The sequence below is a fragment of the Cumulibacter manganitolerans genome, from assembly GCF_009602465.1.
Classification (GTDB): Bacteria; Actinomycetota; Actinomycetes; order Mycobacteriales; family Antricoccaceae; genus Cumulibacter; species Cumulibacter manganitolerans.
The window spans coordinates 1-55,457 of the sequence record NZ_WBKP01000005.1; the positions used below are offsets into that span (position 1 = coordinate 1).

The 55,457-nt window shown below is 70.3% G+C and carries 56 protein-coding genes and 3 tRNA genes; 20 read left to right on the forward strand and 39 right to left on the reverse strand.

Features of this window, described 5'->3' with window-relative positions:
• The 3 genes from F8A92_RS02770 to F8A92_RS02780 form a co-directional block, all read right to left on the reverse strand.
• Positions 1 to 204, reverse strand: a 204-nt coding sequence (locus F8A92_RS02770) for a hypothetical protein (protein ID WP_228389144.1), incomplete at its 3' end; no start/stop codon positions are given.
• A 177-nt stretch (positions 205 to 381) separates the two neighbouring features.
• Entirely contained in the window at positions 382 to 1,152 is a 771-nt protein-coding gene (locus tag F8A92_RS02775) for a TIGR03936 family radical SAM-associated protein (RefSeq protein ID WP_228389145.1), read from the reverse strand.
• Positions 1,149 to 3,095, reverse strand: coding sequence for a TIGR03960 family B12-binding radical SAM protein (locus tag F8A92_RS02780; RefSeq protein ID WP_153503135.1), 1,947 nt, complete (start codon positions 3,093 to 3,095; stop codon positions 1,149 to 1,151). Before F8A92_RS02780 ends, F8A92_RS02775 begins: the two co-directional genes overlap by 4 nt.
• A gap of 97 nt (positions 3,096 to 3,192) precedes the next feature.
• Between F8A92_RS02780 and F8A92_RS02785 the strand changes: the two genes are divergently transcribed.
• Positions 3,193 to 3,963 (forward strand): enoyl-CoA hydratase, encoded by a 771-nt coding sequence (locus F8A92_RS02785; RefSeq protein WP_153503137.1) that lies wholly within the window; start codon positions 3,193 to 3,195, stop codon positions 3,961 to 3,963.
• Between the two features lie 114 nt (positions 3,964 to 4,077).
• On the opposite strand, the gene argG is transcribed toward F8A92_RS02785, so the two are convergent.
• From argG to fabG, 3 genes are read right to left on the reverse strand one after another with little or no spacing between them, the layout of a single operon-like run.
• On the reverse strand, positions 4,078 to 5,493 hold the full coding sequence (gene argG / locus F8A92_RS02790) for an argininosuccinate synthase (RefSeq protein ID WP_153503139.1): 1,416 nt from the start codon (positions 5,491 to 5,493) through the stop codon (positions 4,078 to 4,080).
• A gap of 36 nt (positions 5,494 to 5,529) precedes the next feature.
• Positions 5,530 to 6,981: an MFS transporter gene (locus F8A92_RS02795; protein WP_153503141.1), complete on the reverse strand. Its 1,452-nt coding sequence runs from the start codon at positions 6,979 to 6,981 to the stop codon at positions 5,530 to 5,532.
• A gap of 12 nt (positions 6,982 to 6,993) precedes the next feature.
• A complete protein-coding gene (gene fabG / locus F8A92_RS02800; protein WP_153503143.1) occupies positions 6,994 to 7,752 on the reverse strand; it encodes a 3-oxoacyl-ACP reductase FabG in 759 nt (252 codons plus the stop codon).
• 134 nt (positions 7,753 to 7,886) lie between these two features.
• On the opposite strand from fabG, the gene F8A92_RS02805 reads away from it, so the two are divergent.
• Positions 7,887 to 9,071: an acyl-CoA dehydrogenase family protein gene (locus F8A92_RS02805; protein WP_153503145.1), complete on the forward strand. Its 1,185-nt coding sequence runs from the start codon at positions 7,887 to 7,889 to the stop codon at positions 9,069 to 9,071.
• Here the strand turns inward: F8A92_RS02805 and F8A92_RS02810 are convergent.
• The 6 genes from F8A92_RS02810 to F8A92_RS02835 all read right to left on the reverse strand — a co-directional run bounded on the left by F8A92_RS02810 (position 9,064) and on the right by F8A92_RS02835 (position 14,638).
• Positions 9,064 to 10,413: an MFS transporter gene (locus F8A92_RS02810; protein WP_153503146.1), complete on the reverse strand. Its 1,350-nt coding sequence runs from the start codon at positions 10,411 to 10,413 to the stop codon at positions 9,064 to 9,066. The genes F8A92_RS02805 and F8A92_RS02810 overlap by 8 nt on opposite strands.
• Positions 10,414 to 10,487: 74 nt before the next feature.
• Positions 10,488 to 11,321: an ABC transporter permease gene (locus F8A92_RS02815; protein ID WP_228389146.1), complete on the reverse strand. Its 834-nt coding sequence runs from the start codon at positions 11,319 to 11,321 to the stop codon at positions 10,488 to 10,490.
• A complete protein-coding gene (locus F8A92_RS02820) occupies positions 11,318 to 12,157 on the reverse strand; it encodes an ABC transporter permease (protein WP_153503148.1) in 840 nt (279 codons plus the stop codon). Before F8A92_RS02820 ends, F8A92_RS02815 begins: the two co-directional genes overlap by 4 nt.
• Positions 12,157 to 13,089 (reverse strand): ABC transporter ATP-binding protein, encoded by a 933-nt coding sequence (locus tag F8A92_RS02825; RefSeq protein WP_153503150.1) that lies wholly within the window; start codon positions 13,087 to 13,089, stop codon positions 12,157 to 12,159. Before F8A92_RS02825 ends, F8A92_RS02820 begins: the two co-directional genes overlap by 1 nt.
• Positions 13,086 to 13,496 carry a nucleoside-diphosphate kinase gene (gene ndk, locus F8A92_RS02830; protein ID WP_153503152.1) on the reverse strand — a complete coding sequence of 137 codons (411 nt, stop codon included), beginning with the start codon at positions 13,494 to 13,496 and terminating at the stop codon, positions 13,086 to 13,088. The genes F8A92_RS02825 and ndk overlap by 4 nt, the downstream gene beginning before the upstream one ends.
• A gap of 116 nt (positions 13,497 to 13,612) precedes the next feature.
• Positions 13,613 to 14,638, reverse strand: coding sequence for a hypothetical protein (locus F8A92_RS02835; protein WP_153503153.1), 1,026 nt, complete (start codon positions 14,636 to 14,638; stop codon positions 13,613 to 13,615).
• A 153-nt stretch (positions 14,639 to 14,791) separates the two neighbouring features.
• On the opposite strand from F8A92_RS02835, the gene F8A92_RS02840 reads away from it, so the two are divergent.
• On the forward strand, positions 14,792 to 15,433 hold the full coding sequence (locus tag F8A92_RS02840) for a class I SAM-dependent DNA methyltransferase (protein ID WP_153503155.1): 642 nt from the start codon (positions 14,792 to 14,794) through the stop codon (positions 15,431 to 15,433).
• Positions 15,434 to 15,450: 17 nt separating this feature from the next.
• Here F8A92_RS02840 and F8A92_RS02845 read toward each other — a convergent pair whose 3' ends face one another.
• Positions 15,451 to 16,275, reverse strand: a complete 825-nt coding sequence (locus F8A92_RS02845; protein ID WP_153503157.1) for a class I SAM-dependent methyltransferase — start codon at positions 16,273 to 16,275, stop codon at positions 15,451 to 15,453.
• 133 nt (positions 16,276 to 16,408) lie between these two features.
• Between F8A92_RS02845 and F8A92_RS02850 the strand changes: the two genes are divergently transcribed.
• Positions 16,409 to 17,149, forward strand: coding sequence for a winged helix-turn-helix transcriptional regulator (locus F8A92_RS02850; protein WP_228389147.1), 741 nt, complete (start codon positions 16,409 to 16,411; stop codon positions 17,147 to 17,149).
• Here the strand turns inward: F8A92_RS02850 and F8A92_RS02855 are convergent.
• Genes F8A92_RS02855 through valS form a run of 3 tightly spaced genes read right to left on the reverse strand, consistent with a single transcriptional unit; the run spans position 17,146 to position 21,448 of the window.
• Entirely contained in the window at positions 17,146 to 17,529 is a 384-nt protein-coding gene (locus F8A92_RS02855; protein WP_153503159.1) for a DUF4233 domain-containing protein, read from the reverse strand. The genes F8A92_RS02850 and F8A92_RS02855 overlap by 4 nt on opposite strands.
• Positions 17,526 to 18,908: a bifunctional folylpolyglutamate synthase/dihydrofolate synthase gene (locus tag F8A92_RS02860; protein ID WP_153503161.1), complete on the reverse strand. Its 1,383-nt coding sequence runs from the start codon at positions 18,906 to 18,908 to the stop codon at positions 17,526 to 17,528. Before F8A92_RS02860 ends, F8A92_RS02855 begins: the two co-directional genes overlap by 4 nt.
• Positions 18,905 to 21,448, reverse strand: a complete 2,544-nt coding sequence (valS, locus tag F8A92_RS02865) for a valine--tRNA ligase (RefSeq protein WP_153503163.1) — start codon at positions 21,446 to 21,448, stop codon at positions 18,905 to 18,907. Before valS ends, F8A92_RS02860 begins: the two co-directional genes overlap by 4 nt.
• Before the next feature lie 136 nt (positions 21,449 to 21,584).
• On the opposite strand from valS, the gene F8A92_RS02870 reads away from it, so the two are divergent.
• Positions 21,585 to 22,346: a dihydrodipicolinate synthase family protein gene (locus F8A92_RS02870; protein ID WP_153503165.1), complete on the forward strand. Its 762-nt coding sequence runs from the start codon at positions 21,585 to 21,587 to the stop codon at positions 22,344 to 22,346.
• On the opposite strand, the gene clpX is transcribed toward F8A92_RS02870, so the two are convergent.
• The 4 genes from clpX to tig all read right to left on the reverse strand — a co-directional run bounded on the left by clpX (position 22,343) and on the right by tig (position 26,774).
• A complete protein-coding gene (gene clpX / locus F8A92_RS02875) occupies positions 22,343 to 23,632 on the reverse strand; it encodes an ATP-dependent Clp protease ATP-binding subunit ClpX (RefSeq protein WP_153503167.1) in 1,290 nt (429 codons plus the stop codon). The two genes, F8A92_RS02870 and clpX, sit on opposite strands and share 4 nt — an antisense overlap.
• Positions 23,633 to 23,872: 240 nt before the next feature.
• The gene (locus F8A92_RS02880; protein WP_153503169.1) at positions 23,873 to 24,526 is read right to left on the reverse strand and encodes an ATP-dependent Clp protease proteolytic subunit; all 654 of its coding nucleotides are present in this window, start codon (positions 24,524 to 24,526) and stop codon (positions 23,873 to 23,875) included.
• A gap of 12 nt (positions 24,527 to 24,538) precedes the next feature.
• Positions 24,539 to 25,144 (reverse strand): ATP-dependent Clp protease proteolytic subunit, encoded by a 606-nt coding sequence (locus tag F8A92_RS02885; RefSeq protein WP_456064325.1) that lies wholly within the window; start codon positions 25,142 to 25,144, stop codon positions 24,539 to 24,541.
• A gap of 181 nt (positions 25,145 to 25,325) precedes the next feature.
• Positions 25,326 to 26,774 carry a trigger factor gene (gene tig, locus F8A92_RS02890; protein ID WP_153503171.1) on the reverse strand — a complete coding sequence of 483 codons (1,449 nt, stop codon included), beginning with the start codon at positions 26,772 to 26,774 and terminating at the stop codon, positions 25,326 to 25,328.
• Positions 26,775 to 26,949: 175 nt separating this feature from the next.
• On the opposite strand from tig, the gene F8A92_RS02895 reads away from it, so the two are divergent.
• The 4 genes from F8A92_RS02895 (at position 26,950) to F8A92_RS02910 (ending at position 30,852) form a co-directional block, all read left to right on the forward strand.
• Positions 26,950 to 27,687, forward strand: a complete 738-nt coding sequence (locus F8A92_RS02895) for a dienelactone hydrolase family protein (protein WP_153503173.1) — start codon at positions 26,950 to 26,952, stop codon at positions 27,685 to 27,687.
• 212 nt (positions 27,688 to 27,899) lie between these two features.
• Positions 27,900 to 29,300, forward strand: a complete 1,401-nt coding sequence (locus tag F8A92_RS02900; protein ID WP_228389158.1) for a sensor histidine kinase — start codon at positions 27,900 to 27,902, stop codon at positions 29,298 to 29,300.
• Entirely contained in the window at positions 29,297 to 29,989 is a 693-nt protein-coding gene (locus tag F8A92_RS02905; RefSeq protein ID WP_153503176.1) for a response regulator transcription factor, read from the forward strand. Before F8A92_RS02900 ends, F8A92_RS02905 begins: the two co-directional genes overlap by 4 nt.
• 161 nt (positions 29,990 to 30,150) lie before the next feature.
• The gene (locus F8A92_RS02910; RefSeq protein WP_153503178.1) at positions 30,151 to 30,852 is read left to right on the forward strand and encodes a hypothetical protein; all 702 of its coding nucleotides are present in this window, start codon (positions 30,151 to 30,153) and stop codon (positions 30,850 to 30,852) included.
• 26 nt (positions 30,853 to 30,878) lie between these two features.
• Here F8A92_RS02910 and F8A92_RS02915 read toward each other — a convergent pair whose 3' ends face one another.
• The 3 genes from F8A92_RS02915 to F8A92_RS02925 form a co-directional block, all read right to left on the reverse strand.
• Positions 30,879 to 31,895, reverse strand: a complete 1,017-nt coding sequence (locus F8A92_RS02915) for an amidohydrolase family protein (RefSeq protein ID WP_153503180.1) — start codon at positions 31,893 to 31,895, stop codon at positions 30,879 to 30,881.
• A gap of 76 nt (positions 31,896 to 31,971) precedes the next feature.
• Positions 31,972 to 32,045 (reverse strand) — tRNA-Pro (locus F8A92_RS02920).
• Between the two features lie 11 nt (positions 32,046 to 32,056).
• Positions 32,057 to 32,130, reverse strand: a tRNA-Gly gene (locus F8A92_RS02925).
• A 198-nt stretch (positions 32,131 to 32,328) separates the two neighbouring features.
• On the opposite strand from F8A92_RS02925, the gene F8A92_RS02930 reads away from it, so the two are divergent.
• Positions 32,329 to 32,814 (forward strand): PRC-barrel domain-containing protein, encoded by a 486-nt coding sequence (locus F8A92_RS02930; RefSeq protein ID WP_194291334.1) that lies wholly within the window; start codon positions 32,329 to 32,331, stop codon positions 32,812 to 32,814.
• A 54-nt stretch (positions 32,815 to 32,868) separates the two neighbouring features.
• On the opposite strand, the gene F8A92_RS02935 is transcribed toward F8A92_RS02930, so the two are convergent.
• Positions 32,869 to 34,203: an NAD(P)/FAD-dependent oxidoreductase gene (locus F8A92_RS02935; protein WP_153503184.1), complete on the reverse strand. Its 1,335-nt coding sequence runs from the start codon at positions 34,201 to 34,203 to the stop codon at positions 32,869 to 32,871.
• A 123-nt stretch (positions 34,204 to 34,326) separates the two neighbouring features.
• Here F8A92_RS02935 and F8A92_RS02940 point away from each other — a divergent pair, with 123 nt between their 5' ends.
• Positions 34,327 to 35,577 (forward strand): GNAT family N-acetyltransferase, encoded by a 1,251-nt coding sequence (locus F8A92_RS02940; RefSeq protein WP_194291335.1) that lies wholly within the window; start codon positions 34,327 to 34,329, stop codon positions 35,575 to 35,577.
• 19 nt (positions 35,578 to 35,596) lie between these two features.
• Entirely contained in the window at positions 35,597 to 36,046 is a 450-nt protein-coding gene (locus F8A92_RS02945; protein WP_153503188.1) for a ribose-5-phosphate isomerase, read from the forward strand.
• 3 nt (positions 36,047 to 36,049) lie between these two features.
• Here F8A92_RS02945 and F8A92_RS02950 read toward each other — a convergent pair whose 3' ends face one another.
• Together F8A92_RS02950 and F8A92_RS02955 are read right to left on the reverse strand one after the other, a co-directional pair.
• Entirely contained in the window at positions 36,050 to 36,247 is a 198-nt protein-coding gene (locus F8A92_RS02950) for a hypothetical protein (protein ID WP_153503190.1), read from the reverse strand.
• Between the two features lie 17 nt (positions 36,248 to 36,264).
• On the reverse strand, positions 36,265 to 37,119 hold the full coding sequence (locus F8A92_RS02955; RefSeq protein WP_323368421.1) for a mycothiol-dependent nitroreductase Rv2466c family protein: 855 nt from the start codon (positions 37,117 to 37,119) through the stop codon (positions 36,265 to 36,267).
• A gap of 143 nt (positions 37,120 to 37,262) precedes the next feature.
• On the opposite strand from F8A92_RS02955, the gene pepN reads away from it, so the two are divergent.
• A complete protein-coding gene (gene pepN / locus F8A92_RS02960) occupies positions 37,263 to 39,806 on the forward strand; it encodes an aminopeptidase N (protein WP_228389148.1) in 2,544 nt (847 codons plus the stop codon).
• Positions 39,807 to 39,881: 75 nt separating this feature from the next.
• On the opposite strand, the gene F8A92_RS02965 is transcribed toward pepN, so the two are convergent.
• Genes F8A92_RS02965 through F8A92_RS02975 form a run of 3 tightly spaced genes read right to left on the reverse strand, consistent with a single transcriptional unit; the run spans position 39,882 to position 42,023 of the window.
• Positions 39,882 to 40,307, reverse strand: a complete 426-nt coding sequence (locus tag F8A92_RS02965; RefSeq protein WP_153503194.1) for a DUF5130 family protein — start codon at positions 40,305 to 40,307, stop codon at positions 39,882 to 39,884.
• Between the two features lie 16 nt (positions 40,308 to 40,323).
• Positions 40,324 to 40,587, reverse strand: a complete 264-nt coding sequence (ctaJ, locus tag F8A92_RS02970) for an aa3-type cytochrome oxidase subunit CtaJ (RefSeq protein WP_153503197.1) — start codon at positions 40,585 to 40,587, stop codon at positions 40,324 to 40,326.
• An 11-nt stretch (positions 40,588 to 40,598) separates the two neighbouring features.
• Positions 40,599 to 42,023, reverse strand: coding sequence for an amidase (locus tag F8A92_RS02975; protein WP_153503199.1), 1,425 nt, complete (start codon positions 42,021 to 42,023; stop codon positions 40,599 to 40,601).
• Between the two features lie 35 nt (positions 42,024 to 42,058).
• Here F8A92_RS02975 and F8A92_RS02980 point away from each other — a divergent pair, with 35 nt between their 5' ends.
• A complete protein-coding gene (locus F8A92_RS02980; protein WP_153503201.1) occupies positions 42,059 to 43,333 on the forward strand; it encodes a kynureninase in 1,275 nt (424 codons plus the stop codon).
• Between the two features lie 41 nt (positions 43,334 to 43,374).
• On the opposite strand, the gene F8A92_RS02985 is transcribed toward F8A92_RS02980, so the two are convergent.
• A complete protein-coding gene (locus F8A92_RS02985; protein ID WP_153503203.1) occupies positions 43,375 to 44,316 on the reverse strand; it encodes an AAA family ATPase in 942 nt (313 codons plus the stop codon).
• Between the two features lie 127 nt (positions 44,317 to 44,443).
• Between F8A92_RS02985 and F8A92_RS02990 the strand changes: the two genes are divergently transcribed.
• The 3 genes from F8A92_RS02990 to F8A92_RS03000 all read left to right on the forward strand — a co-directional run bounded on the left by F8A92_RS02990 (position 44,444) and on the right by F8A92_RS03000 (position 46,923).
• Positions 44,444 to 45,364 carry a mechanosensitive ion channel family protein gene (locus F8A92_RS02990; RefSeq protein ID WP_153503205.1) on the forward strand — a complete coding sequence of 307 codons (921 nt, stop codon included), beginning with the start codon at positions 44,444 to 44,446 and terminating at the stop codon, positions 45,362 to 45,364.
• Between the two features lie 7 nt (positions 45,365 to 45,371).
• Entirely contained in the window at positions 45,372 to 45,776 is a 405-nt protein-coding gene (locus F8A92_RS02995) for a globin (RefSeq protein WP_153503207.1), read from the forward strand.
• 241 nt (positions 45,777 to 46,017) lie between these two features.
• Positions 46,018 to 46,923: a hypothetical protein gene (locus F8A92_RS03000; RefSeq protein ID WP_153503209.1), complete on the forward strand. Its 906-nt coding sequence runs from the start codon at positions 46,018 to 46,020 to the stop codon at positions 46,921 to 46,923.
• Positions 46,924 to 46,936: 13 nt separating this feature from the next.
• On the opposite strand, the gene F8A92_RS03005 is transcribed toward F8A92_RS03000, so the two are convergent.
• From F8A92_RS03005 to F8A92_RS03025, 5 genes are all read right to left on the reverse strand, one after another.
• Positions 46,937 to 47,587, reverse strand: a complete 651-nt coding sequence (locus F8A92_RS03005; protein WP_153503211.1) for a hypothetical protein — start codon at positions 47,585 to 47,587, stop codon at positions 46,937 to 46,939.
• On the reverse strand, positions 47,584 to 48,015 hold the full coding sequence (locus F8A92_RS03010) for an acyl-CoA thioesterase (RefSeq protein ID WP_228389149.1): 432 nt from the start codon (positions 48,013 to 48,015) through the stop codon (positions 47,584 to 47,586). The genes F8A92_RS03005 and F8A92_RS03010 overlap by 4 nt, the downstream gene beginning before the upstream one ends.
• 3 nt (positions 48,016 to 48,018) lie before the next feature.
• The gene (locus F8A92_RS03015; RefSeq protein WP_153503213.1) at positions 48,019 to 48,447 is read right to left on the reverse strand and encodes an acyl-CoA thioesterase; all 429 of its coding nucleotides are present in this window, start codon (positions 48,445 to 48,447) and stop codon (positions 48,019 to 48,021) included.
• A gap of 4 nt (positions 48,448 to 48,451) precedes the next feature.
• The gene (gene ettA, locus F8A92_RS03020) at positions 48,452 to 50,122 is read right to left on the reverse strand and encodes an energy-dependent translational throttle protein EttA (RefSeq protein ID WP_153503215.1); all 1,671 of its coding nucleotides are present in this window, start codon (positions 50,120 to 50,122) and stop codon (positions 48,452 to 48,454) included.
• Positions 50,123 to 50,263: 141 nt separating this feature from the next.
• Entirely contained in the window at positions 50,264 to 50,644 is a 381-nt protein-coding gene (locus F8A92_RS03025) for a hypothetical protein (RefSeq protein ID WP_153503217.1), read from the reverse strand.
• A 185-nt stretch (positions 50,645 to 50,829) separates the two neighbouring features.
• Here F8A92_RS03025 and F8A92_RS03030 point away from each other — a divergent pair, with 185 nt between their 5' ends.
• The gene (locus tag F8A92_RS03030; protein WP_153503219.1) at positions 50,830 to 52,095 is read left to right on the forward strand and encodes a lipopolysaccharide biosynthesis protein; all 1,266 of its coding nucleotides are present in this window, start codon (positions 50,830 to 50,832) and stop codon (positions 52,093 to 52,095) included.
• Here the strand turns inward: F8A92_RS03030 and F8A92_RS03035 are convergent.
• From F8A92_RS03035 to F8A92_RS03045, 3 genes are read right to left on the reverse strand one after another with little or no spacing between them, the layout of a single operon-like run.
• Positions 52,062 to 53,258, reverse strand: coding sequence for a beta-ketoacyl-[acyl-carrier-protein] synthase family protein (locus F8A92_RS03035; RefSeq protein WP_153503221.1), 1,197 nt, complete (start codon positions 53,256 to 53,258; stop codon positions 52,062 to 52,064). The two genes, F8A92_RS03030 and F8A92_RS03035, sit on opposite strands and share 34 nt — an antisense overlap.
• Positions 53,255 to 53,500, reverse strand: coding sequence for an acyl carrier protein (locus F8A92_RS03040; RefSeq protein ID WP_153503223.1), 246 nt, complete (start codon positions 53,498 to 53,500; stop codon positions 53,255 to 53,257). Before F8A92_RS03040 ends, F8A92_RS03035 begins: the two co-directional genes overlap by 4 nt.
• A 25-nt stretch (positions 53,501 to 53,525) precedes the next feature.
• Positions 53,526 to 53,786: a hypothetical protein gene (locus F8A92_RS03045; RefSeq protein ID WP_153503225.1), complete on the reverse strand. Its 261-nt coding sequence runs from the start codon at positions 53,784 to 53,786 to the stop codon at positions 53,526 to 53,528.
• Positions 53,787 to 53,839: 53 nt separating this feature from the next.
• On the opposite strand from F8A92_RS03045, the gene F8A92_RS03050 reads away from it, so the two are divergent.
• Positions 53,840 to 53,912 (forward strand) — tRNA-Arg (locus F8A92_RS03050).
• Between the two features lie 23 nt (positions 53,913 to 53,935).
• Here F8A92_RS03050 and F8A92_RS03055 read toward each other — a convergent pair.
• On the reverse strand, positions 53,936 to 54,784 hold the full coding sequence (locus F8A92_RS03055) for a DMT family transporter (RefSeq protein WP_228389150.1): 849 nt from the start codon (positions 54,782 to 54,784) through the stop codon (positions 53,936 to 53,938).
• Positions 54,785 to 55,031: 247 nt separating this feature from the next.
• Here F8A92_RS03055 and F8A92_RS03060 point away from each other — a divergent pair, with 247 nt between their 5' ends.
• On the forward strand, positions 55,032 to 55,307 hold the full coding sequence (locus tag F8A92_RS03060) for a GlsB/YeaQ/YmgE family stress response membrane protein (protein ID WP_153503227.1): 276 nt from the start codon (positions 55,032 to 55,034) through the stop codon (positions 55,305 to 55,307).
• Positions 55,308 to 55,457: the final 150 nt, after the last annotated feature.

Sequence of the window (55,457 nt, forward strand, 5' to 3'; positions counted from 1 at the left end):
GGCCGTGCTGCGGCGCCGGGTGCGCTTGGGCGGTGCCGCCGGCTGCTCCTCGGTGGCCGCCTGCGCGGGGGCCTCGGCCTGGTGCGCGGACGCGCCGTCCTGCGGCGTCGCGGTGCCCTGCTGTGGCGGTGCGGTGCTACCTGCCGGTGCATCGGTGGTCTGGGCGTCGGTGGGGACGCCGGCCGGGGCTTCGTTCTCGCTCATACGCTGCGAGGCTCCTTCGCGGCCCGCGCGTGCGTGGCCCGCTGGCTGGAGAGCCAGAAGAGCGGCATGCGTGGGCATGTCATGCGGTCTGGACCTCTGGCCGTCCAGGTCAGACCGCGAAAGTCTGGTTGGGCGCCGCGGCGGCGCTGGTGCGGTCGTCCGGTGGGACGACCGTCGCTAGCTCGCCGGCGACGGGGCGATGGCGGCGCTGTCGACCCCGAGTGGGTCCAGCAGCCGTCCGGTGTCGTCGAGTGCTCCTTGAGCCAGCCTGAGCGCCGAGGGCGGCTGCGGTGGCACAAGTCCTGCGACGTCACGCAGTGCGGCATACACGTCATCTGGTCGTACGACGGGAATCGCCTGTCGAACGATTGCCGTCAGTATGGCACACCCGTCGCCGGCCACGACGTCAGCGGTCGCCCACGCCGCACCGACGTCCACCTGCTTGCGCCCGGTCTGGGTGAGCCGCTCGACGATCACCGACCCGGCGTCGCTGATCGCGCGCACCGCCTCCGCCAGGACCTGCGGGTCGAGCCCGGGGAAGGTGAAGCGCCACTGCGAGGCGCTCACCCGGTCGGCGAGCGACTTGCCGCGCGCGGGCACCACCTCGAGGATGTCCAGGTCCGGCGGCAGCGACTCGTCGAGCCTGCGACGCACGTCGTCGGGCGCGACCTCGGCCGACAGGCCGAGCTCGAGGTACTCGGCCTCGCTGGCCACACCGGTGGGCGCGGCACCGACCCAGGAGATCTTCGGGTGCGGGGTGAAGCCGGCCGAGAACCCGACCGGCAGCTGCGCGCGTCGCACGGCGCGCTCGAACACGCGCGTGTAGTCGCGGTGCGACATGAACCGCAGCCGGCCCACCTTCGTGTAGCGGATCCACAGCCGCTGGACGACCGGCGGCGGGGGCGGTCCCTCGGGTGTGCGCTGCTTGCGCTTGCGCGGTGCGCTCACCCGGCACTCCCCGGCGCCCCGGTGTTCACCGGCGTCAGCGGCAGCAGCTTGCGCCCGGTCGGACCGATCTGGATGTCGGTGCCCATACCGGGGCACACCCCGCAGTCGTAGCACGGGATCCACCGGCAGTCGTCGAGCTCGGTCTCGTCGAGCGCGTCCAGCCAGTCGTCCCACAGCCACTGCTTGTCGAGCCCGGAGTCCAGGTGGTCCCAGGGCAGGATCTCGTCCTCGTCACGCTCGCGGGTCGTGAACCACGCGAGGTCGACGCCGTACTGCGGCAGGGCCGCGGCCGCGGCGTCCACCCATCGCTGGTGCGAGAAGTGCTCGCTCCACCCGTCGAACTTGCCGCCGGACTCCCACACCTTGCGGATCACCGCGCCGACGCGGCGGTCACCGCGCGAGAGCAGGCCCTCCACCTCGCTGGGCTTGCCGTCGTGGTAGCGGAACCCGATGGAGCGCCCGAGGTTGCGGTCGCTGGTGATCGCCGCCTTCAGCTTCGCCAGCCGGTCGTCGATGGTCTGCGCGCTGGCCTGCGACGCCCACTGGAACGGCGTGTGCGCCTTCGGCACGAAGCCGCCGATCGACACGGTGCACCGGATGTCCTTCTTGCCCGACGCCTCGCGGCCGGCGCGGATGACCTCCTTGGCCATCTCGGCGATCTCCAGCACGTCCTCGTCGGTCTCGGTCGGCAGGCCGCACATGAAGTACAGCTTCACCTGGCGCCAGCCGTTGGCGTACGCCGTGGTGACGGTGCGGATCAGGTCTTCCTTGCTGACCATCTTGTTGATGACCTTGCGGATGCGCTCGCTGCCGCCCTCGGGAGCGAAGGTCAGCCCGGACCGGCGGCCGTTGCGCGACAGCTCGTTGGCCAGGTCGATGTTGAAGGCGTCGACGCGGGTCGACGGCAGCGACAGCGACGTCTTCGACTCCTCGTACCGGTCGGCGAGGCCCTTGGTGATGTCGGCGATCTCGGAGTGGTCGGCGCTGGAGAGGCTCAGCAGGCCCACCTCGTGGAAGCCGGTCGCCTTCAGCCCGTTCTCGACCATCTCGCCGATGCCGGTGATCGAGCGCTCGCGCACCGGGCGGGTGATCATGCCGGCCTGGCAGAACCGGCACCCGCGGGTGCAGCCGCGGAAGATCTCCACCGACATGCGCTCGTGCACCGATTCGGCCAGCGGCACCAGCGGCTTCTTCGGGTACGGCCACTCGTCGAGGTTCATCGTCGTGCGCTTGGGGACGACGGCCGGGACGCCGGCGCGGGCGGGGGTGACCGACGCGATCTTCGCGTCGTCCCCGTAGCTCACCTCGTACAGGCTCGGCACGTAGACGCCTGGGATCTGCGCGAGCCGGAACAGCAGCTCGCCGCGGTCGCGCCCGCCCTCGGCCTTCCAGGCCTTGACGACGTCGGTGATGTCGCCGACGACCTGCTCGCCGTCGCCGAGCGCCGCGGCGTCGATGAAGTCGGCGATGGGCTCGGGATTGAAGGCGGCGTGCCCCCCGGCCAGCACGATCGGGTGCTCGGCGGTGCGCTCGCGCGCGTCGAGCGGGATCTGGGCGAGGCTCAGCGCCTCGAGCAGGTTGGTGTAGCCGAGCTCGGTCGCGAACGACACGCCGAGGACGTCGAAGTCGCGCACCGGGTGGTGGCCGTCGACGGTGAACTGCGGCAGGTCGTGCTCGCGCATCAGCGCGGCGAGATCCGGCCACACGGCGTAGCTGCGCTCGGCGAGGGTGTCCGCCCGCTCGTTGAGCACCTCGTACAGGATCATCAGGCCCTGGTTGGGCACCCCCACCTCGTAGGCGTCGGGGTACATCAACGCCCAGTGCACGTCGACGGAATCCCACTCCTTGACGGTGGAGTTGAGCTCGCCGCCGACGTACTGGATGGGCTTCTGCACCTGGCCCAGCAGCGGCTCGAGTTCGGAGAAGACAGAGTGTGAGGTCATAACCTCTCTAGGGTAACCGCGGTTTCGCCGCACCCGATGCGTCCGCGCGCCATGGCCGAAGTAGCCTCGGTCGCAGGAGCGACAGGAGGCCCCATCCATGAGCCAGCAACCGGTACTGCTAGACGTGCGCGATCGCATCGCGACCATCACCTTGAACCGGCCCGAGGCGCGCAACGCGCTGAGCCGCGAGCTGCTGCGGATGCTGCCCGAGGTGATCCAGCAGGCCGAGGACGACGACGCGGTGGACGTGCTCGTGCTGACCGGGACCGACCCGGCCTTCACCGCCGGGCTCGACCTCAAGGAGGTCGGCGAGGGCGTGCTGATCGACACCGAGTCGGAGGTCGCGATCCACCGCCCGTTCGCCGGGCTCACCAAGCCGCTGATCGGGGCGGTCAACGGCGTCGCCGTGACCGGCGGCTTCGAGCTGGCGTTGAACTGCGACTTCCTCATCGCGAGCGAGAACGCCCGGTTCGCCGACACGCACGCGCGCGTCGGCGTCCAGCCGGGCTGGGGGCTGACCGTGCTGCTGCCGCAGGCGGTCGGCGTCCGCCGCGCCCGCGAGCTCAGCCTGACCGGCCGATTCCTCGACGCGGCGACGGCGTACGAGTGGGGCCTGGTCAACCGGGTGGTGCCGCACGCCGACCTGCTTCCGGTCACGTACGGGCTGGCGGCGTCGATCGTCGACAACGACCAGGCCGGTGTCCGCCAGATCCTGCGCACGTATCAGCAGAACACCGCCGAGGAGGCGGCCTGGCAGAACGAGGCCGACAACGCGGCGACCTGGAAGCGCGAGCAGTTCGCGCCGGAGAAGGTCGCCGAGCGCCGCGCGGGGATCCAGGCGCGCGGCCGCGCGCAGACCGCCGGCTGACGCGACCCCGCCGAAACGAAAAGCGGGCTTCGTCGGCGAAGTCGGGGAAGTTTCCCCGCCTTCGCCGGCAAAGCCCGCTTCGGTGACCCACCGGCCTTCCGGCCGGCGCCCCACTTAGTCGGTGCCCGCCTCCATCGCGGCGCGGTCCAGCAGTTCGTCGTCCTCGGTGAGCCGCTCGCCGCGCTCCCGGATCGACTCGGACCCGCCGTGCTCGAGCTCGCCGACCAGGTTCGTCTCGCTGCCGAGCTGGCCCTTGGCCGCGTAGAACTCGAGCTTCGAGCGCGAGTCGGCGATGTCGAGGTTGCGCATCGTGAGCTGGCCGATGCGGTCGGTGGGACCGAAGGCGGCGTTCTCCACGCGCTCCATCGAGAGCTTGTCCGGGTGGTAGCTGAAGTGCTCGCCCTGGGTGTCGAGGATCGCGTAGTCCTCGCCGCGGCGCAGCCGCAGGGTGACCGAGCCGGTCACCGCCGAGCCGACCCACCGCTGCAGCCCCTCGCGCAGCATCAGCGACTGCGGGTCGAGCCAGCGACCCTCGTACAGCAGCCGGCCCAGGCGGCGGCCCTGCTCGTGATAGGTCTCGATCGTGTCCTCGTTGTGGATGGCGTTCACGAGCCGCTCGTACGCGGCGAACAGCAGCGCCATGCCCGGCGCCTCGTAGATCCCGCGGCTCTTGGCCTCGATGATCCGGTTCTCGATCTGGTCGCTCATCCCGAGCCCGTGACGGCCGCCGATCGCGTTGGCCTCCATGACCAGGTCGACGGGCGAGGCGAACTCGGTCCCGTTGATCGCCACCGGCCGCCCCTCGGCGAAGGTTACCGTGACGTCCTCGGTCTCGATCTCGACGCCGGCGTCCCAGTGCGCCACACCCATGATGGGGTGCACGATCTCGATCGACTGGTCGAGGTGCTCGAGCTTCTTGGCCTCGTGCGTCGCGCCCCAGATGTTCGCGTCGGTGGAGTACGCCTTCTCGACCGAGTCGCGGTACGGCAGGTCGCGGGCGGTGAGCCACTGCGACATCTCGGTGCGTCCGCCGAGCTCGCGGACGAAGTCGGCATCCAGCCACGGCTTGTAGACCCGCAGGAGCGGGTTCGCCAGCAGGCCGTACCGGTAGAAGCGTTCGATGTCGTTGCCCTTGAAGGTCGACCCGTCACCCCAGATGTTGACGCCGTCCTCGTGCATCGCGCGCACCAGCAGGGTTCCAGTGACGGCGCGGCCCAGCGGGGTGGTGTTGAAGTAAGTGCGACCACCCGATCGGATGTGGAAGGCGCCGCAGGTGATGGCGACGAACCCCTCCTCGACGAGCTGCTCGCGGCAGTCGACCAGCCGCGCGAGCTCGGCGCCGTACTGCGCGGCACGGCCCGGTACCTCGTCGATCTCCGGCTCGTCGTACTGCCCGAGGTTCGCGGTGTAGGTGCACGGGATGGCACCCTTCTCGCGCATCCAGGCGACGGCGACCGAGGTGTCGAGGCCGCCCGAGAAGGCGATGCCGACACGTTCTCCAACAGGGATGCTCGTCAATACTTTGGACACCCGTCGAGACTAGCCCCCGGCGCCGTGTGAGCAGCACTACAGGCGTTCGTACCCGCGGTACGCGATCCGGGACAGCACGACCGACCCGAGCGCGGCGACACCGATCACCCCGAACGCGATCGGCAGCCCGTCGAGCAGGCCGTCACGGAACGCCTCGGGCAGCAGCGCGTCGTGCGCGGCGTACACCGCGCTCTTGCCCTCGGGAGGCAGCAGCAGCGAGACGCTCGCGAGCGCCAGAGCCGTGCCGGCGATGATGCCGGTGCCCTGCACCATGACTCGCAGGGACCCGACGACGCCGAGCTTCTCGACCGGTGTCGCCTTCGTGACCGCTGAGGAGTTCGCGGTCAGCACCATCCCGCCACCCGCGCCGGCGCCCGCGCCACCGAGCCCGACGATCCAGTACCAGCTCGGACGCCAGATCATCACGGCGCACAGCAGCACGCTGACGAGCACGACGACAGTGCCGGCGAGACTGACCCAGGCGCTCCCCCGCCGGATCTCCAGGGATCCGGCGATCGGCGCGGCGATCAGCGAGCCGACGGCGATCGGCAGCACCAGCAGGCTGGTGCGGGTGGCGGAGAGCCCGTAGGCGGACTGGTAGACCAGCGCGAGCAGGATCAGGATCCCGAAGCGCGCGATGTGGCTCAGGAAGGTGGTGAAGGTGGTCCCGACGAACAGCCGGTCCCGCAGCACGGAGAGCTCGACCATCGGGTCGCCGGCGCGGGACTCGCGCCAGACGAACAGCGGCACCAGCACGGCGAAGCACCCCAGGGAGGCGCCGATCACCAGCGGGTCGAGACCGCGCGAGCTGATCGAGGTCAGCATCGCGACCAGGGTGGTGACCAGGGCGACGAACAGCAGGCCGCCGCTGACGTCGAAGCTGCGCGCATTGTGGTTGGCCTCGCGGCCGAGCGTCACGTACGACGCCACGAGCAGCACCAGGCAGATGGGCAGGTTCATCCAGAACAGCCACGGCCACCCGATCGTGTCGACGACGATCCCGCCGATCACCGGCCCCAGCAGCTGCGCGGCGGAGTTGCACGCGAAGTAGATGCCCATCGCCTGCCCGATGCGGGCCCGCGGCACCGCCAGCGCGATCAGCGCGCTCGTGGTCGCGAACATCATCGCTGCGCCGATCCCGCTGATGGCGCGGCCGGCGATCAGCACCCACCCCTCGGTGGCGACGGCGCTGAGCACGGAGCCCAGCGCGAACACGACGATTCCGCCGATGAACAGCACCCGGCGCGAGGTCAGGTCGGCGAGCTTGCCGAACACCACCATCAGCGCGTTGCTGGCGAGCAGATTCGCCAGCAGGATCCAGCTGGACTGCGCGGCCGTCGCGTGGATGTCGGCCGAGATCGCCGGCAGGGCGATGTTCACAATCGACATGTTGAGGCCGCCGATGAACATGGCCGCCGATGCGATCGCCACCACGTTGCGGGCGGTGGCCCGTGACGTGGTGGCGATCGATTCCACGGCGCTGCTCATGCAGCGGTGACCTCAGCGGCCGCCGTTGACGTGCAGGGTCTGGCCGGTGACGAAGCCGGCCTCGTCGGAGGCGAAGAAGGCGACGACGTTGGCGATGTCGACCGGCTGGCCGACGCGGCCCAGCGGCGTGTTCGACGCGGCGGCCTTCTTGAAGTCCTCCTTGTCGACACCGACGCGCGCCGCGGTCGAGTCGGTCATCGGGGTCTCGATGTAGCCGGGGGCGACGGCGTTGACGTTGATGTTGAACTTGCCGAGCTCGAGCGCGAGGGTCGAGGTGAAGCCGATGATGCCGGCCTTGGCGGCCGAGTAGTTCGCCTGGCCGCGGTTGCCCAGCGCGGAGCGGCTGGAGAGGTTGACGATCTTGCCGTACTTCTTCTCCGTCATGTACTTGGTGGCGACCTTGCACGTGTTGAACGCGCCGCGCAGGTGCACGGCCATGACCATGTCCCAGTCGTCCTCGGTCATCTTGAACAGCAGGTTGTCGCGGATGATGCCGGCGTTGTTGACGAGGATGTCCACGCCGCCGAGCTCGTCGACGGTCTTCTTGACCGCGGCCTCGACCTGGTCCATCTTCGACACGTCACAGCCCACGGCGATCGCCTTGCCGCCGGCGAGGTTGATGGCCTCGACGGTGCCGGCGAGCGAGTCCTCCTTGAGATCGACCGCGGCGACGGCGGCGCCGCCCTTGGCCAGCGTGATCGCGATCTCCTTGCCGATGCCCTGGGCAGCACCGGTTACGAACGCCACCTTGTCGGTGAAGTCAAAAGGCATGTGATTCTCCGTTGTTGAGTAGTCCTGACGAATGACCACTCTGGAGTCTGTCACGGCAAGTGCTTAGCCCCACGAAGGGGTCTGGCGTCGTAGGGTCAGCGCAACGGTCGGCACGACAGCGGAGGTCGCACATCATGAGCCACGGCATCGGACGTTCGCGAGGCACCGACTATCTGCGGTTGTTCGACGACCTGACGGACGACGACCGCGCCGTGTGGGAGCGCACCCGCCGCTTCGTCGACGACGAGGTGCTGCCGGTGATCAACGACTACTGGGAGAAGGCCGAGCTCCCGTGGGAGCTGTTCCGCCGGATGGGCGAGCTGGGCATCCTCGGTGGCACGGTCGCCGGGTACGGCGCTCCCGGCCTCTCCCCCGTCGCCGACGGTCTCGTGGCCATGGAGCTCAATCGCGGAGACGGCAGCGTAGCCACCTTCAACGGGGTGCAGTCGGGGCTCGTCATGCGGACCATCGCGATGCTGGGCTCGGAGGAGCAGAAGAGCCACTGGCTGCCGCGGCTGGCCACCGTGGAGAAGATCGGTGCGTTCGGGCTCACCGAGCCCGAGCACGGCTCGGACTCGGTGTCGTTGTCCACCTCGGCGCGCCGCGACGGTGACGAGTGGGTGCTCAACGGCGCGAAGAAGTGGATCGGCAACGGGTCGATCTCCGACGTGACGATCATCTGGGCGCGTGACGAGGCCGACGACGAGGTGAAGGGATTCCTCGTCGACACCACCCTCGACGGGTACACCGCCGAGGCGATGACCGGCAAGGGCGTGATGCGGGCGATCTGGCAGGCCGAGATCACGCTCCGCGACGTCCGCGTGCGAGAGGCCGATCGGCTGCCCTCGGCCGGGTCGTTCAAGGACACCGCGGCGGTGCTGGCCAAGACGCGCGGCGGCGTCGCGTGGAGCGCCCTCGGGCACGCGCTCGCGGCGTTCGAGGTCGTGCACGCGTACATCGAGGAACGCGAGCAGTTCGGCCACAAGCTGGCCGAGTTCCAGGTGATCCAGCACAAGCTCGCGAACCTGCTCGCCGACCTGACCGCCATGCAGCTCTACTGCCGTCGGCTGGGCCAGCTCGCGGAGGACGACGAGCTGGAGGAGACGATGGCGTCGCTGGCCAAGATGCACAACACCACGAAGGCCCGGCAGATCATCTCGACCGCGCGGGACATGATGGGCGGCAACGGCGTCCTGCTGGAGTACCACGTCATCCGGCACATGCTCGACATCGAGGCGATCCACACCTACGAGGGCACCGAGACGATCCAGGCGCTGCTCGTCGCGCGGGACCTGACCGGGGAGTCGGCGTTCACCTGATCGAGCCGGGCGCGAGGTCGGTGATCTGCTGCCGCTCGCGGACCGGCAGCATCACGAGGAAGCCGGCGAGCAGGACCAGCACGACGCCGAGGATCCCCCAGTACTGGGTGTTGGCCCGGTCGGTGACGGCGGCGCCGAACGCGACGGACAGACCGAACATCGTGGGTGCGAAGAAGGAGATCGCCCGGCCCGTCGTCGCGTAGAGCCCGAAGATCTCGCCGGCCTTGCCCTCCGGGATGATCCGCGCGAGGAAGGTGCGCGATGCCGACTGCGCCGGTCCGACGAAGATCGTCATCAGCATTCCGCAGACCCAGAACGCCGCCTTCCCCGAGTCGTGCAGGAAGAAGATGAGCGTGCCGAGCACGACGAGCGAGCCCAACGAGATGAGGATGACCCGCTTGGGCCCGATGCGGTCGTCGAGCACGCCGAACGCGATCGTGGCGAGGCCGGCGACGATGTTGGCCACGGCACCGAAGATGATCACCTCTCCGTCGCCGAAGCCGTACGTGCGCGCGGCGATCACCGCGCCGAAGGTGAACACCCCGGCGAGCCCGTCGCGAAACAGCGCGGAGGCCAGCAGGAAGTAGATGGTGTGCGGGCTCGAGCGCCAGATCCGCGCGATCGAGCGGCCCAGCAGCCGGTAGGACTCCACGATGCCGACCCGGTCGGCGATGGTCGTCTTGCGCTTGTCCTTGAGGCTGACGAACGTCGGGATGGTGAACAGCAGGGTCCACAGCCCGCACACCACCATCGAGACCCGGATGTCGAGACCCTCGTCGCCGGTCACCCCGAACAGTCCGACGTCCGGCGAGATGAACAGGAAGTAGATCAGCAGCAGCACGATGATCCCCCCGAGGTAGCCCATGCCCCAGCCGAAGCCGCTGATCTTGCCGACGTTCTGCTCTGTGGCGATGTCGTCCATCGCGGAGTTGTAGTTCACCTCGGCGACCTGCGCGACGACCGACCCGAGCGCGAGCAGCCCCAGCCCGACCCAGAGGTAGCCCGGGTGCGGCTTGACGAAGAACAGGGCTGCCGAGATCAGCGACAGCAGCCACGTGAGGTTGCGCAGCGTGCTGATGTTGCGGCCCTTGCGGTCGGCGTTCTGCCCGAGCACCGGCGCGAGCAGCGCGATGAGCACCCCCGCGACGGCGGTGGCGACCGCCAGCGATGTAGACGTCGTGTTCTCGCTGCCGAAGCTGTCGCTGGTGATGTAGACGCTGAACACGAACGTGGTGATGACCGTGTGGTACGGCTGCGTGCCCCAGTCCCACAGGGCCCACGACAGGATCTTCTTCTTCGACGCCGGCGGGTGCGCCGCGAGGGCCGTCTCGTCAGTGGTCACGTGGCGAACGTAACCGCTCGGCGCTCCGCGCGGAAGACGGGCGCGCCCGCGGCACGAACGGCGCCCCCGGGTCGCTACCGCATCAGCAGCCGGTCGAGCCGGCGCACCGTCACCCAGATCCCGATCAGCGACATGACGACGAAGTACGCCACGTGGCCGGCCATCGAGAGGTCGACGAAGCCCACGGCCAGGCCGCGCAGCAGCTCGACGCCGTGGTGCAGCGGCAAGGCCCGCACCAGCCACTGCACCGGCTCCGGGTACACGTCGAGGCTGAAGAAGGTGCCGGAGAACAGGAACATCGGCATGATCGCCAGGTTCACCAGATCGAGGTCCTGCCACGACTTCATGAAGGTCGTGATGCCCATGCCGACGGCGGCGAAGCCGAAAGCGATCAGCACGCACGCAGGCATCAGCAGCGCCGCCCACCAGCTGGTGAGCAGGCCCATGACGAGCATGACGATCGTGAAGCTCGCGGCGTACAGCCCGCCGCGGCTCAGCGCCCACCCCATCTCGCCCAGCGCCACGTCCAGCGGGCCGAGCGGCGTGGCGAGCATCGAGTCGTAGAGCTTCAGGTGCTTGAGCTTGAAGAACACGTTGTTCGTGGAGTCGTAGATCGCGCCGTTCATGGCGGACGTCGCCAGGAGGGCCGGCGCGATGAACGCGGCGTACGCGATCGGCCGGCCGCCGGGACCGGTGACGTCACCGACCAGGCCGCCGATGCCGATCCCGAACGAGAGCAGGTAGAACAGCGGCTCGAAGAACCCCGACAGCACGATGATCCACGAGGACTTCGTCACGCGCAGCGAGCGCTCCATGAGCACCAGCGGACGCCCCGCGTACAGGCCGGCCGGCAGCACCCGGGCCAGCAGCGTGCGGTGCCGGGGCCCGGCGGCGGTGGCCGTCGTCACGTGACCAGCCGCTTGCGGAACATCCGCGCGGCGAGGAGATAGCCGACGACGAGCCAGACCGCGAGATAGCCGAGGTGCAGCGCCCACATCGCCGGGGACAGCCGGCCGATGCCGGTGGGCAGGTCGAGCGGTCCGAGCGACACGGCGCGGACCAGCTCGTTGGTGTGCCACAGCGGCGTCACCCAGGCGATCACCTGCCCGATGCGCGGGAGGGCGGAGATGTCGTAGAACGTGCCGGCGAACAGCATCATCGGGGTGACGACGAACCGGAAGATGTAGTTGAAGACGCCGTCCTTCTGGGCGGCCGCCGCGACGAGGAAGATCGGCGCGGCGAACGCGACCGAACCGAGCGTGGCCAGCGGGATGGACAGCACCGACTGCCAGGTCCGGGCCGCCCCGAAGGCGGCGACGACGAGGTAGAAGACGACGGCGGCCGTCGCGACCCGGATCGCGACCCACGTCATCGAGCCGCGCAGGATCTGCCGTGGGGTCAGCGGCGTCGCGTGCATCGCGAAGTACGCCTTCTCCCACTGGAAGCCCGCCATCACCGGGAAGGTCGACTCGGTGGCGGCGATCTGCATGCCGGTGGCGGCCAGCAGGGCCGGGGCGATGTAGCTGAGGTACGACGTGCCGAGCTGCGCGGCGCCGCCCCGGGAGTCGACGAGGCTGCCGAGCCCGAGGCCCAGCGAGAGCAGGTAGAGCAACGGGGTCACCGTCGACACGACGACGGTGCCCTTCCAGTACCGCCGGTAGCCGTAGAGCTCGTGCACGAGGAAGGCGCGCAGGCCACCGGCCGTGCGGTCGACCGGTTCGTCGAAGCGCAGCTTGCCCGCCATCAGTCGACCAGCGTCCGGCCGGTGAGGCGCAGGAAGACGTCCTCGAGGCTCGATCGCCGCACGAGGCTGGATCGCGGATGCAGCCCACGATTGGCGATCTCCTCCAGGGCCGCCTCGCCGTCGTCCACGTACAGCAGGACGCGGTCGGGCAGCACCTCGACCCGGCCGGCCAGGTCGCCGATCCGCTCGGCGACGTGCGCGTTCTCGTCGGAGCCGAACCGCACCTCGGCCACCTCCCGGGTGGCGTACTGGCGGATGAGGGCGGCCGGCGAGCCTTCCGCGACGATCTCGCCGTGGTCCATGACGACGAGGCGGTCGCACAGCTGCTCGGCCTCGTCCAGGTAGTGGGTGGTGAGCACCAGCGTGACGCCCTGCTGCTTGAGCCGGTAGAGCCGGTCCCACAGCACGTGCCGGGCCTGCGGGTCGAGTCCGGTCGTCGGCTCGTCGAGCAGCAGGATCTCCGGGTCGTTGATCAGCGACCGCGCGATGGTCAGGCGGCGCTTCATGCCGCCGGACAGGGAGTCGACCTTCGCGTCGCGCTTCTCGGCGAGCTGCGCGAAGTCGAGGAGCTCGTCGATGCGCGGTGCCAGCTCGCGCTTCTTCAGGCCGAAGTACCGACCGTAGATGTAGAGGTTCTCCCAGACGCTCAGCTCGGTGTCGAGGGTGTCCTGCTGCGGGCACACCCCGATCCGGGCGCGAATCTGCGGGCCGTGCTCGACGGGGTCCATGCCGAGGATCCGCAGGACGCCGTGCGTGGCCGGCGACACGGACGCGACCATGCGCATGGTGGAGGACTTGCCGGCGCCGTTGGGGCCGAGGAAGCCGAAGGACTCTCCTTGCGCCACGTCGAACGAGATGCCTTTGACGGCGGCGAAGTCACCGAACGACTTGGCCAGGTTCTCAGCGTGGATGAGCGGCGGGGGCGCGCTCACAGGTCGGGGAAGAAGATCTTCGCCTCACGCACACCGTTCTCGGGCGAGTCGCTGCCGTGCACGATGTTGCGGTTCATCACGGTGGCGAAGTCGGCCCGGATGCTGCCCGTGGTGGCCTGGATTGGGTCCGTGGCACCGGCGAGCTGCCGGAACGCCGCGATCGCGTTCTGGCCCTCGGCGACGATCGCGACCAGCGGGCCGGAGGTGATGAACTGCATCAGGTCGTCGTAGAACGGCTTGCCCTCGTGCTCCGCATAGTGCTGCGCCGCGGTGTCGTGGTCGAGGGTGCGCAGCTCCATCGCCACGAGGTCGAGGCCCTTGCGCTCGATGCGGCGGATCACCTCGCCGACGATCTTCTTGCTGACACCGTCGGGCTTGATGAGGATGAGCGTGCGCTCGACTGACATTTTCGATGCTCCCTGGAATGCAGATTCGGCCGCCGATCATCCTACGGGGCGGCCGGTCGGCGCCCGCAACGCATTTGCGGACGCCGACCGAGGCTGCTCGTTCCGTGCGCCGCCCGCTAGGCCTGCTTCGCGTAGGGAACGCGCTCCCAGCTGAGCACCTGCTCGGCGTTCGGCCTGTTGACGGTGACCTTCAGCCAGTCCTTGTTGTTCGACGAGCCGTCGACGGTGACCCGCTGCAGGTTCGTCGTCGAGCCCTGGACGCCGTAGAACGACAACCACGGCGACCCCGGGGCGAGCGGATTGTCGGAGTTGTAGACGTGCGAGTCACCGTTGAAGAGGTACACCTCGCCGTCGAAGCTGTTCGCCTGGTCGATGAGCTCCTGCACCAGGGGCTTGAACGCGGAGTCGTCGCCCCACGTCGCGTCGTACGTCGGGTCGAACATGTCCGCCTGCAGCATCAGCACGACGGCCCGGTCGTTGCGCTGGCGCGCCGAGTCGAACGTCGACCGGACCATCGCGAGGTTCGCGGCCATCCGCGACTGCTCCTCGGCCACCTGCTCCGGCGTCGGGCTGGTGTACCCGAGCTCCGTCCAGGGAAGCAGCCCGTCGTTCGAGCCGACCACGTGCAGGGTCGCGAAGGAGACGTTCTGCTGGCGCACGCTGACGTTCTCGGGGATACCGCGGTCGGCCTGCGAGGTGACCGCCATCGGCTTCTGGCCCAGCGTCACCCCCGGCGCGCTGAAGAACACCGACCGGTCGTAGGCCAGCCGTTCGAGGGGGTTGTACGTGCCGTTGCTCGTGCGGTGGCAGTCGGTCCACTCGTTGTCACCGGGGGTGTAGATGAGCGGGTTGGCGAACTGGTCGAAGTCCTGCTTGATGGTCGTGTAGTACGCGTCGTCGCAGCGGGTCGACCCGTTCTTGATGTCGCCGACGTGGAAGGTCATCGCGGGATCCGCGGCGTTGATCTCCTGGATCCACTCCGGGAACAATGCCAGCTGGGCGGCGCCGTACGGGACGTCGCCGATCACCGCGAACTGGTAGTGGCCGGGCTTGTCCTGTCCGGGGGCCGCGTGGGCAGCGGCGGGGGTGGCGGCGACGGCGAGCGCCGCGGCGCCGATGGCGAGAAGTCGGGAGGCACGCACGGGAGGTCCTTTCGGGAGTCCTAGGGGTGCCTAGAACCTCTCGTACCCGCGTGTCCAGCTACCCGGCGCGGCGATGAACAGTGCGCGAACGTCCGCCGAGAGCCGGGCGAAAGTCGCGGTCCGCCGGCTTGCGCCGGGCAATAGGCTGAGCGGGTGACGAGCGATCCGCACGTGCCGGCGACCTACGATCAGGTCGCCGGCGCCTACGCGGCCGAGTTCCCGGGCACCGAGCCGGAGGCGCTCATCGATCTCGCGGTGCTGGACCAGATGGTGTCGATGCTGCCGGCCTCCCCACGCGTGCTGGACGCCGGATGCGGCACCGGGCGGATCGCCCACTATCTCGCCCGTCGCGGCTGCGCCGTGCGCGGGATCGACGTGTCGCCGGGAATGCTGGCGATGTCCCGCCGCGATCACCCGGAGATCCCCGTGGCGGTCGGGTCGATCACCCAGCTGCCGATCCTCGGCGCGAGCGTCGAGGCGGTGGTGTTCTGGTACTCGATCATCCACCTGCCCGACCGGCTCCTGCCGCGGGTGTTCGCCGAGGCGGCGCGCGTCCTGGGGCCGGGCGGCCTGGTGGCGCTGGGCTTCCAGTCCGGCGACGAGGTGCGCGAGATCGGCGCGGGATTCCGCCGCCTCGGGCACGACGTGCACCTCGACCGCTACCACCGGGAGCTGTCCGTCGTTCTTGCGGTCGCCGCGGCGCACGGCCTGTTCCCGCTGGTGCAGGTGGTCCGCGAGCCCTTGCCCGGTGAGCGCGACCCGCAGGCGTTCGCCATCCTGAGCCGGCAGGCCTGACGGCGGCCGCGGGCCGGCTAGCAGCGCGTCGCGACGTACACCAGGTACTCCCAGAGCATGCTGCCGTCCGGCCGACGGTGGCGGGCGGCCAGGTCGTCGAGCGCGGCGTCCAGCGCGGCGGTCGCCTCGGGATCGTCGACGTTGCGCCGGTACGCCGCGATCGTCGGCCCGTAGTTGGCCTTGAAGTACTCGCGGAACGCCGAGGGCGCGCGACCGGCGAACGTGTGCACCGGGAGGTCGCGGCGCTCGGCGCGGACGTCGGTCACGGCGTCCCCGAGCAGCGCGGTGACGTGCTCGGCGCGCCCCCACAGGACCGGCGGGGTGCTTCCGGGCGGCGGCGGCGCCGCGTACGGCTTCATCGCCGCGAACATCTGCCCGACGAACCCGTCCGGGGTCCACGACGCCACACCGATGGTGCCGCCCGGGCGGCACACCCGGAGCAGCTCCGCGGCTGCCCGTTCGTGGTGCGGCGCGAACATGACGCCGATCGCCGACAGGACGGCGTCGTAGGAGCCGTCGTCGAACGGCAGGTCCTCGGCGTCCGCGACCGCCCACTCGACCCGGTCGGCACCGGCCGCCCGCCCGGCGTCCAGCAGCCGTGGGGTGAGGTCGGACGCGGTAGCGTGCGCGCCGCGGGCCGCCGCCTCGACCGCGACGTTGCCGGTGCCCGAGGCGACGTCGAGGACCCGGTGGCCGCGCGCCACCCGAGCCGCGTCGACGAGCACCGGCGCGAGCGGCGTGGTGATGTCGGCGGCGACGGCCGGATAGTCCCCGAGCGCCCACATCGCCGCGTGCGCGGCCTTCAGTGCGGCGTCGTCCGTCGCGGTGCTGTTCGTGCTCATGGCTTGCTCCCCTCTCGGGCGGCCGCCCCCTGCAGCCGCTCACGGGTCGAGCGTGCGCCGCGCGCCGCTGCCCGACCAGTGCAAAATCTGTACCTCGTCGCGAGTCTGGACAGCATCGCGGCCGGGGTGCTCAATGGACGAAACGCACGAGGGGGACGCGATGGCCGGATACGGGCAGTTCTGCCCCGTCGCGAAGGCGATGGAGCTGCTGGACGAGCGATGGACGCTCCTTGTCATCCGCGAGATGCTGATGGGCAGCCGGCACTTCAACGAGATCCGCCGTGGTGTGCCGAAGATGTCCCCGGCCCTCCTGACCAAGCGGCTGCGGCGCCTGGAGCGGGCCGGCCTGGTCAGCCGGGGGCAGGTCGGGCGACGCACGACGTACGACCTGACGGCGCCCGGGCGCGAGCTGTACGACGTCGTCAACCGGCTCGGGCTGTGGGGGCTGCGCTGGATCTCCGATCTGGGCGACGACGACCTGGACCCGCACCTGCTGATGTGGGACATGCGGCGCACGCTGCCGGTGCAGCGCTGGCCCAGCAGCCGCACGACGCTGTCGGTGACGTTCTCGGACGTCGATCCGCAGGCTCGGCACTGGTGGATCGTGGTCGCCGACGGCGAGGCGGACGTGTGCGACGTCGACCCCGGCTACGAGGTGCTGGCCGCCATCGAGACCGACCTGCGCACGATGACGCGGATCTGGCGGGGCGACGAGTCGTGGAGCAACGCGCTGCGGACCGGGGCGGTCAGGACGTCGGGGCCGCGCACCACCCGCCGCGACCTGCCGCGGTGGCTCGGGGAGTCGACGCTGGCCCAGCAGGCCCGCGGCGCCGCCGCGCCGGCGCGGGAGCCGGCCGCCGCGCCCGCGACCTAGGCGTCGGGGCGCGCGAGCAGCTGCTTGTGCAGGCGACCGGCGTACCACCACATCGCGGCGAACGCGAGCCCGAGCGGCCACATCGCCCACACCCAGAACCCCATCAGGACGACGGCCGCCTGCAGCACCCAGCCGGCGGCGACCGCCCACGGCTTCTTGATGAAGGCGCACAGCGCGATGAGCGCGGCGACGATCACGATGATCGCGGTGAGGCGGAAGCCGGTGAGCCCGACCCCGAACTGGCGGATCGTCGCCGGCACCATCAGCACGACGATCGCCTCGAGGATCAGCAGCGCCGAGTAGATCCCGCGCATCGACCTGGCCAGCTTGTCCTTGTCGACCGGCGGCAGCCCCCGCCGCTCGGCGTCCGGCTCCGTCACGACTTCTCCCACGGCTTCTTCCGATCCGGGTTGAACAGCTTGCGCGCGTCGCCGGCGGTGTAGACCGAGCCGGTGACGAGCACACCGACCCCGGCGAAGTGCTCGCCCTCCTCGGCGATGGTCACCGCGGTGTTGATCGCCTCGGGCAGATCCGGCTCGACGACCACCCGGTCGGCGCCGAAGTACTCGACCGCGATCCGGGCGGTGCCGTCGATGTCGTCGGACCTGCTGGAGTTGTTGCGGGTGATGACGACCTCGTCGAGCACCGGCTCGAGCAGCTCGAGCATGCCGGCGATGTCCTTGTCGGACGCCGCCGCGAAGACCCCGATGAGCCGGGAGAAGTCGAACGACTCCTGCAGGGTGCGCACGGTCGCCCGCATGCCGGCCGGGTTGTGGGTCGCGTCGACGAGCGTGGTCGGCGAGGTCCGCACGACCTCCAGCCGGCCGGGCGAGGTCATCTCGAAGAACGCCTCACGCACGACGTCCTCGCTCATCACCTGCGTCGACTCGGTACCGAAGAAGGCCTCGACGGCGGCGAGCGCACACGCGGCGTTGGACGCCTGGTGCTCGCCCCACAGGTGCAGCAGCAGCTCGTCGTACCGGGCGTCGAGCCCCTGCACCGACAGCATCTGGCCGCCGACCGCGACCTGCCGGTCGACCACCCCGAACTCGACGCCCTCGCGGGCGGCGACGGCGCCGACCTCGGCGCAGCGGGCGAGCAGCACCTCGGCCGCCTCCTGCTCCTGCGCGGCCAGGATCGCGGTCGCGCCCGGCTTGATGATGCCGGCCTTCTCACCGGCGATTTGCGCGATCGTGTCGCCCAGGTACTTGGCGTGCTCGATGCCGATCGGCGTGATGACGGCGATGCGGCCGTCCGCGACGTTGGTGGCGTCCCAGGTGCCTCCCATGCCGACCTCGACGATCGCCACGTCGACCGGCGCGTCGGCGAAGGCGGCGTACGCCATCGCCGTCATCGTCTCGAAGTAGGAGACCGGGACGTGCTGCGCGTCCTCGGGGACGCCGAAGCCGTCGTCCACCATCTTCAGGTACGGCTCGATCTCGGCGAAGGTCGCGACGTACCGCTCCTCGGTGATCGGCTCGCCGTTGAGGCAGATCCGCTCGCGGGAGGACTCCAGGTGCGGGCTGGTGAACCGCCCGGTCCGCAGGCCGAGCGCCCGGAACAGCTCGTCGACCATCCGGGCGGTGGAGGACTTCCCGTTGGTGCCGGTGATGTGGACGACGGGATAGCGGGACTGCGGGTCGTCCATCAGCTGCATCAACGCCTGCATGCGCACCAGCGACGGCTCGATGCGGGTCTCGGGCCAGCGGGCCTGGAGCAGCCGCTCGACCTCCTCGGCCGTCGCCTCGGGCCCGGTCATCCGGTCACGATCTCGAACACCGGTTCGCTGCCGGCACCCACCTCGATGGTCGCCGCGCGGGCCGCACCCCGCAGGTCGTCCTCGACCAGCGACAGCGTGTCGGCGTTGGGCGCGGTGACCCGCACGGTGGCGATCTCCGCGAACCCCTTCACCCCCGCCTCGGACTTGGCCTTGCGGATCGCCGCGATGGCGGCGATCGCCGCATCCAGGACGGCCGCGTCGGCGCTGTCGTGGCGCAGCTCGGCCGAGGTCGGCCACGACTGGCGGTGGATCGACCCCTCCTGCCACCATGACCAGACCTCCTCGGTCACGAACGGCAGGATCGGCGCGAACAGCCGCAGCAGCACCGACAGCGCGCGGGACAGCGCCGAGCGCGCCGACGCGGCGCCCGGCCCGTCGCCGTAGGCGCGGAACTTCACCAGCTCGACGTAGTTGTCACAGAACGACCAGAAGAACGCCTCGGTCCGCTCCAGCGCGACCGCGTAGTTGTACTGCTCGAACGCCTTCGTCGCGGCGTCCACCACGTCGGCCAGCGAGGCGAGCATCGCCCGGTCGAGGGGCTCGGTGACGGGGCTGGAGGCGTCGGCCGCGGAGGCACCGGTGCCGAGCGCGAACTTGGAGGCGTTCAGGATCTTCGTCGCCAGCCGCCGACCGACCTTCATCTGCGCCTCGTCGAAGGCGGTGTCGGTGCCCGGGCGCCCCGAGGCCGCCCAGTAGCGCACGGCGTCCGAGCCGTACTGCTCCAGCAGCCCGATCGGCGTGACGACGTTGCCCTTGGACTTCGACATCTTCTTGCGGTCCGGGTCCAGGATCCAGCCGGACAGCGCGGCGGTGCGCCACGGCGTCCGGCCGAACTCGAGCTGCGATCGGACGACGGTCGAGAACAGCCAGGTGCGGATGATGTCGTGGCCCTGGGGGCGCACGTCCATCGGGAACACCCGCGAGAACAGGTCGTCGTCGGTGCCCCACTTGCCGGCGATCTGCGGCGTGAGGGAGGACGTCGCCCAGGTGTCCATGACGTCGGGCTCGCCCATGAAGCCGCCCGGCTCGCCGCGCTGGGACTCCTCGAACCCCGGCGGCACGTCGCTGGAGGGGTCCATCGGGAGCGCCGCGTCGTCGGGGACGATCGGGTTGTCGTAGTCGGGCTCGCCGTGCTCGTCGAGCCGGTACCACAGCGGGATCGGGATGCCGAAGAACCGCTGGCGCGACACCAGCCAGTCGCCGGCCAGCCCCTCGACCCAGTTCTCGTAGCGGTGCCGCATGTGCTCGGGCACCCACCGCAGGTCGCGGCCGCGCTCGATCATCGTCGCGCGGACGTCGGCGTCCCGGCCTCCGTTGCGGATGTACCACTGGCGCGTCGAGACGATCTCCAGCGGCCGGTCGCCGCGCTCGTAGAACTTGACCTGCTGGGTGGTCGGTCGCGGCACGCCCTCGATCGCGCCGGCCTCGGTGAGCATCGCGACGACGGCCTGCTTCGCCGAGTGCGGCGTCATGCCGGCCAGCTCGGCGTACTTCGCGCGGCCGGACTCGGAGGTGATCGCCTCGGGCGCCTCGGCCAGCATCCGGCCGTCGCGGCCGATGACGGCCCGCGCCGGCAGCTGCAGCTCGCGCCACCAGGTGACGTCGGTGGTGTCGCCCCACGTGCAGATCATCGCGATGCCGGAGCCCTTCTCGGGGTCGGCGAGCTCGTGCGCGACGACGGGCACCTCGACGCCGAAGACCGGCGTGGTCACCGTCCGGCCGAACAGGTCGGCGTACCGCTCGTCCTCGGGATGCGCGACGAGCGCCACGCACGCCGGGAGCAGCTCGGGGCGGGTGGTCTCGATGAACACCTTCTCGCCGTCGTCCTTGGCGAAACCGACCCGGAAGTAGTTGCCCTGGCGCTCGCGGTCCTCCAGCTCGGCCTGCGCTACCGCGGTGCGGAAGGTGACGTCCCACAGCGTGGGAGCCTCCTGGTTGTAGGCCTCGCCACGGGCGAGGTTGCACAGGAAGGCCCGCTGCGACGTCGCCCGGGAGTCGCCGTCGATGGTGCGGTACTGCAGGCTCCAGTCCACCGACGCACCGAGCGTGCGGAACACGTGCTCGAACGCCTTCTCGTCCTCGACGGTGAGCACCTCGCACAGCTCCAGGAAGTTGCGGCGCGAGACCGGCACCTCCTGCTTGCCGGGCTTGGCCGGCGGCGTGAACTCCGGGTCGTAGGGCACCGTGGTGTCGCCGCGGACGCCGTAGAAGTTCTGCACCCGCTTCTCCGAGGGCAGCCCGTTGTCGTCCCACCCGATCGGGTAGAAGACCGCCTTGCCGCGCATCCGCCAGAACCGCGCGATGGTGTCGGTGTGGGTGTAGGAGAACACGTGCCCGATGTGCAGGGCGCCGGACGCCGTCGGCGGCGGGGTGTCGATCGAGAAGACGTTCTCGCGCGGCTGGGTGCGGTCGAACGCGTAGGTCTGCTCGGCGTCCCATCGGGCTACCAGCTTGGCCTCGACACCGTCGAGGGTGGGCTTTTCGGGCAGCGCGGACGGAACGGACGAAGCGGCAGTCATGGCGACCATTCTATTCGGGCCGCCCGTCGCCGATGCCGGGCAGGCGGAGCGGTGCGTCACTCCCATCGCCGCCGCCGCTCAGGGGCCGGATCCCGGGGTGCCGAAGCCGTCCTCAGGAACGTGAGAGCATGTCCGCATGACTGACATCTTCACCGGCGTTGGAGCCGCGCTCATCACCCTGTTCACCGACACCGGAGAGGTGGACGTCGATGCGACGACCGCGCACGCGGCGCGCCTGGTCGACGAGGGCATCACCGCGGTGGTGGTCGGCGGCTCGACCGGCGAGGCGGCGGCGCTGACCTCCGGCGAGCGGGCCGACCTCGTCCGGTCGATCAAGTCGGCGGTGTCCGTCCCGGTGATCTCCGGGACCGGCGCCGCGAGCGGGCCGCAGGCAGCCGCCCAGACCCGCGACAGCGTCGCGGCCGGGGCGGACGCCGTCCTCGTGCTGTCGCCGCACCGCGTGGCGAACCCGAAGGCCTACTACGACACGGTCGCCAAGGAGCTGAACGGTGTCCCGATGCTGGCCTACCACTTCCCGCTGATGACCCAGCCGGGTCTGCCGCTGGAGAAGCTCCGCGAGCTGCCGATCGTCGGGGTGAAGGACTCCTCCGGCGACGTGCGCCGGCTGCTGGCCACGATGGACGCCTTCGATGGCGCGATCTACTCCGGGTCGGCGCCGCTGACGCTGTACTGCAGCACGCTCGGCCTGCCGGGGATGATCCTGGGCATCGCGAACGCGGCGCCCGCCGACGCGGCCGCCGCCTGGGGCGGCGACGTGGCGGCCCAGCGGCGGATCGCCGCGCTGGACACGCAGGCGATGGGCGAGTTCCCGGCCGGCATCAAGGCGGTCACCGCGCAGGCCTTCGGCACCAGCACGGTCGCTCGTCTCGGCTTCTAGGCGGACTTGGCGTCCGGGTCGTCCTTGGCCTTCGAGGACTTCTTCTTGCGCCCGACGATCGTCGGGTAGACCTGCGACTCGACGGTGTCCTTGGTGATGATGACCTTCTCGACGTTGTCATCGCCCGGAATGTCGTACATGACCCCCATGAGGACCTCCTCGAGGATCGACCGGAGGCCGCGGGCGCCCGTGCCCCGCTTGATGGCCTGGTCGGCGATCGCCTCGAGCGCCTCGGTCTCGAACTCCAGCTCGACGCCGTCGAGCTCGAACAGCCGGCGGTACTGCCGCACGAGGGCGTTCTTGGGCTCGGTGAGGATGTTGACCAGTGCGTCGCGGTCGAGCGCGGTCACCGACGCGGTGACCGGGACGCGCCCGATGAACTCGGGGATCATGCCGAACTTGACGAGGTCCTCGGTCATCACCTGACCGAACACGTCGGTGGTATCGATGTCGGTCTTGGAGCGGATCTCCGCGCCGAAGCCCATGCCCTTCTTGCCGACGCGGTCCTGGATGATCTTCTCCAGGCCCGCGAACGCGCCGCCGACGATGAACAGCACGTTCGTCGTGTCGATCTGGATGAACTCCTGGTGCGGGTGCTTGCGACCGCCCTGCGGCGGCACGGCCGCGGTGGTGCCCTCCAGGATCTTCAGCAGCGCCTGCTGCACGCCCTCACCGCTGACGTCGCGGGTGATGGACGGGTTCTCGCTCTTGCGGGCCACCTTGTCGATCTCGTCGATGTAGACGATGCCGGTCTCGGCGCGCTTGGTGTCGTAGTCGGCGGCCTGGATCAGCTTCAGCAGGATGTTCTCGACGTCCTCGCCCACGTAGCCGGCCTCGGTCAGCGCGGTGGCGTCGGCGATCGCGAACGGGACGTTGAGCATCCGGGCGAGCGTCTGCGCGAGGTGGGTCTTGCCGCAGCCGGTGGGGCCGATCATCAGGATGTTGGACTTCTGCAGCTCGACGCCGTCGTCCTTGGCCTTGTCGGCGCCGCTGGCCTGCACGCGCTTGTAGTGGTTGTAGACCGCGACCGCGAGCGAGCGCTTGGCCTTGTCCTGGCCGACGACGTACTCGTTGAGGAACGAGAAGATCTCGGCGGGCTTGGGAAGCTCGTCCAGCTTGACGTCACTGGTCTCGGCGAGCTCCTCCTCGATGATCTCGTTGCACAGGTCGATGCACTCATCGCAGATGTAGACCCCAGGGCCAGCGATGAGCTTCTTCACCTGCTTCTGCGACTTGCCGCAGAACGAGCACTTGAGCAGATCTGCGCCTTCACCGACACGTGCCACGCCTTACCTCTTCCCTACTGCTGGGCGACCCCAACGACGCATATCTGACGGTACCTGGTGCGGCCGACAAGCACTCGTCATTGGGCTGGGCGATTCCCCACTAGTTGCCCCGAACCCCCGGTCGTGCGGCACATCAGCCACAGCCCCACCAGCCGTCACGGACGACCGGGCGCCGGCGAACGCGACGGTGCCGGGAGGCAGCCCGCGCTGCGTCCCGGCACCGGTGTGTACGCCGTGCGGCTACTCCCAGGACGCGCCCGAGGACTTGCGGTACGGCATCACCGTGTCGATCAGGCCGTACTCCTTGGCCTCGGCGGCCGAGAAGATCTTGTCGCGCTCGATGTCCTTCTGGACCTGCTCGATGGACTGCCCGGTGTGCCGCGCGAGCAGCGTCTCCAGCAGCGCGCGCATCCGGATGATCTCGTTGGCCTGGATCTCCAGGTCGGAGACGTACCCCTCGCCACCGCCGGACGGCTGGTGGATCAGGATCCGCGAGTTCGGCGTCGCCGCGCGCTTGCCCGGCGTGCCGGCGGCCGCGAGGACGGCGGCGGCCGACGCGGCCTGCCCGAGCACCACGGTCGCGACGTCGCAGTGCACGAACTGCATCGTGTCGTAGATGGCCGTCAGCGCGGTGAACGAGCCACCGGGCGAGTTGATGTACATCGTGATGTCACGGTCGGGGTCGTCGGACTCCAGCGTCAGCAGCTGCGCCATGACGTCGTTGGCCGAGGCGTCGTCGACCTGCACGCCGAGGAAGATGATGCGCTCCTCGAAGAGCTTGTTGTACGGGTTGGACTCCTTCACGCCGTACGACGTGCGCTCCACGAACGACGGGAGCACGTAGCGGCTCTCGGGCAGCTGGATGCGGGACTGACCGCTGAGGTTGTGGTTCATGATCGGTGCTCCTTAGCGGCGTCCGCCCGAGGGAAGGTCCTCGGCGCGGGTGATGATGTGGTCGACGAAGCCGTAGTCCTTGGCCTCCTGCGCGGTGAACCAGCGGTCGCGCTCCGAGTCCTCCTGGACCTGCTCGATGGTCTGCCCGGTCTGCTCGGCGATCAGCTCGGCCATCTCGCGCTTGGTGCGCTTGAACAGATCGGCCTGGATCTTGATGTCGGACGCCGTACCCTGCACACCGGCCGAGGGCTGGTGCATCATGATGCGCGCGTGCGGGAGCGCGTAGCGCTTGCCCTTCGCGCCCGCCGACAGCAGGAACTGGCCCATCGAGGCCGACAGCCCCATGGAGTAGGTGGCGACGTCGCACTCGATGAACTGCATCGTGTCGTAGATCGCCATGCCGGCGGTGACCGAGCCGCCCGGGGAGTTGATGTAGAGGTGGATGTCGCGCTCGGGGTCCTCGGCGGCGAGCAGCAGCATCTGGGCCGCCAGCATGTTCGCGTTCTCGTCCATGACGGCGGAGCCCAGGAAGATGATGCGCTCGCGCAGCAGTCGGTCGTAGACCGAGTCAGAGAGGTTCATGCCGGCGCCGCCGGCCATCATCGGGCTTGAATTCACGTCAGTGCCTACCTTCTCGTGCCTGCGCATCAGGCGGTATGTCATTTCGGCTTGCACGACACTAACGCGCGCCCACCGGCAAACAGTCCCGAGATCCGGCTCGTTCGCTGTCAGCGCACGACCGGGCGGGGAATGCGAAGAGCCCCGGGCGTGGCCCGGGGCTCTTCACGTCGCTGCGGGGCTACGCGCGCGCCTCGTCGGTGCTCGCGGCGTCCTCACCGGCGGTGTCCTCCGCGGCGGTCGCGTCGGCGTCCTCGCCCTCGGCTTCCGCGGCGTCGTCACCCACCGTCATGGTCTGCCCCATCGAGGCGATGGCCTCGGCACGGATCGCCTCGAGGTCCAGCGCGGCACCGGAGGAGTCCTTGACGGTCGCCTTGGACAGCACCTGGTCGAGCGCCTTGTTCCGGCGGACGTCGGCGACGAGCGCCCCGACCTGGCCGGCCTTGGCGATCTCGTCGGCGAACTGCTGCGGCGCCATGCCGTATCGACCGGCCTGCTGGATGATGTACTGCGTCATCTCCGCGTCGTCGACGTCGATCCCCTCGTCGTCGACGATCTGGTCGAGAACGAGCTGGGCGCGCAGGCTCTTGGCGGCGTTCTCCTCGATCTCCTTGTCGAACTCCTCGCGGGTCTTGCCCTCGGACTCGATCCAGGCGTTGAGCTGGTCCTCGTCGTGATCGAAGGAGTGCACGGCGTCGTGCCGGCGGGCCTCGAGCTCGGTCTTCAGCGCACCCTCGGGCAGCTCGAAGTCCACCTTCTCGACGATGGCCTCCATGACCGCGTCGCGGGCCAGCGCGATCCGGCTGAACGACTTGGCACGCTCCAGGCGCTCGCGCAGGTCGGCCTTCAACTCGTCCAGGGTGTCGAACTCGGAGGCCATCGACGCGAAGTCGTCGTCGAGCTCGGGGAGCTCCTTCTCCTTGACCGACTTGACCGTCACGGTGATCTCGGCGTCCCGGCCGGCGTGCTCACCGGCGACCAGCGCGGACGTGAACGACTTCTCCTCGTCGGCGGTCATGCCGACCAGCTGCTCGTCGATGCCGGGCACGAGCTGACCGGTGCCGACCTCGTACGACAGACCGCTGGCCGAGCCGCCCTCGACCTCCTCGCCGTCGACGGTCGCGCGCAGGTCGAGGGAGACGAAGTCGCCGTCCCCGACGGCGCGGTCGACGCCCTTGAGCGTCGAGAAGCGGTCACGCAGGCCGGAGATCTGCTGGTCGATCTCCTCGTCGGTGACCTCGGGATCCTCGACGGTCGCCTCGACCGACGCGAGGTCCGGCACGGTGATCTCCGGCCGGATGTCGGTCTCGGCGGTGAACTTGAACTCGGTGTCGGAGATGTCGTTGACCTCGATCTCCGGCTGGCCGATGACCTTCAGGCCGTTCTCCTGACAAGCCTCGGCGTACGCCTCCGGAAGGGCCTCGTTGACGACGTCCTGCAGGACGGCGCCGCGCCCGACCCGAGCCTCGAGGATCTTCGCCGGAACCTTGCCGGGGCGGAAGCCCGGGACGCGCACCTGCTGGCCGATCCGCTTGTATGCCGCGTCGAACTTGTCCTTCAGCTCATCGAACGGCACCTCGACGGCCAGCTTGACCCGAGTGGCACTCAGGTTCTCGACGATGCTCTTCACAGATTCTCCTCGCGGTTGTGCTTGGGTCGTGGTGCTCGCTAGGTTTCGCCTAGCGCACCGGAATGCTTGACGGGGCCGCCTGCCCGGGTGTGCCCCCGGGTGGCCCAGCGGTCCAGTCTAGGTCGTGGGCACGCCCACGTGGCAAGGCAGGTGCTAAACGAGAGGACGCCGACCCATGTGCTTCGCACCAGACGCCGTACCACCACCGCTGCCCAGCGGACGCTCCCCCATCCCCGGGGAGGACATCACCCTCACCTCGGCCGACGGCGCGCGGGTGCTCGCCTATCGCGCGCGCCCCGCCGAGCCCAACGGCCGGGCGGTCATCGTGCTGCCCGACGTGCGTGGCCTGTTCCCGTTCTACAAGAACCTCGCCGGGGCGTTCGCCGCCGAGGGGTTCGACGCGATCGCCATCGACTACTTCGCGCGGACCACCGACGACGCCAACCGCACCGGCGACTTCGACCCGTGGCCGCACGTGCGGGCGACCGTCCCGGCGACGGTGCGTGAGGACATCGCGGCCGCGAAGGACGCGCTGGGCGCCCAGCCGACCTACGCGGTCGGGTTCTGCTTCGGCGGCGCCCACGCCTTCTGCCTGGCCGCGAGCGACCTGCACTTCGCGGGCGTGGTGGGCTTCTACGGCAAGCCGTACAACGAGTCGGCCTCCGACATGAGCGCCATCGAGATGACCGACCGGATGAACGCGCCGGTCCTAGGACTGTTCGGCGGCGGCGACAGCAGCATCCCGCGGGACATCGTCGACGCGTTCGACGCCGAGCTGTCGGCCTCGAACGTCGAGCACGAGCTGCACACCTATCCCGGTGCGCCTCACTCGTTCTTCGACCGCTCGTCGGCGGAGTGGGACGACGCGTGCCGCGACGCGTGGGAGCGCACGCTGTCCTTCATGGGCCGGTAGGAGCCGGTCTCGAAGCGCCGCAGGATCAGATCGGCCGCGACCGTCACGACGGCGCCGATCAGCAGGACGACGATGATCCACTCCGCCCACTGCCCCACTCGCATGCCCGTCACCTCCGACCGGACGAGCATCCTGCGCCGGGCTGAGCAGGTGTTGAGAAGCCCGGCGCGTGCGCACCACGCCCGTCGACGGGATGAGACGCTGGGCGGGTGATGCGGCGACAGGCGACCTGGGGCGTGCGGCGGCGCGCGGTCGTCTCCGCGCTCGTCATCACCACGCTCGCCCTCGGCGTCGGCGGCGCCCTGCTGATGTGGATCCTGCAGACCCGGCTGCAGAGCGGCATCGGCAGTGACGTCATCACGTTGTCGCGCGACCTCGCGGCGTCGTACACCGACACCACCGAGGTCGGACCGCCGGAGGCCCGGCCGGTGCGCTCGCACGCCCTAGTCATCCAGATCCTCGACGCGCAGGGCACCGTGCTGTCCTCGACCGCGCCGGCGTACGACGACGTCCCCCTCGACGGCCCGCACAACGACAACACCGCGCACCGGGGCACCGCGGACGGCGAGAGCACCGAGCTGCTCGTCGCCAGCCGCACGTTCCAGCGCGCCGGCACCACCTACTCCGTGGTGGTGGCATCCTCCACGGAGGGCGTCGAGGAGACGATCCGGACGGTCGCGATCCTGCTGGTCGCGACGCTCCCCGTCCTCCTCGGGGCGGTCGCCGTCGGCACGTGGGTCCTGGTCGGCCGGTCGCTGCGCTCGGTCGGGGACATCACCACGACGGTGCGCCGGATCCGCCGCGGCCAGCTGGCCGAACGCGTCGCCGTGCCGTCGACGAACGACGAGATCGCACTGCTGGCGACCACCATGAACGACATGCTGGCGCGGATCGAGGAGGCCGACGAGACGCAGCGGCGGTTCGTCTCCGACGCGAGCCACGACCTGCGGACGCCGATCGCGTCCATCTCCGCCGCCGTCGAGGTCGCGGCCTCCGAGGGCACGTTGCAGAGCTGGGAGGACATGGCCCCGGTGATCGGGCACGAGGCGGCGCGCATGCAGCACCTCGTCGACGGGCTGCTGACCCTCGCCCGCGCCGACGACCAGCGCCTCGAGCTGCGCCGTGTCCCGGTGGACCTCGACGACCTGCTGAGCTCGGAGGCCGCGTCGCTGCGCGCGCGCACCGAGCTCGACGTGACGTTGCGGCTGCACCCCGTCCAGGTCGTCTGCGACCCCCGGCGGACCGCGCAGATCGTGGAGAACCTGCTGCAGAACGCCGAGCGGTACGCCGTCCGCCGCATCGAGCTGCGGTGCGCGCCGGACGGCGACGAAGGACGCATCGAGATCTGCAACGACGGGCCCCCGGTCCCGCCGGAGGATCGCGAGCGGATCTTCGACCGGTTCGTGCGGCTGGACTCCAGCCGCACCCAGGCGACCCAGCAGAGCTCGGGCCTGGGCCTGTCGATCGCCCGCGAGCTCACCGAGGCGCAGGGCGGACGGCTGTACACCGACGTCGACGAAGGCGGATTATGCAGGTTCGTCGTCCTGCTGCCGGCTCAGCCCGGTCTCAGCGGTACCGACGACGATGACCTCGACGAAGGGGACGACCGATGAGAATCTTGCTCGTTGAGGACGAGAAGCCGCTCGCCGAGAGCATCAAGCGGGGGCTGGCCTCGCACGGCATCGTCGTGCAGATCGAGCATGACGGGCAGTCCGGGCTCTGGGCCGCGCGCGAAGGCGGCTTCGACGCGATCGTGCTCGACATCATGCTTCCGCGCCTCAACGGCTACAACGTCCTGCGCACCCTCCGCCAGGAGGAGAACTGGACGCCGGTGCTCATGCTGACGGCCAAGGACGGCGTCTACGACCAGACCGACGCGTTCGAGCTCGGCGCCGACGACTACCTGACCAAGCCGTTCAGCCTGGTGCTGCTGGCCGCCCGGCTGCGCGCGCTGTCGCGCCGCGGCCGCACGACGGCCCCGACGGCGCTGGAGTGCGGCACCCTCTCGCTGGATCCGCAGAAGCGGATCGTCAGCCGGGGCGGCGCCGACATCGTGCTCACGGCCCGCGAGTTCAGCCTGCTGGAGTACCTGATCCGCAACCAGGGCCAGGTGCGCAGCAAGCACGAGATCCTGCAGAACGTGTGGGACGCCGCGTACGAGGGCCCGGAGAACGTCGTCGAGGTGTACGTGGGCTACCTGCGCAAGAAGATCGACGTGCCGTTCGGCCTGAAGACGCTGCAGACGGTGCGCGGCATGGGCTACCGGCTGCTGGCCGACCGGGACGCCGCCGTCCTGCGCTGAGGCTTGCGACGTCCGCTCCATAGCGCAACCGGCGGACGCCTCCGGCTGCCCGACGACGATCGCCGGGCCGGGCTGTGCACATCGCCGCCGACCTGTGGACAACCGGCCCGCGCGCGGGCCGCCAGGGAGGATCTGCCTCATCAGCCATGAGGAGGCAGCACATGTACGACCCGCACGAACCGCTTCCCTTCGACCCGCCGCCGGATGACGGCTACGGGATGGCCCTGCCGACCCAGGCCGGCCCGGCGCGGTACCGTCCGATCGCCGGGCAGCACCCGAACCCGGCCAACCACGGGACGCCGTGGACCGATCGCCAGCATCATCTCCTTGTCGAGCGAATCCGGGCCGGTGACGACCTCGACGCCATCGCCGACGCGCTCGGCCGGAGAGCGAGCTCGGTGCTGACCCGGATGCGACGGCTTCTTCCGGCGGACAACCGCGAGCACCCGGGCGACCTCCTGCTCACCGTCACCCGGGACTACCTGGCCGACCCCGAGGCGCCGTGGCGCGCGAATCTGCTGCGCTCCACGCCGCCGCGCCCGGTCATCACGCCGCCGGCGATCGTCCGGACCGGTCTCGGCGGCATCGACGACGACGACCTCGTCGCGCTGGTCCACGCGATGATCACCGTCCACGGGCGGACGCCGCCGGACCTGCTGCACCGGCTCGGCGACGAGCTGGCGGAACGGGGGCTCACCGGGAGGCTCGTTCGCGAACGCGCACGGGAGCTGCGCTACAGCCGGGACTGCGTCCTGTCCGACGCCCAGCTCGACGATGCCGCGGAAGCGTGGGTGCGCAGCGCGCTGCACCCCGACCAGCCGCCGAGCGCGCGCTACGGGGACTACTGGGAACTGATGCGCTGACCGGTGCCGCCAAGGCCGCGGTGCGGCTACCGCCGCGACCCGTCGACCCGATAGACCCGCTCGGCGGTCCCCCGGAACAGTGCGTCCCTCTCGGACGGCGAGTAGTCCGCGGCGATCTTCTTGAACGCGTTCCAGAGGACGACGTAGCCGGTGGACTCGCGATCGACCGGGAAGTTCGACTCGAACATGCAGCGGTCCGGGCCGAACTGCTCGATGAGGTAACGGATCGGCTCACCCCACGCGGCGACCAGCTCGTCGCTGCTCGGCGCGGTGGGCCGCTGATCGAAGCCGATGCCGTAGACCTTCATGCCGATTCCGCCGAGCTTCACGTGCACGTTCTCGCAGCGCGCGACGTCCGCGATGCCGGAGCGCCAGGCCGCGAGCATCCCGTCGCGGTCGTCGGCGTACCGGCCGACACCGAGTGGACCGCCCAGATGATCCAGCACCATCGTGGCGGCGGGGACGTCGCGGGCGAGCTCGGCGAGCTCGGCGAGCTGGTCGAAGTACAGCCAGGCGTCGAACGTCAGGTCGCGAGCCGCGAGCTCCCGGACACCGTCGTGAAAGGCCGGCTCACGCATGAGGCCCGGTGTCGGCTTGGTGTGCGACCGGTGCACGGCCGGGTCGTCCGCGAACGCCGTCGCGTGCCGGATCCCCCGGAACAGCCCGTCGCCGGCGGCCACGTGCGCGTCGAGGACGGCGCCCGCCCGGGCACCCAGCGACATGTCGACGTACGACACGATGCCGCCGATGACGGCGCCGTCGCCGCCCCGCGACTCGGCGGCGGCCTGCGCAGCGCGCTCGGTCTCGCCCAACGCGCGCAGCTCCGGCGGCCCGTCGCGCCGGTAGTCCCACACGCAGTCGATGAAGACCGTCGCGAGCACGTTGTGCCCCGCACCGGTGTCCGCGTGCAGCTGCGGCACCAGGTAAGGCTGCAGTCCCGGCGCGTCCCACAGATGGTGGTGCGGGTCGATGATCGGCAGCTCCGGCTCGAGCGCCGCCTCCCGCTGCGTGGCGAGAAACGCGTCGTCCCAGGTGTAAGCCATGCCGACAACCTATCGGCGGAGGCCGCCGACGTCACGCGGCGCGGCTCCGGACCGCCCGTTGCCGGCGAGCGGCGAGTCGGGGTGACAGGATTCGAACCTGCGACCCTCCGCTCCCAAAGCGGATGCGCTACCAAGCTGCGCTACACCCCGATACGACAGAATGGAGCGGATGACGGGAATCGAACCCGCGTAATCAGTTTGGAAGACTGAGGCTCTACCATTGAGCTACATCCGCGTGGGCCGCGAAGGCCGCGTCGAAGTCTACACTTTCCGCGCCGGCGCCCCGCCACCAGATGCACCGGCCGCCCGCCTCCGTGTCGGAGCCGAAGCCGGAGAGAATTTCCGCGAAATGCTCGCTGCCGGGGCACGATCTCCGGTAGGTGTGGAGGCAGCACCCGTGCACGCCGCCAGCCGCCCCGCAGAGGAGCCCGCCATGACCGACGAGAACGCCATCGAGTCCCTGTTCGAAGCGACCGTCTACGACCCCGACGGCAACAAGATCGGCGGCGTGAGCCAGGTCTATACCGATGACCAGACGATGGAGCCGACCTGGGTGTCGGTCAACACCGGCCTGTTCGGGACCAAGGAGACGCTGATCCCGCTGGACGACGCCCGCATCTCCGGCGAGGAGATCCACGTGCCGTACACCAAGGACTTCATCAAGGACGTGCCGCACGTGGACGCCGACAACCACCTCGACGCCGACGACGAGCGCCGGCTCACCGAGCACTACCACGCGGAGCGCTACGGAGTGCCGGACACCGAGGCTGCCGGGCCGGCCGTGACCGCCGAGCCGGTCGCGGGTCCGGTCGAGCCGTCCGCCCCCGGGGGTCCGGCCGTGACCGCCGACTCGCCCCGCCCCACGGACCTGTCTGGTCCCACGGCACCGACCCAGGCTGCCGGAGAACCACGCGAATAAGGGCGCCAGTCCCCTCGGAGGCGACAGGGCGCTTCCTGCGCGACGTTTTCGCGGCTAGTTGCTGTCGATCAGGGGGTTGTAGCCCGGCCCGTGGTCCTCGATGGCTCGCCGGGCGATCACCTGCTGGGTCGTGACCGCGCGCTCGGCGCGCCCGCGCCCGATGAACGAGACGGTCCAGTGCAGCAACGTGGTGAGCCGGTGCTTGAACCCGATGAGATACCAGAGGTGCACACCCAGCCACAGCACCCAGGCGATGAACCCCGCGGTCCGGAAGTCCCGGACCTGCGCGACGGCGGAAAACCGCGAGATCGTCGCCATGCTGCCCTTGTCGAAGTACTGGAAGGGCTCGGTGAAGCCTGGATCGTCGACGCGCGCGGCGATCAGCCGGGCCGCGTGCCGACCGCCCTGGATGGCGACCGGGCTGACCCCGGGCAGATCGTCCAGCGACATCATGTCGCCGATGACGAACACCTCCGGATGGCCGGGCAGGCTCAGGTCCTGCTGCACCGACACCCGCCCGGACTTGTCGACCGACGCACCGGTCTGCTCCCCCAGCTGCTTGCCGAGCGGTGAGGCCTGCACCCCGGCGGCCCAGACCTTCATGAAGGCCTCGATCCGCTCCCGGGTCCCGTCGGAATGCTCCACGACGATGCTGCGAGCATCGACGTCCACCACCTTCTGGCCGAGCCGAACATCGATGCCGAGGCGTTCGAGGGCCCGCTGCGCCTTGCCCGACAGCCGGTCGCCGAAGGTGCCGAGCACCTGGTCGGCGGCGTCCAGCAGGATCACCCGGGAGGAGCGGGTGTCGAAGTTGTGGAACTCGTCGGGCAGCGCCCGGTAGGCCAGCTCCGCGATCTGTCCGGCCATCTCGACTCCGGTCGGTCCGGCGCCCACCACCACGAAGGTGGTCAGCCTCGCGACGTCCTTGGGGTCGGCGCTGAGCTCCGCGCGCTCGAACGCTCCGAAGATCCGGCCGCGGATCTCGAGCGCGTCGTCGATGGTCTTCATGCCGGGCGCGTACCGGGCGAACTGATCGTTGCCGAAGTACGACTGGCTCGAGCCGGCGGACACGATCAGGTAGTCGTACGACATCCTCATGTGCTTGTCGAGCATCGCGTAGTGCACGGTGCGCGACTCCAGGTCGATGCGGGAGACCTGCCCGAGGTGCACCTGCACGTTCTTCTGCCGCCGCAGGACTTCCCGGGTGGTCGGCGCGATCTCACCCTCGCTGAGGATCCCGGTCGCGACCTGGTAGAGCAGCGGCTGGAACAGGTGCTGGGCGGTCTTGCTGATCAGGGTGACGTCAACGTGCTTGCCCGCGAACGCGCGGGCGGCGAACAGGCCACCGAACCCTGACCCGATGATGACCACGTGCGGCCGATCGGCCATGCGACTCTCCTTCGTGACGAGGGAAGCTGTTGTCGATGACTGCAGCCTAGTCGTCGAGCCGGCGGCCACGGGCCGAACGAAAAAAACTTGCGCTTGCGCATACACGGCCCTCACGATGGGCCGGTGACCCACCCGCGACGTACGCCGCCCCATCTCGCCACCCCCACGCTGGAACGCGTCGCACCCGACGGGCACGCGGAGTTCTACGCCACCGTGACGGCCAACTTCATGGAGGCCGACGCCGCAGGTCGTGAGCAGCTCGACCGCGAGCAGTTCGGCACCGCGCGCAAGCTGGGCTTTCGCGTCGACGGGCGGTGGGTCGCGACCTTCGACAGCGTGCACCGCACCATGGCGGTGCCGGGTGGACAGCTCGACGTCGCCGCCATCACCGCGGTGACGGTCGCCGGGTCGTACCGTCGTCGCGGGCTGCTGACGCAGATGATGCGCACCGCGCTGCTCGAGTGCCCCGAGCCCGCGGCGCTGCTGTGGGCCAGCGAGCCGTCGATCTACGGCCGGTTCGGCTTCGGGGAGGCGACGACCCGCCTTCGCGTGACCGGCCGTGCCCCGGAGATGGCGTTCCTGCCGGAGATCGATCTCGGCACCGGCTCGGTCGACGTCCTGCCGGCGGCCGAATGGCTGGCGCTGGTCGCGCCCCTGCGCGAGCGGCTGCGGGCGCAGCGGCCCGGCTGGCTCGACCGTGACGAGGGATGGTGGCGGTGGTCCTGCAGCGACCCCGCCGAGTGGCGCGACGGCGCCCTGCCGCTGCAGCACGCCGCCCACTTCGATGCGGCGGGCACGGTCACCGGCTATGCCCTGTACTCCACGCACGCCGTCCAGCAGCCGCACGGGCCCGACGGCGAGGTGCGGATCCGCGAGCTCGTCGCCGCGGACAGCGCGTCGTACGCCCGCCTCTGGCGCTACCTCGTCGACCTCGACCTGATGCGCAGGATCCGCTACCCGAGGGGCGAGCGCGACCTGCCGCTGCGGGACATGCTCGCGAGCACCAGCTCCATCACCTGCGAGATCGCCGACGCCACGTACCTGCGCATCATCGACCTGCCCACCGTGCTGGGAGCCCGGCAGTACGCCGCCGACTGCGACGTGGCCGTGTCGATCGGCGATCCGCTGATCGAGGCCAACCGTGGGACCTGGCGGATCCGGGTCGCGGAACGCCGAGCCGAGGTGGCGCCGACCACGGCGCCGGCCGATCTGAGCCTCGGCATCCGCGAGCTCTCCGCGGCGTACCTCGGGGGCGTGCGGTTGGGGCAGCTGCAGCGTGCCGGACGCGTCACCGAGCACACGGAGGGCGCCGTCGGCGCGCTCTCGGAAGCGCTCGGCTGGCACCGGATGCCCCACTGTCTCGACGACTTCTAGCCGCGATACCTTTGCAGCCATGCGCGTATACATCGGCTGCGATCACGCCGGCTTCGAGCTGAAGAACTACCTCGTCGAGCACCTCGAGGACGCCGGGCACGAGGTCACGGATCTCGGCGCCCACGTCTACGACAAGGACGACGACTACCCGCCGTTCTGCATCGCGACGGCCGAGTCGGTGCGCGATGACGACGGCAGCCTCGGCATCGTGATCGGCGGGTCGGGCAACGGCGAGCAGATCGCCGCCAACAAGGTCACCGGCATCCGGGCCGCGCTCGCGTGGAGCACCGAGACGGCCGCGCTCGCGCGGGAGCACAACAACGCCCAGGTGGTGGGCATCGGGGCGCGGATGCACTCGTTGGAGGAAGCGGCCGCGATCGTCGATGCCTTCCTGGGCACCGCGTGGAGCGAGAACCCCCGCCACCAGCGGCGGATCGATCTCCTCGGCGCGTACGAGGCGAGCCGCTAGCGCTCAACGCGGCCGCCAGTGCCGGTGCACGACGTGCACCGACTTCTCGGCCTCCTCCAGATCCTCCGCGCTCGGGCGGTCGACGTCACGTGCGCGCATCGCCGCTGCGCGGCTGATCTGCGAGGGTCCGCCCCCGACCAGGCCGCGGGCGGACCGCTCGTCGAGCGAGTCGTGGTCGTCGTACGACCGGTCGCCGCCCATGGTCCTGGCCCCGCGCGCTAGTCGAACGCCGGCGACTCGTGCCGGCTGCGCTTGAGCTCGAAGAAGTGCGGGAAGGACGCCAGCTTGACGGCGCCGTCCCACACCGTGCCGGCCTCCTCGCCGCGCGGGATGCGCGACAGCACCGGCCCGAAGAAGGCGACCCCGTTCACGTGGATCGTCGGCGTGCCGACATCGTCGCCGACCTTGTCCATGCCCTCGTGGTGCGAGCGACGGAGCTCGTCGTCGTACTTGCCCGAGCGGGCGGCCTTGGCCAGCGACGTCGGGAGCCCCGCCTCCTCGAGCGACTCGGTGAGGATCTTCGCGAAGTCCTTGCGGCCCTCGTTGTGGATGCGCGTGCCCATCGCCGTGTAGAGCGTCGGAAGCACCTCGTCGCCGTGGTCGCGAGCCGCGGCGATCAGCACCCGCACCGGTCCCCAGGCCTTCTTCATGAGTGCGGCGTACGACGGCGGCAGGTCGCGACCCTCGTTGAGCACCGCGAGGCTCATCACGTGGAAGCTCACGTCGATGTCGCGGACCGCCTCCGCCTCCAGGATCCAGCGGGAGGTGATCCAGCACCACGGGCACAGCGGGTCGAACCAGAAGTCGACGCGGTCGTTGGCGGAGCCGGTGGTGAGCACGTCGGCGGCGTGGATCGATGCCTCGACCTCGCCCGGGCGCGGGGCGCCCAGAGCGTCGCCCTGCGGAGCCGTGGTGCTGTGGTCGTCCTTGGCTGCCTTCAGCTTCTTGGCCACCTTCGCCTTGGCGGAGGACGAGCCGACGTCCTTCTTGGCCGCCTTGGTCTCCTTGGACTTCTTCTTGGCCTTCTTGCTCTTGAGCTCGTCGGCCTTCTCGGCGTCCTTCTTCTTGCCCATGGTCGGCTCCGTCGTCTCTCGCGAATGAATCCGAGCATGATCCTATGGCAGGATCGACCGCGGTCGCCCGACCCGCGGGCGGTCTGTCCGTTCGCCGCTGCGCGATCCGCACGCAGCGGCATCGACTCGAAGGACGTTGGCCAGTGGCACATCCGAACCTCACCCGCGACCAGGCACGTGAACGCTCGTCGCTGATCCAGACGCAGGCGTACGACGTCGCGATCGACCTGACCGACGGCGCGGGCAAACCGGGCGATCGGACGTTCCGGGTGCGCGCGACCGTCACCTTCGACGCGACGCCGGGTTCATCGACGTTCATCGATGTGGTCGCGGACGCGATCCATGAGGCGACCCTGAACGGGCAGCCGGTCGACACCTCCGCGTACCGGGCCGAGGACGGCCTCGCGCTGAGCGGGCTCGCCGAGCACAACGAGCTGGTCCTCGACGTGGACTGCCTCTACACCAACACCGGCGAGGGCCTGCACCGCTTCGTGGACCCGAGCGACAACGAGACGTACCTCTACTCGCAGTTCGAGACGGCGAACGCGAAGCTGATGTTCCCGTGCTTCGACCAGCCCGACCTCAAGGCGACCTTCACCTTCCACGTCACCGCGCCGCAGGGCTGGCAGGTGATCTCCAACGGCTCGCCCGAGCGGACCACCGATCACGCCAACGGATCGAAGACCGTCGATTTCAGCCGAACGAAGCCGATGTCGACGTACATCACCGCGCTGATCGCCGGCCCGTTCCATCACGTGCACGACGCGCACGACGAGATCGAGCTGGGCATCTACTGCCGGTCGTCCCTCGGCAAGTTCCTCGACGCCGACGAGATCTTCGAGGTCACCAAGCAGGGATTCGACTTCTTCCAGAGCCTGTTCGACTTCCGCTACCCGTTCGGCAAGTACGACCAGCTGTTCGTGCCGGAGTTCAACTTCGGTGCGATGGAGAACGCCGGCGCGATCACGTTCCGCGACGACTACGTCTTCCAGTCGAAGGTCACCGAGTACCGGCTCGAGCGCCGCGCCGAGACGATCCTGCACGAGATGGCGCACATGTGGTTCGGCGACCTCGTCACCATGAAGTGGTGGGACGACCTGTGGCTGAACGAGTCGTTCGCGACCTACGCGTCGGTGCACTGCCAGGCCGAGGCGACGAAGTACACTAGCGCGTGGACGACGTTCGCCAACGTGGAGAAGACCTGGGCCTACGACCAGGACACCAAGTCGACCACCCACCCGATCTCCGCCGACATGGTCGACATCCAGGCGGTCGAGGTCAACTTCGACGGGATCACGTACGCGAAGGGCGCCTCGGTGCTCAAGCAGCTCGTCGCGTACGTCGGCCAGGAGGCCTTCTTCGCCGCGCTGCGCGAGTACTTCAAGAAGCACCAGTACGGCAACACCGAGCTGCAGGACCTGTTCGACGAGCTGGAGGCGGCGAGCGGCCGCGATCTGTCGTGGTGGGCGCAGCAGTGGCTGGAGACCTCGCAGGTGAACACCCTGCGTCCCCTGGTCGAGACCGACGCCGACGGGGTGGTGACGGCGTTCGCCATCGAGCAGACGGCGGTCCCCGAGCATCCGACGCTGCGCACCCACCGCCTGGCGATCGGCTGCTACGAGCTGGACGGCGACCGGCTGGTGCGCACCGACCGCATCGAGCTGGACGTGGAGGGCCCGCGCACCGACGTGCCCGCGCTCGTCGGGCGGCCGCGGGCCGCGCTGTACCTCGTCAACGACGATGATCTCGCGTACGCCAAGGTGCGCTTCGACCCCGAGTCACTGGCGTTCCTGCTGGAGAACATCGCCCGGTTCACCGAGTCGCTGCCGCGAGCGCTGTGCTGGGGAGCCGCCTGGGACATGACCCGGGACGGCGAGATGCGCGCCCGCGACTACCTGGCGCTGTTCCTGGCCGGGGTCGGCAGCGAGCAGACGATGTCGGTCATCCAGACGCTCTCGGCGCAGGCGCAGACGGCCGTGACCGCGTACGGCGCCCCCGACTGGTCGGCGAGCGGCGCCGAGCAGCTGGCCGACTTCGCCTGGCAGCAGACGGCGGCGGCCGCACCGGGCAGCGACGCGCAGGTGCACTGGTCGCGGGTGTTCGCCTCGACCGCGGTGACCGACGCCCAGCTGGACCGCCTGGCCGCCATCGTCTCCGGCGCCGAGGTGGTCGAGGGCCTGGCGATGGACCTCGACACGCGGTGGGCGCTGCTCACGCCGCTGGTCGCGGCCGGCCGCGCCGGGGACGCCGAGATCGACGCGGCCCTGGAGGTCGACCCGGGCGACGTCGCCCAGCGACGCGCCGCCACCGCCCGCGCCGTCCGCGCCACGGCGCAGGCGAAGGCGGACGCCTGGGCGGCCACGGTGGAGGACGACACGCTGACCAACTACCTGCACGAGGCGACCGCGCTCGGGTTCTACTCCTGGCGGCAGTACGACCTGACCCGTCCGTACCGCCAGAAGTACTTCGGCGCGCTCGATCAGGTCTGGAAGGACCGCTCGTCGGCGATCGCGCAGCAGGTCACCGAGCTGCTGTTCCCGCGGTTGATCGAGCAGGACACCGTGGACGCCGCCAACGAGTGGCTCGCCGCGGGCGGCCACAACCCGGCCGCCGCCCGGCTGGTCAACGAGCAGCGCGACTCCATCGCCCGCGCGCTGGCCTGCCGGCTGCGGGACGCCCAGCCCTAGACGCGCTTCTGCGGTGGAGTAGCGCACGCTAATCGCGAGATAGCGTGCGCTACTGCACCGCAGAACGAAGAAGGTCTAGCGCTCGATCGGGTGGCCGGCCTGGTCGGAGAGCATCCGAAGCCCGTTGACGATGCCGCCGACCAGGTCGCCGCCCTGGAAGCTCGACACCATCGACGCGACGGCGAGCTGGCAGGCGCGATCGGTGAGCCGCTTCGCGGCGTGCTCACCGACGCCGATCTCGACGGCGTGCTCGTTCGGCGACACCGCGACCAGGCAGGTGTTCGCCGCCTGCGCACCGAAGGAGCGGTGCCGGGCGGCGACGCCGCCCCGTCGATCGGGGCCGAGGTCGCCGATGTAGATGGAGAAGTTGATGTCGGACTCGCGGGACGACATCGTGATCGCCTCGGAGAGCCGGTCCATCTCCTTGAAGGTGAACGGACCGGTGTTGCCCTTGGGGCCGTAGCCGAGCGGCGGGGTGTTGGGTGCTGAGTGCGTTGCCATCAGTGAGTTCTCCTCGTTACCAGGTGCCGCTCGCGCCGCCGACCATGGTGGCCGACGGGGCGTGCTCAGGGCCGGCCTCGATCGCGTGGGCCGGACGATGTACCGCCGCGCCTTCGCGCGGGTGGCCGACGAACCACAGCGGCTGATGCCACTCCTCGCCGAGCTTGTAGGTGCCCGCGGACGCGGTGTCGCGCGAGGTCACGTAGGCCAGCAGGTAGCACAGCGCGAGAACGACGGCCGGACCGCCGACGAACAGCAGGAGGGCGTGAACGAGGCTCATGCCTACAGAATCTAGCCGATCGTGTCGTCGTTCCATATCGGCGGTACGCGCTCGCGCCACGGCGCCGCCTGCTCGAGCTGCGCGGCGACCGAGAGCAGCGTCCACTCGTCGGCCGGTCGTCCCACCAGCATCATGCCTATCGGCAGTCCTTGCGAGCTCATGTGCAGCGGCAGGCTGATGGCGGGCTGTCCGGAGACGTTGTAGATGGACGTGAACGCCGAGTACCGCTTCTGCCGCTCGAAGTCCTCGGCCGGGTCGTCTCCATACCAGTCGACGGGGCGGGCGACGTCCGTGGTCACCGGGCACAGCACAACGTCGTACGGCGCGAGCCGCCGCACGACCGATCGCCCGGCCTCCCCCATCGCGATGTGGGCGAGCATCGCCTGCTGACCGCTCAGCGCCATGCCCTGCGCGCGCAGCCACCGGGTCAGCGGCTTCAGGTGCGCCGCCTGCTCGTCGTCGAACGGCAGCGTGGTCGCCCCGAGCGCCCAGACCTTGACGAACTCCTCGATGCCGCTGGGGTCGATGGGCGCCTCGATGTCCTCGACGTCGTGGCCCAGCGACTCCAGCAGCGCCGAGGTCGCCTCCCACGCCGCGCGCACCTCGGGCGCCACGACCGCGCCCGGGATGACCGGGTCGACGTAGCGCCCGATGCGCAGCCGGCCCGGCGACGAGCGCACCGCGTCACGGAACGTCCGCCCGGGCGGCAGCGGCGGCGCCCAGATCGCGTCCGACCGCCCGGGACCGGCCGTGATGTCGAGGAAGGCCGCGGCGTCCTCGACCGTGCGCGCCAGCGGCCCCATCACGCCGAGCCCGGCCGGGTCGACCCGGGCGCTGGTGATCCGGCCGCGGGACGTCTTCAGCCCCACCAGACCGCAGGCGGCCGCCGGGCTGCGGACCGACCCGCCGCCGTCGGAGCCCTGGGCCATCGGCAGCAGCCCCGACGCCACCGCGGCGGCGGCGCCGCCGGAGGATCCGCTGGCCAGCCGGCCGAGGTCCCACGGCGTCCGGGCGGTGGGGCCGACGTCGTTGATGGTCCAGCAGGGAAAGCCGAACTCGGGGGTCTGGGTCTTCCCGAGGCTGATCATCCCGCCGTCGAAGATCCGCTGGATCGCCTCGTCGGTCTCCGGGGCGACGAAGTCGCGCATGAGCGCGGTGCCGCAGGTCGTCCGGACGCCGGCGACGTTCGACAGGTCTTTGATGCCGGTGGGCACGCCGTGCAGCAGCGGCAGGTCGGCACCCTCGCGCACCGCGCGCTCCGCGTCCTTCGCGCCGGTCCGCGCGGCGTCCGCCGTCAGCGTGACGAAGGCGCCGACCGTGTCGTTGTGCCGGTCGATCCGGTCCAGGTAGTGCTCGACCAGCTCGACCGGCGAGATCTCACGCCGCGCGACGGCAGCGGCCTGCTCGAGCGCGCTGAGATCGTGAAGGGATGACATGCAGGTCAACGTATCCGGTGCGCGAGAATTGGACCATGCCGACCAACGACGCCCCGCCGTACGAGCTGTCACGGGATTTCGCGCGCGCCCTCGATGCGCAGAACCCGCTGCGGGCGCACCGCGAGCTGTTCGTGCGCGACGACGCGACCGTCTACCTCGACGGCAACAGCCTCGGCCGGCTGCCCCGCGCCACCGCCGACCGGCTGGCGACGGTCGTCCGCGACGAGTGGGGTCGTGACCTGATCCAGTCCTGGCCGCGCTGGCTGGAGCGCTGCACGACGGTCGCCGACCGGCTCGGCCGCGCGGTGCTGGGCGTCGACCCCGGGCAGGTCGCGCTGGCCGACTCCACCACCGTCAGCCTGTTCAAGGTGCTGAGCGCGGCGATCGGGCTGCGCCCCGGACGGCGGACCATCCTCATCGAGGCCGACTCCTTCCCGACCGACCACTACGTCGTGCAGGGCCTCGCGCGGCAGCACGGCATGCGCGTCGTGGTGGTGCAGAGCGACATCGACGGCGGCCTGAGCCCCGCCCAGGTGGAGGCGGTACTGAGCGACGACGTGGCGCTGGCCTGCTTCTGCCACGTCTCCTACCGCTCCGGTGCTCTCGCCGACATGACGGCGATCACCGCCCTGCTGCACGCGCGCGGGGCGCTCGCGGTGTGGGACCTGTGCCATTCTGCGGGCGCCGTCCGCACGCCGCTGGCCGAGTCGGACGCCGACTTCGCGGTCGGCTGCACCTACAAGTACCTCAACAGCGGCCCGGGGGCCCCGGCGTTCCTCTACGTGCGCCGCGACCTGATCAGCGAGTGCGACCAGCCGATCTGGGGCTGGTTCGGGCAGGCCGACCAGTTCGCGATGGGCCAGACGTACGAGCCGGTCGAGACGATCGAGCGATTCCTGTCGGGGACGCCGCCGATGCTCGGGGTGACGGCCGTCGAGGAAGGCGTACGGACCATCGCGGACGCCGGCATCGAGGCGCTCGAAACCGGCGGGCGGCTGCTCACAGGGTATGCGCTCAAGCTGACCGACGAGTGGCTCGCCCCGCTCGGCTGGCGCGTCGCCTCGCCCCGGCCGGCCGGACGCCGCGGTGCGCACCTGACGCTGCATCACGCGGCGGCCTGGCAGGTCAACCAGGCACTCATCGCGCGGGGCATCGTGCCGGACTTCCGCACGCCGGACCGGTTGCGGCTCGGGATGGCGCCGTTGACCACGTCGTTCGAGGACGTCTGGGCGGGCTTCGATGCCATCCGCGAGATCACTCATCAGCGCGAGTACGAGCGCTACCCCGCCGAACGGGCCCGCGTCACCTGAGCCCGGCTCGCCGGGCCTCCCCTGCCGGCCGGCGGATCGCGCTAGTAGCGCGAGCGGAAGACCTTGCGGGGGCGGCCGGACCGGCCGTCGCTGTGCTCCTCGCTGCTGACCGCACCGGCGCGCTCCAGCTCGTTGAAGACCTGGACCAGCCGGGAGCGCGTCCAACCGGTCGCCGCCTGCAGGCCGACGTCGGACGCGCTCGACGGCCCGCGCTCGACCAGCTCGTCGAGCAGCATCGCTGCGGGGCGGGACAGGCTCCGGGCCAGCTCGCGCCGCAGGTACGACGCTCGCTGGAGGTCGTCCGGGTCCACGCCCTCGAGCACGATGCGCCGGGCCGCCCGCACGAGGGCCCGCGGGTTGCCGTTCGCCGAGTCGACCGCGATGCGCAGCGCGTGGCCGCTCAGCTCGTCCTTGGTCGTACGGCGGCGCAGCAGGCTCGCCGCCTGCACGTCGGTCAGCGGGCCGAGCTCGATGACCACGTCGAAGAAGTCGGCGGCCGGTGATGCGGCGAGCGTGGCGTGGTCCTGCTGGTGGCACGTCACGACCCACGGCACCGGCACCTGCCACATCTCGTCGCGGTGCCGGCCGAAGGCGTCGAGCAGCAGCGACAGCGGTGCGTTGTCCACCAGAACGACGACGTCGGACGGCGCCTCGGCGAACCGCGCGAACCGCGCGTACGCCGACGCCCCGCCCACCACGGCCATGCCGGGCACCAGCTCTCCGAGCGACTCGTGCAGCAGATCCTCGGCCGAATCGAGGGTCGCCGCGTTGACGAAGCGCGGGTAGCAGGCGTGCTCGCGGGGCAGGCGCCGAAGCAGCTGGTGCAGGGTCGTGGTGGCGCCGGATCCCGGCTCTCCGACGAGCAGGACGTTCAGTGCGCGCCGCGCCGCGTCCTCGACGACGTCGAGCTCGGCACTGCGCTCGACCACCAGGCTGCGGTCGGCCGAGGTGGACAGCAGCGGGCGGTTGGAGAGTGCGGCCACTCACTTACTCTACTTACAGTAAGTTTTGTCAGTCAACTGGATCACAGCGTCCCGGCGGTCCGGTGACGTGGGCAGCACCACGCCGGCGGCTCAATCTCCGCCCAGCAGGCGCGCCTAGAGTGGTCGGGTGACTTTCTCCGACCTGCACGCCCTCGCCACCGAGACCTTGATAGACGCCAACGAGGCGCTGGTGACCGCGGGACGGATCGCGATCATCGTGGTCGTCGCGGTCATCGCCCGGCTGCTGATGCAGCGCGCGGTACGCCGGCTGACCCAGCGGTCGATCGACGGAAAGATGCCGGTGATGCTCAGCCCGCTGCGGGGCCGCGCCCGCAAGGTCGTCGTCGCCGCCACCGGGCTCGGCGACGAGCGTCGCCGGCAGCGGGCCGAGACCATCCGCAGCGTGCTCGGCAGCGCCATCTCGATCCTCGTCGTGACCGTCGCCTCGATCCTGGTCCTCGGCGAGCTCGGCATCAATCTCGCGCCGATCGTGGCCAGCGCGGGCATCGTCGGCGTCGCGCTGGGCTTCGGCGCGCAGAACCTGGTCAAGGACTACCTGAACGGCATCTTCATGATTCTCGAGGACCAGTACGGCGTGGGCGACGTCGTCGACATCGGCGAGGCGGTCGGCACGATCGAGGCGGTCGGGCTGCGCACGACGCGGGTCCGCGATGTCGAGGGCGTCATCTGGTACGTCCGCAACGGCGAGATCCTGCGCGTGGCCAACCACAGCCAGGGCACCGCGAGCGTCATCGTGGACATGCCGGTCGCGCACGGCACCGACCTCGACCTCGCCCAGGCGGAGATGCGCCGCGTCCTCGATGAGATGGCCGGCGCGGACGTCGAGAAAGACGCCCTCCTCTCGCCCCCCGAGGTGCTCGGCGTCCAGTCCGTGAGCGCGGTGGGCATCACCCTGCGGGCCGTGCTGACCGTGAGCCCCGACGAGCGCTACCGTGTCGCGCGAGAAGCCAAGCAGCGGATCTCCGCGGCCTTCACCACGGCAGGCATCTCCGCACCGGCGGTATCCTTCCCCGGAGCGGACAAGTAGGAGGATCGTGACCACCAGAGCACAACGCCACGGCTCGTTCTACGAACAGATCGGCGGGCACGAGACGTTCGTCCGGCTGGTACGGCGCTTCTACGAGGGAGTCGCCGCCGACGCCGAGCTCCGGCCGATGTATCCCGAGGACGACCTCGGGCCTGCGGAAGTGCGGCTGCGGATGTTCCTCGAGCAGTACTGGGGCGGCCCCGCCACCTACTCCGAGCAGCGTGGCCACCCGCGCCTGCGGATGCGGCACGTGCCGTTCAGGATCGGGCCGCACGAGCGAGACCTGTGGCTGCGTCACATGCGGGACGCCGTCGACTCCCTCGAGCTCGATCCGGAGGACGACAAGCGGCTCTGGGACTATCTCAGCATGGCCGCGCACAGCATGGTGAACACCGAGCCGATCCGCCGCTAGCACCGTTCTGGTGTGACCTGGATCGCAGATCGCACGCCGGAAGTGGCGGTCGCCACACTTAGACGTGCACACTGTCACGAGGCCGTCACGGTTGCGCCCCAGCCGGGTGACACCAGCGCCGCTCCTGACCAACCTCGGTCACTATTGAACGCGTATGAATCCGCCCGAAGCAGTGCCCCAGGCCGAGGGTAGCTCCCTCGAACCACCGCCCCCCATCCATCGGGTCGCGTGGTGGATGCTCGTGTGCCTGTTGCCGGTCGTCACGGTGCTGCTGTTCCTCCCGTGGTCGGCCGAGCAGGTCGGGCCCTCGGTGGACGTGCGCTCCGAGCTGGTGTGGTCGAGCGTGGCCAGCGTCGTGCTCGGGGCGCTGGCCCTGGCGTTCCCGCACCGGTGGATGTCGTTCCTTGCCTTCCTGCCCACGATCGGTGCGCTCACCGACATCGGGACCGTGCTGTGGCCCGAGAACGGCGGCTATCCGGTCGTGGTGAAGATCGTCGTGCTCGTGCTCTCGGCGGTCGGTGTCGCCTGGGTGCTCTCCGCCCTCGGGTACCCCGCCCGCGAGCAGCAGACCCGGTGGATCGTCGCGCCGGTCGCCGCGGCGCTCATCATCGCCACGCTGTGGCTGCCGTGGGTCGTCGTCTCGGGCATCGGCCAGGAGTCCGGCCAGATGGCCGCCTTCGACCTGTTCCTCAAGTCGGCGGCGACCGGTGCCAGCGGCGTCACCCTCACCCGCCTGGCCATCCTGGTCATCATGGTCGCGGGCATCGCCGGCTCGGTGCTGCCGCTGACCAGCCGCAAGTCGACCGCCACCCGGCTCGCGATGAGCATCACGCTCGGGGCGGCCGTGGGCCTGGTGCTGCTGTGCCTGTGGCTGTCGATCCGCGGGGACGCCGTCCGACCCTCGGACTACGCCAGCGGGCTGCGGGTGGCGCTGGCCGGCTTCGTGCTGATCACGCTCGTGTGGAACTCTCGCCTCAAGGCTGCGGAGAACCGCAGCGGTGGCGAGCAATACCCGCGGCGGATCGACGACAGCGGCTACATCCCGGTGATCATGACCGGCCCGTCGGACCGGTCGGCGAGCACTCCCCAGTTCGTGGCCCCCGAGCCGTCCAGCTCCTCGGGCGACCAATGGCGCACGAGCGCCTGAGCGGCGGGTCGCGCTAGGAGAGCCCGAGCAGGTCGATCGTGGCCGGCCGGCGGAAGGCCGCACCGAGCCGGGTGGCCGCGACCACCCATGCGCCGTGGGTGGCGACCCGGATGGTGTCGTTCGTGGTGGAGGGCTCGGTCAGGAAGCCGAGCCGGCTCATCGCCACCAGCATCCGCATCGGTATCTCGACCGGATCGGCGCTGTCGCGATCGACCATCGCGATGGTCTGCGAGAGCATCGAGTCACCGGCCGCCGCGACCTGGGTGTCGTCGAGCGCGCGCAGCTGCGAGCCCGCCAGGTCGAGGGTCTGCAGGATCTCCCCGGTGGGCAGGTCCTCGCGGTGCGTCCACCCGGACGCCGGCGGTAGCGAGGCGCGCCAGGCGGCGTCCATCGAGGACGGCAGCGGCACCTGGTCGGCCGAGGACACCGACCGCTCGACGGCGTCGGCGAGCGCCTTGCCGGACACGGTCACATCGGCGACGCCCTCGAGGGTCGCGTTGATGTCGCGGCGGACGAGCACGCCGACGACCAGCGCCCACGCCGTCACCCGGTCGCGCTCACCCTTGAGCCGCACCAGGCCGTCGGGCGCGAGCCGGGCGACGCGGGACGTCAGCGTGAGCAGGTCGGTGCGGGCCGCGGCGGACGCCGGTCGCAACGCCGTCATTCGCGGCCGCCGGGCGGCTCGAACGACAGCAGATACTCGCGCTCGGCGGTGGTGAACCGGCGCGGGCGGCCGGTGCCGAAGTTGATCGGCGCGAGCTTCGTCGTTGCGGTGGCCGCCAGCTCCGGCTCGTCACCCGAGCCGTTCCACAGCTCGTACGCGGTGATGTAGTACGCCGCGCGCACGTCCTCCACCCACAGCCGCACGCGCAGCGGCCGGGTGGAGAACGGCACCTGACGCCGGTAGCGGATCTGGTGCTCGACGACCACGATGCCGGTCCCGAGCATCTCCGCGCCGGTGCGCTCCCCCGGCCGCGACTCGAAGGCGTTGACGCGGGCCTGCTCGAGGTACGTCACGAACGTCGCGTTGTTGACGTGCCCGTAGGCGTCCATGTCGCCCCAGCGCAGCGGCACCTCGGTCTCGAAGACCACCGGTCAGTCCTCCTGGGCCGTGAACGACTCGATCCAGGAACGCTCGGCGTCGCTCCACGGGCTCGGCCGGCCGGACTCGTAGTCGAAGTTGACCAGGACGCAGGTGACGGTGCAGGCCGGGGAGGTGTCCTCCTCGCCCCACAGCTCCTCGCGGATGCGGGCGGAGGTGCGTCCCACCGACAGGGTCGCGCACTTCATCACCATGCGCTTGCCGGGCTCGCCCTGGGTGAGCACCTGGCGGTGGTAGTCGATCTCCTGGCGGGCCAGGATGAGCCCGGAGCTCGGCACGTTGGCCTCGCGTCCGGGCAGGTGCTCGAACCACTCGATGCGCGCGTCCTCGGCGTAGGTGGCGAACTTGCCGTTGTTGATGTGTCCCTGCCGGTCGGCGTCCGACCAGCGCAGCTGCACCTGGTAGTCGTAGGTCTGTGCCATCGCGCTATCCCCGGGTCAGCTTGCGGTAGGTGGCGCGGTGCGGACGGGCCGCCTCCGGCCCGAGGCGCTCGACCTTGTTCTTCTCGTAGGCATCGAAGTTGCCCTCGAACCAGAACCACTGCGAGTCGCCCTCGTAGGCGAGGATGTGGGTCGCGATGCGGTCCAGGAACCAGCGATCGTGGGAGGTGACGACGACGCAGCCGGGGAAGTCCAGCAGCGCGTTCTCCAGGCTCGACAGCGTCTCGACGTCGAGGTCGTTCGTGGGCTCGTCGAGCAGGATCAGGTTGCCGCCCTGCTTGAGGGTGAGCGCGAGATTGAGCCGGTTGCGCTCACCGCCGGACAGCACGCCCGACGGCTTCTGCTGGTCGGGGCCCTTGAAGCCGAACGCCGAGATGTACGCGCGGGACGGCATCTCGACGTGGCCGACCTGGATGTGGTCCAGCCCGTCGGAGACGACCTCCCACACGTTCTTCTTCGGGTCGAGCCCGGCGCGGGACTGGTCGACGTACGACAGCCGCACGGTCTCTCCGAGCTTGATGGTGCCGGAGTCCGGCTGCTCGTCGCCCACGATCATCTTGAACAGCGTCGTCTTGCCCGCGCCGTTGGGGCCGATGACGCCGACGATGCCGTTGCGCGGCAGCGAGAACGACAGGTCGTCGATCAGGACGCGCTCGTCGAAGCCCTTGGTCAGGTGGTCGGCCTCGACGACGACCGCGCCGAGGCGCGGGCCCGGCGGAATCTGGATCTCCTCGAAGTCCAGCTTGCGGGTCTTCTCCGCCTCGGCGGCCATCTCCTCGTAGCGGGCGAGACGCGCCTTGCTCTTGGCCTGCCGGCCCTTGGCGTTCGAGCGCACCCACTCGAGCTCCTCGGCGAGCCGCTTCTGGCGCTTGGCGTCCTTCTGGCCCTCGACCTTGAGGCGGGACTGCTTCTTCTCAAGGTAGGTGGAGTAGTTGCCCTCGTAGGCCAGGGCGCGCCCGCGGTCGAGCTCGAGGATCCACTGGGCGACGTTGTCCAGGAAGTACCGGTCGTGGGTGACCGCGACGACGGTGCCGGCGTACTTCTCGAGGTGCTGCTCCAGCCAGTTCACGGACTCGGCGTCCAGGTGGTTGGTGGGCTCGTCGAGCAGCAGCAGGTCCGGCGCCTCCAGCAGCAGCTTGCACAGCGCGACGCGGCGCTTCTCACCACCGGAGAGGTTGCTGATGTCGGCGTCCCCGGGCGGGCAGCGCAGCGCGTCCATGGCCTGCTCGATGGTCGAGTCGAGCTCCCAGCCGCCGCCGTGCTCGATCTTCTCCATCAGCTTGCCCTGCTCGGTCAGCAGCGTGTCGAAGTCGGCGTCCGGCTCGCCCATGGCGGCCGAGACCTCCTCGAACTTCGTCAGGGTGTCGCGCATGTCCTTCACGGCGAGGTCGATGTTCTCGCGCACCGTGAGGTTCTCGTCGAGGTGCGGCTCCTGCGCGAGCATGCCCACGCTGTAGCCGGGCGAGAGGATGGCGTCGCCGTTGGAGGGCTTGTCGACGCCCGCCATGATCTTCAGCACCGAAGACTTGCCGGCGCCGTTGGGGCCGACGACGCCGATCTTCGCGCCGGGCAGGAAGGCCAGCGTCACGTCGTCAAGGATCACCTTGTCGCCGTGCGCCTTGCGCGCCTTGCGCATCGAGTAGATGTACTGAGCCACGTGGGTGCCTCTTTCGTTGCAGTGTCGGTGGTGCATGCGTCAGGTCCCGATTGTCCCGCAACACCGTACGGCGGGGTGACGCGCGGTCACGATTCCGAGCCCAGCGGCGTAGCGCCGCTGGGCCAGGAGAACGGGCGGCCGCTAGCCCAGGATGAGCAGCAGCGCGACGACGACGATCACGAGGACCAGCACGCCGATCGCGATGTACAGGTTGCGCTTGGCGTCCGGGTTGACCGGCGGCAGGTCGCTGGGCTGGATCTGCGCCGCCGACGGGGTGGCGGCGCCCATCACCTCGGACGAGCGCGGGTCGTGGTCCTCCGGGAGGACGACCTCCGGCTGCGGGCGCGCGCGCTCGTTGCCGAGCGCGCCGCGGTCGGCGGCCGACGCGTCGTCGTCGTCCCCGTTGGCGAAGGCGCGGAACTGCTCCGTGCTGCCGAGCTCGTCCGAGGGCAGCTCGGCGCCCGCTGGGCGCAGCGAGCCGCCGGCGTTGGTCTTGTCGTGGGGCTGCTCGGGCGAGCTCATTCGTCCTCCGTCGTCGATGGCCGGGTCGCGCCTAACCCTACTCGGCGCCGCGATCGGTGCGCTGGGGATCGGCGCCAAGGCTCCCCCGGCGGGGCGGGGACGAGCCCGTACGCTGAGAGCCGACGCGCAGGAGCCCTCCGCGCCCGCCGCCACACGAACCCTCCCTCGGAGCAAGCGACCCCTTGATGAGTCCCCGCGCCCCCTCCGCCGCCACCTGGCGTGCGCTCGTGCCGGTCGCGACGATCATCAGCAACGTACTGTCCTACGTGCTGTTCCTCGCGGCGGCGCGGCTGCTGGATCGGGCCACGTACGGCGAGACGCTGTCGCTGCTCAACCTCGTGGTGATCGCGACCATCCCGAGCTTCGCGATGCAGACCGTGGTCGCGCGGCGCGCGGCCACCGACAGCGTCGGGCCGCGGCTGCTGCGGGTGTCGGCCGCCATCGGCGTGGGCGGGGCCGCCGTCATCGTGCTGGGCGCTCCCCTGGCGGTCGAGTTCCTGCATCTGCCCGGCTACCTGGGCGTCCTCGGCGGCGCCCTGTGCGTCCCTCCGCTGGTGATGCTGGGCGTCGCCCAGGGCGTCGCGCAGGGCCGCCGGCAGTGGCGGGCGTTGTGCAGCGCGGTGCTGCTGATGGGCCTCGGACGGGTCGCCGGCGGCGTCGTGGGGCTGATCGTCTCGCCGACGTCGTCCGCGGCGCTGCTGGGCAGCGCGGCCGGCCTGGTGATCGCGGCCGCCATGACCGTGCGCCCGGCGCTGCGCTCGCTGCACGCCTCGCCGGTCGACCAGGGGCAGACGGTCCGCGGGCTGCTGTGGGAGACGGCGCACGCCGCGCACGCCCACGGCGTGTTCCTGGTGCTCTCCAGCCTCGACCTGACGATCGCGCGCAACCTGCTGACCGCTGACCAGGCCGGCTGGTACGCCGCCGGGAACGTGGTCTTCCGGGCGGCGCTGTGGCTGCCGCAACCGGTCGCCACGCTGCTGTTCCCGGCGCTGTCGGACCACCTGCGGCACCGCATCGCCGCCCGTCACGGGCTGCTCGCGGTAGGCGGTCTGGTCGCGGGAACCATCGGTGGCTGCGCAGTCTTCGGAGGGCTGATCGCCACGATCGTCGGCGGGAGCAAGTTCCCCGACCTCGGGCCGGCCCTCTGGCTCTTCGCGGTGGCCGGCGGGGCGCTCGCGCTCACCCAGTTCTGCATCTACGCCGGGCTCGCCGTGCTGCGCCGCGGCCGGCTGGCGCTCGTGTGGGCGTGCATCGCGGCGGAGGTGGTGGCGGCGTACGTGCTGGACCTGACCACCACACCGCACCGGTTGATCGTCACGGTCTCGGTGATCGTCGCCAGCACCGCGGTCGTCGGGATGGCGATCACGCTGACGACCCGGCCGGCTCCTCGTGAGCCCGGCCGGGCCGCCGTCGTCGGTCAGATCGGGCCGAGGACGATCGAGCCGTTGTGACCGCCGAAGGCGAAGCTGTTGCTCAGCGCCGGGGCGGGCTCCCAGTCACGCCACTCGAGCACGATGTCGGCCTCGATCTTCGGGTCCACCTCGGTGGTGCCCATCGTCGGCGGGATCTTCTTGTGCAGGTACGACAGGGCGAGCGCCACCCCCTCGATGGCACCGGCCGCGCCGAGCGAGTGACCGGTGACGCCCTTGATCGACGTCATGGCGGGACCGGGCGCGGTACCGAACATGCGCGCGACCGCGGCGCTCTCCGCGGCGTCGTTCAGCGGCGTGGAGGTGCCGTGCGCGTTCACCTGGGTAATCGCCGACGGGTCCACCCCGGCGTCCTCGAGCGCCAGGCGCATGCAGTTGAACGCGCCGTCGCCGCCGGGGTCCGGGGCCGTGATGTGGTGCGCGTCCGCGGTGGACCCGCTGCCGAGCACCTCGGCGTAGATCGTGGCGTCGCGCGCCTTCGCGGCCTCGTACTCCTCGAGGACGAGGATGCCGGCAGCCTCAGCGCTGCAGAAGCCGTCGCGCGCGACGTCGAACGGCCGCGAGATGCCGGTCGGGCTGGTCGCCTTCATGTTGTTGAAGCCGCCGCGCATCACGCCGGTCTGGCAGGACTCCGACCCGCCGGCCAGGACGACGTCACAGCGTCCGGAGGCGACGAGCTTCGCACCCGCGGCGATCGAGTGGGTGCCGGAGGCGCACGCGGTCGCGATCGTCTCGACCGGTCCCCGCAGGCCGAGGCGCATCGAGACCGCGGCGGCGCCGGCGTTCGGCATCACCATCGGCACCGTCAGCGGCGAGACGCCCTTCTCGCCCTTGGTGGTGAGGACCTGGGCGTTGTTCTCCCAGGCGTACGCGCCGCCGATGCCGGTACCCATCACGACGCCGCGGCGCCACTCGTCGTACCGCGCCAACCCTTCGTCGCCGAACGCGTGCTCGATCGCCATCTTGCCGGCTGCGTAGGCCAGCTGGGCGAACCGATCCAGGCGGCGGGCCTCGGCGTACTTCAGTCCGTAGGCCTGCGGATCGAAGTCGTCGATGGTGCGCTCGACCGCCGGCTCGGCGGGCTTGCCCAGGCCCTCCCAGAAGGCCTCCACGCCCGTGCCGCACGGTGCGAGCACCCCGAGCCCGGTGATGACGACGCGGCGTCCGTCGCGTGACTCCATCATGCCGACTGCCCCGCCTTGCTCAGCACGAGCTTCTCGAGGTCGCCGTACGTCGAGACCTCCGCGAGCTCCTCGTCGCTGATGTCGATGTTGTAGCGCCCCTCCAGCTCGATCGACATCTCGATCGCGGTCAGCGAGTCGACGCCGAGGTCCTCGGTCAGCAGCGCGTACTCGGTCAGCTTCTCGGGGTCGAGCTGCAGATACTCCCCGACGTCCGTGCGGACCTGGTCTGCGGTGATGCTCATCGGCTGCTCCTTGGGCTCGGATGGGTCAGTTGTCGGCCGAACCAGGCGAGGTCCGTGCGCGGCGCGCGGCGGACTTGCGCTGGGACATCTTCTCGTCACGCTGCCGCTTGGCCGCGCCCAGGGTCTCCCCCCGCACCGCGGCGACGAAGAAGATCAGCACGCCGAGGATCGGCACGACGGTCCACAGCAGCCAGCCGGGCTCACCGGTGATCAACGCGATCACGGCGAGGACGACCAGCAGCGCGACCAGACCGGCGGCCGCGGCGAACGCTGCATTACGTGACATGACCTCATCCTAGTGGTGGCCCCTACAATGATCCGGCGGCGCCAGCGCCGTACGCGCCCGTAGCTCAGCGGATAGAGCAACCGCCTTCTAAGCGGCAGGTCGCAGGTTCGATCCCTGCCGGGCGCGCGGTACCGGAGCGGCGCCGCGGGTCAGCCGGCCACCACGAGGACGACGCCGCCCGCGGCGAGCGCGAGGCCGACCAGCTGGGCGCGCACGGTGCGCTCGCCGAGCGTGGCCGCCGCGAGCAGCACGGTGATCGCCGGGTAGAGCGAGGTGAGCACGGAGGCGACGACCAGCAGCCCGCTCCGGCTCGCGACGAGAAAGCTCGCCACGGCGAGCGCGCCCAGCACGCCGGCGCCGACCGCCGCCACGATCGAGCGGCCCGCCGGCCGCCCGCTCCCCCGCCGGCGCAGGATCAACGATGTCGCGACCGCGATGACCGCCAGGGCCGAGAGCTGTGCCCAGGCCGCGGGCCATAGCCCCGCGTCGTCCGGCGCGCGATCGAGCGCCACGAAGCTGATCGCGAACCCTACGCCGGCCAGCAGCCCGTCGACGGCTCCGTCGGCCAGCCGGGCGGTCGCTCCGGGCTGCGCCGGGGTCGCGGAGATGAGCCAGATCGCCGGCAGGATCAGCACGACGCCGATCAGCACGAGCCACGACGGACGTTCGCCGAGAGCGAGCCCGACGACGACCGGCACCAGGGCCGCGGTCGCCGCCGACAGGGGCGCGACGACGTTCATCTGGCCCGCACCCAGCCCCCGGTACAGCAGGACCGTGCCGGTGCTGGTGCCCAGTCCCGCGACCAGGCCCCACATCACCGCGCCACCCCCGGAGGATCCGCCGGCGAGCCCGACGACGACCCAGGTGGACGCGGTCATGGTCAGCTGCACGACGAGCGCGATCCGCGCGTAGTGCACGGCCCGGCTCGCCACTCCGGACAGGAAGTCACTGATGCCGTACGCGACGGCGGCGAGCAGGCTCAGCAGGACGGTGATCACGATGAGCCATTATCGCGCGGCCGGCCACGAGGGATCGCGGGGCGTAGCACAGCGAATCGGTCCCAGGTATGCGAAATTACCGTGATGTAACGATCTGCCGAATCTTTGGTCATCGGTCGAAATGACGCCCACCGCGCGAAGCGATGTCTCTAGCCTCGGGGTAACGGAGAGTCAAGCACACCGGCTCCACCGGGAAGCGTTCGTCCGATCGGGCGTGCGTTTTCACCGAACCCAAAAGGAGAACACAATGCTTGGGACCATCATCGGCATCATCATCGTCGGCCTCATCGCCGGTTTCATCGCGCGCGCCCTGGTGCCCGGCGATGACTCGATGAGCATCGGCGCCACGCTGCTGCTCGGGATCGTCGGCTCGTTCATCGGCGGCTTCCTCGGCTACCTGATCTTCCACAAGGACGCCGACGAGGGCTTCCTGCAGCCCTCGAGCTGGATCGGCTCGATCATCGGCGCGATCATCGCGCTGCTGATCTGGCGCGCGGTGAAGGGTCGCCGCGCGGTCCGATAGCCACCGGTCACCGACGAGGGCCCGGCACCGTGAGGTGCCGGGCCCTCGTGCTGTCCGGCGAGTGCCGGGCCTTCGTACCGTCCGGCGAGTGGAAGTCAGCCCGCTCGCGAGACCCGCTCACCCGACGCCCCCGCTTGGGGAGCGACGTAC

Coding starts and splice junctions, on each gene's coding strand:
- F8A92_RS02905 (WP_153503176.1), top strand. CDS start 29,297: ATGAGAATCTTGCTCGTTGAGGACGAGAAGCCGCTCGCCGAGAGCATC.
- valS (WP_153503163.1), bottom strand. CDS start 21,448: ATGACTGCCGCTTCGTCCGTTCCGTCCGCGCTGCCCGAAAAGCCCACC.
- F8A92_RS02870 (WP_153503165.1), top strand. CDS start 21,585: ATGACTGACATCTTCACCGGCGTTGGAGCCGCGCTCATCACCCTGTTC.
- F8A92_RS02845 (WP_153503157.1), bottom strand. CDS start 16,275: ATGAGCACGAACAGCACCGCGACGGACGACGCCGCACTGAAGGCCGCG.
- F8A92_RS02915 (WP_153503180.1), bottom strand. CDS start 31,895: ATGGCTTACACCTGGGACGACGCGTTTCTCGCCACGCAGCGGGAGGCG.
- F8A92_RS02860 (WP_153503161.1), bottom strand. CDS start 18,908: ATGACCGGGCCCGAGGCGACGGCCGAGGAGGTCGAGCGGCTGCTCCAG.
- F8A92_RS02780 (WP_153503135.1), bottom strand. CDS start 3,095: ATGACCTCACACTCTGTCTTCTCCGAACTCGAGCCGCTGCTGGGCCAG.
- F8A92_RS02945 (WP_153503188.1), top strand. CDS start 35,597: ATGCGCGTATACATCGGCTGCGATCACGCCGGCTTCGAGCTGAAGAAC.
- F8A92_RS02895 (WP_153503173.1), top strand. CDS start 26,950: ATGTGCTTCGCACCAGACGCCGTACCACCACCGCTGCCCAGCGGACGC.
- F8A92_RS02950 (WP_153503190.1), bottom strand. CDS start 36,247: ATGGGCGGCGACCGGTCGTACGACGACCACGACTCGCTCGACGAGCGG.
- F8A92_RS02805 (WP_153503145.1), top strand. CDS start 7,887: ATGAGCCACGGCATCGGACGTTCGCGAGGCACCGACTATCTGCGGTTG.
- F8A92_RS02965 (WP_153503194.1), bottom strand. CDS start 40,307: ATGGCAACGCACTCAGCACCCAACACCCCGCCGCTCGGCTACGGCCCC.
- F8A92_RS03015 (WP_153503213.1), bottom strand. CDS start 48,447: ATGGCACAGACCTACGACTACCAGGTGCAGCTGCGCTGGTCGGACGCC.
- F8A92_RS02930 (WP_194291334.1), top strand. CDS start 32,329: ATGACCGACGAGAACGCCATCGAGTCCCTGTTCGAAGCGACCGTCTAC.
- F8A92_RS03045 (WP_153503225.1), bottom strand. CDS start 53,786: ATGTCACGTAATGCAGCGTTCGCCGCGGCCGCCGGTCTGGTCGCGCTG.
- fabG (WP_153503143.1), bottom strand. CDS start 7,752: ATGCCTTTTGACTTCACCGACAAGGTGGCGTTCGTAACCGGTGCTGCC.
- F8A92_RS03035 (WP_153503221.1), bottom strand. CDS start 53,258: ATGATGGAGTCACGCGACGGACGCCGCGTCGTCATCACCGGGCTCGGG.
- F8A92_RS03030 (WP_153503219.1), top strand. CDS start 50,830: ATGAGTCCCCGCGCCCCCTCCGCCGCCACCTGGCGTGCGCTCGTGCCG.
- F8A92_RS02795 (WP_153503141.1), bottom strand. CDS start 6,981: ATGAGCAGCGCCGTGGAATCGATCGCCACCACGTCACGGGCCACCGCC.
- F8A92_RS02955 (WP_323368421.1), bottom strand. CDS start 37,119: ATGGGCAAGAAGAAGGACGCCGAGAAGGCCGACGAGCTCAAGAGCAAG.
- ctaJ (WP_153503197.1), bottom strand. CDS start 40,587: ATGAGCCTCGTTCACGCCCTCCTGCTGTTCGTCGGCGGTCCGGCCGTC.
- F8A92_RS02820 (WP_153503148.1), bottom strand. CDS start 12,157: ATGGCGGGCAAGCTGCGCTTCGACGAACCGGTCGACCGCACGGCCGGT.
- F8A92_RS02980 (WP_153503201.1), top strand. CDS start 42,059: ATGCCGACCAACGACGCCCCGCCGTACGAGCTGTCACGGGATTTCGCG.
- F8A92_RS02975 (WP_153503199.1), bottom strand. CDS start 42,023: ATGTCATCCCTTCACGATCTCAGCGCGCTCGAGCAGGCCGCTGCCGTC.
- ndk (WP_153503152.1), bottom strand. CDS start 13,496: ATGTCAGTCGAGCGCACGCTCATCCTCATCAAGCCCGACGGTGTCAGC.
- F8A92_RS03060 (WP_153503227.1), top strand. CDS start 55,032: ATGCTTGGGACCATCATCGGCATCATCATCGTCGGCCTCATCGCCGGT.
- F8A92_RS03005 (WP_153503211.1), bottom strand. CDS start 47,587: ATGACGGCGTTGCGACCGGCGTCCGCCGCGGCCCGCACCGACCTGCTC.
- F8A92_RS02850 (WP_228389147.1), top strand. CDS start 16,409: ATGGACGAAACGCACGAGGGGGACGCGATGGCCGGATACGGGCAGTTC.
- F8A92_RS02935 (WP_153503184.1), bottom strand. CDS start 34,203: ATGGCCGATCGGCCGCACGTGGTCATCATCGGGTCAGGGTTCGGTGGC.
- F8A92_RS02910 (WP_153503178.1), top strand. CDS start 30,151: ATGTACGACCCGCACGAACCGCTTCCCTTCGACCCGCCGCCGGATGAC.
- F8A92_RS03025 (WP_153503217.1), bottom strand. CDS start 50,644: ATGAGCTCGCCCGAGCAGCCCCACGACAAGACCAACGCCGGCGGCTCG.
- F8A92_RS02880 (WP_153503169.1), bottom strand. CDS start 24,526: ATGAACCACAACCTCAGCGGTCAGTCCCGCATCCAGCTGCCCGAGAGC.
- F8A92_RS03040 (WP_153503223.1), bottom strand. CDS start 53,500: ATGAGCATCACCGCAGACCAGGTCCGCACGGACGTCGGGGAGTATCTG.
- F8A92_RS02900 (WP_228389158.1), top strand. CDS start 27,900: ATGCGGCGACAGGCGACCTGGGGCGTGCGGCGGCGCGCGGTCGTCTCC.
- F8A92_RS02785 (WP_153503137.1), top strand. CDS start 3,193: ATGAGCCAGCAACCGGTACTGCTAGACGTGCGCGATCGCATCGCGACC.